At 72.3% G+C, this 56460-nt stretch carries 56 protein-coding genes (2 of these 56 cut by a window edge); 40 read left to right on the top strand and 16 right to left on the bottom strand.

The features are described 5' to 3' along the window. The 10 genes from murD to JNO44_RS13810 all read left to right on the top strand — a co-directional run. A protein-coding gene (murD, locus tag JNO44_RS13855) for a UDP-N-acetylmuramoyl-L-alanine--D-glutamate ligase (RefSeq protein WP_205364345.1) crosses the window boundary here: on the top strand, positions 1-1272 show its 3' portion. It extends 192 nt beyond the left edge of the window; 1272 of the gene's 1464 nt are visible here — the last part of the coding sequence; its start codon lies off the left edge, out of view; it ends in the stop codon at positions 1270-1272. Between the two features lie 58 nt (positions 1273-1330). Then, a complete protein-coding gene (ftsW, locus tag JNO44_RS13850) occupies positions 1331-2683 on the top strand; it encodes a putative lipid II flippase FtsW (protein WP_205364343.1) in 1353 nt (450 codons plus the stop codon). Between the two features lie 6 nt (positions 2684-2689). Further along, a complete protein-coding gene (gene murG / locus JNO44_RS13845; protein ID WP_205364342.1) occupies positions 2690-3781 on the top strand; it encodes an undecaprenyldiphospho-muramoylpentapeptide beta-N-acetylglucosaminyltransferase in 1092 nt (363 codons plus the stop codon). Between the two features lie 22 nt (positions 3782-3803). After that, a complete protein-coding gene (locus tag JNO44_RS13840) occupies positions 3804-4619 on the top strand; it encodes a cell division protein FtsQ/DivIB (RefSeq protein ID WP_205364340.1) in 816 nt (271 codons plus the stop codon). A gap of 281 nt (positions 4620-4900) precedes the next feature. Further along, a complete protein-coding gene (gene ftsZ, locus JNO44_RS13835; protein ID WP_205364338.1) occupies positions 4901-6142 on the top strand; it encodes a cell division protein FtsZ in 1242 nt (413 codons plus the stop codon). A 14-nt stretch (positions 6143-6156) separates the two neighbouring features. After that, complete coding sequence (pgeF, locus tag JNO44_RS13830) at positions 6157-6909, top strand: peptidoglycan editing factor PgeF (protein WP_205364336.1); 753 nt, start codon at positions 6157-6159, stop codon at positions 6907-6909. A 32-nt stretch (positions 6910-6941) separates the two neighbouring features. Further along, a complete protein-coding gene (locus JNO44_RS13825) occupies positions 6942-7640 on the top strand; it encodes a YggS family pyridoxal phosphate-dependent enzyme (protein WP_235095974.1) in 699 nt (232 codons plus the stop codon). A gap of 123 nt (positions 7641-7763) precedes the next feature. Then, a complete protein-coding gene (locus tag JNO44_RS13820; RefSeq protein ID WP_018536706.1) occupies positions 7764-8384 on the top strand; it encodes a cell division protein SepF in 621 nt (206 codons plus the stop codon). Positions 8385-8450: 66 nt separating this feature from the next. Beyond that, positions 8451-8744 (top strand): YggT family protein, encoded by a 294-nt coding sequence (locus JNO44_RS13815; RefSeq protein ID WP_039637383.1) that lies wholly within the window; start codon positions 8451-8453, stop codon positions 8742-8744. Positions 8745-8793: 49 nt separating this feature from the next. Then, complete coding sequence (locus tag JNO44_RS13810; protein WP_205364331.1) at positions 8794-9900, top strand: DivIVA domain-containing protein; 1107 nt, start codon at positions 8794-8796, stop codon at positions 9898-9900. A 236-nt stretch (positions 9901-10136) separates the two neighbouring features. Here JNO44_RS13810 and ileS read toward each other — a convergent pair whose 3' ends face one another. Continuing rightward, positions 10137-13280, bottom strand: coding sequence for an isoleucine--tRNA ligase (ileS, locus tag JNO44_RS13805; RefSeq protein WP_205364329.1), 3144 nt, complete (start codon positions 13278-13280; stop codon positions 10137-10139). A 609-nt stretch (positions 13281-13889) separates the two neighbouring features. On the opposite strand from ileS, the gene JNO44_RS13800 reads away from it, so the two are divergent. The 4 genes from JNO44_RS13800 to JNO44_RS13785 all read left to right on the top strand — a co-directional run bounded on the left by JNO44_RS13800 (position 13890) and on the right by JNO44_RS13785 (position 18199). Further along, positions 13890-14708, top strand: a complete 819-nt coding sequence (locus JNO44_RS13800; RefSeq protein WP_205364327.1) for a TraR/DksA family transcriptional regulator — start codon at positions 13890-13892, stop codon at positions 14706-14708. Between the two features lie 127 nt (positions 14709-14835). Beyond that, positions 14836-15438, top strand: coding sequence for a signal peptidase II (lspA, locus tag JNO44_RS13795; protein WP_205364325.1), 603 nt, complete (start codon positions 14836-14838; stop codon positions 15436-15438). Positions 15439-15537: 99 nt separating this feature from the next. Next, the gene (locus JNO44_RS13790; RefSeq protein WP_205364323.1) at positions 15538-16479 is read left to right on the top strand and encodes an RluA family pseudouridine synthase; all 942 of its coding nucleotides are present in this window, start codon (positions 15538-15540) and stop codon (positions 16477-16479) included. Positions 16480-16606: 127 nt separating this feature from the next. Continuing rightward, positions 16607-18199: a Na+/H+ antiporter gene (locus tag JNO44_RS13785; RefSeq protein ID WP_205364321.1), complete on the top strand. Its 1593-nt coding sequence runs from the start codon at positions 16607-16609 to the stop codon at positions 18197-18199. Between the two features lie 34 nt (positions 18200-18233). Here the strand turns inward: JNO44_RS13785 and JNO44_RS13780 are convergent, their stop codons facing one another. Next, entirely contained in the window at positions 18234-19337 is a 1104-nt protein-coding gene (locus JNO44_RS13780; protein WP_235095973.1) for a mechanosensitive ion channel family protein, read from the bottom strand. Positions 19338-19432: 95 nt separating this feature from the next. Between JNO44_RS13780 and JNO44_RS13775 the strand changes: the two genes are divergently transcribed. Then, entirely contained in the window at positions 19433-20056 is a 624-nt protein-coding gene (locus JNO44_RS13775) for a dienelactone hydrolase family protein (protein WP_189858221.1), read from the top strand. 103 nt (positions 20057-20159) lie between these two features. Here the strand turns inward: JNO44_RS13775 and JNO44_RS13770 are convergent, their stop codons facing one another. The 4 genes from JNO44_RS13770 to JNO44_RS13755 all read right to left on the bottom strand — a co-directional run bounded on the left by JNO44_RS13770 (position 20160) and on the right by JNO44_RS13755 (position 24417). Next, the gene (locus JNO44_RS13770) at positions 20160-21092 is read right to left on the bottom strand and encodes a thioredoxin domain-containing protein (protein ID WP_205364320.1); all 933 of its coding nucleotides are present in this window, start codon (positions 21090-21092) and stop codon (positions 20160-20162) included. 332 nt (positions 21093-21424) lie between these two features. Beyond that, positions 21425-22273 carry a thioredoxin domain-containing protein gene (locus JNO44_RS13765; protein WP_039637399.1) on the bottom strand — a complete coding sequence of 283 codons (849 nt, stop codon included), beginning with the start codon at positions 22271-22273 and terminating at the stop codon, positions 21425-21427. A gap of 108 nt (positions 22274-22381) precedes the next feature. Continuing rightward, on the bottom strand, positions 22382-23038 hold the full coding sequence (locus JNO44_RS13760; protein ID WP_205364318.1) for a hypothetical protein: 657 nt from the start codon (positions 23036-23038) through the stop codon (positions 22382-22384). 59 nt (positions 23039-23097) lie between these two features. After that, positions 23098-24417 (bottom strand): DUF2252 family protein, encoded by a 1320-nt coding sequence (locus JNO44_RS13755; RefSeq protein WP_205364316.1) that lies wholly within the window; start codon positions 24415-24417, stop codon positions 23098-23100. Positions 24418-24704: 287 nt separating this feature from the next. Here JNO44_RS13755 and dnaE point away from each other — a divergent pair, with 287 nt between their 5' ends. After that, on the top strand, positions 24705-28259 hold the full coding sequence (dnaE, locus tag JNO44_RS13750) for a DNA polymerase III subunit alpha (protein WP_205364314.1): 3555 nt from the start codon (positions 24705-24707) through the stop codon (positions 28257-28259). Between the two features lie 139 nt (positions 28260-28398). Here the strand turns inward: dnaE and JNO44_RS13745 are convergent, their stop codons facing one another. Next, positions 28399-28563, bottom strand: coding sequence for a hypothetical protein (locus JNO44_RS13745; RefSeq protein WP_205364312.1), 165 nt, complete (start codon positions 28561-28563; stop codon positions 28399-28401). A 269-nt stretch (positions 28564-28832) separates the two neighbouring features. On the opposite strand from JNO44_RS13745, the gene JNO44_RS13740 reads away from it, so the two are divergent. The 4 genes from JNO44_RS13740 to JNO44_RS13725 all read left to right on the top strand — a co-directional run bounded on the left by JNO44_RS13740 (position 28833) and on the right by JNO44_RS13725 (position 32907). Beyond that, entirely contained in the window at positions 28833-30113 is a 1281-nt protein-coding gene (locus tag JNO44_RS13740) for an NYN domain-containing protein (RefSeq protein WP_205364310.1), read from the top strand. Positions 30114-30228: 115 nt separating this feature from the next. After that, the gene (locus tag JNO44_RS13735) at positions 30229-31218 is read left to right on the top strand and encodes an ABC transporter ATP-binding protein (protein ID WP_205369779.1); all 990 of its coding nucleotides are present in this window, start codon (positions 30229-30231) and stop codon (positions 31216-31218) included. 112 nt (positions 31219-31330) lie between these two features. Next, a complete protein-coding gene (locus JNO44_RS13730) occupies positions 31331-32149 on the top strand; it encodes an ABC transporter permease (RefSeq protein ID WP_420882746.1) in 819 nt (272 codons plus the stop codon). A gap of 77 nt (positions 32150-32226) precedes the next feature. Continuing rightward, on the top strand, positions 32227-32907 hold the full coding sequence (locus tag JNO44_RS13725; protein WP_205364306.1) for an ABC transporter permease: 681 nt from the start codon (positions 32227-32229) through the stop codon (positions 32905-32907). Between the two features lie 19 nt (positions 32908-32926). Here the strand turns inward: JNO44_RS13725 and JNO44_RS45465 are convergent, their stop codons facing one another. The 4 genes from JNO44_RS45465 to JNO44_RS13710 form a co-directional block, all read right to left on the bottom strand. Continuing rightward, positions 32927-33001 carry a hypothetical protein gene (locus tag JNO44_RS45465; protein ID WP_466868946.1) on the bottom strand — a complete coding sequence of 25 codons (75 nt, stop codon included), beginning with the start codon at positions 32999-33001 and terminating at the stop codon, positions 32927-32929. Positions 33002-33106: 105 nt separating this feature from the next. Then, entirely contained in the window at positions 33107-33622 is a 516-nt protein-coding gene (gene ybaK / locus JNO44_RS13720) for a Cys-tRNA(Pro) deacylase (RefSeq protein WP_205364305.1), read from the bottom strand. 66 nt (positions 33623-33688) lie between these two features. Beyond that, positions 33689-34426, bottom strand: a complete 738-nt coding sequence (locus JNO44_RS13715; RefSeq protein WP_205364303.1) for an LON peptidase substrate-binding domain-containing protein — start codon at positions 34424-34426, stop codon at positions 33689-33691. A 104-nt stretch (positions 34427-34530) separates the two neighbouring features. Continuing rightward, positions 34531-36132, bottom strand: a complete 1602-nt coding sequence (locus JNO44_RS13710; RefSeq protein WP_205364301.1) for an oxidoreductase — start codon at positions 36130-36132, stop codon at positions 34531-34533. Between the two features lie 393 nt (positions 36133-36525). Here JNO44_RS13710 and hisD point away from each other — a divergent pair, with 393 nt between their 5' ends. Genes hisD through hisF form a run of 8 tightly spaced genes read left to right on the top strand, consistent with a single transcriptional unit; the run spans position 36526 to position 42408 of the window. Then, entirely contained in the window at positions 36526-37851 is a 1326-nt protein-coding gene (hisD, locus tag JNO44_RS13705; protein ID WP_073445098.1) for a histidinol dehydrogenase, read from the top strand. A 35-nt stretch (positions 37852-37886) separates the two neighbouring features. Then, a complete protein-coding gene (locus JNO44_RS13700) occupies positions 37887-39011 on the top strand; it encodes a histidinol-phosphate transaminase (RefSeq protein WP_205369777.1) in 1125 nt (374 codons plus the stop codon). Next, entirely contained in the window at positions 39008-39613 is a 606-nt protein-coding gene (gene hisB / locus JNO44_RS13695; protein ID WP_205364299.1) for an imidazoleglycerol-phosphate dehydratase HisB, read from the top strand. The genes JNO44_RS13700 and hisB overlap by 4 nt, the downstream gene beginning before the upstream one ends. Next, positions 39613-39777 carry a hypothetical protein gene (locus JNO44_RS13690; RefSeq protein ID WP_039637423.1) on the top strand — a complete coding sequence of 55 codons (165 nt, stop codon included), beginning with the start codon at positions 39613-39615 and terminating at the stop codon, positions 39775-39777. Before hisB ends, JNO44_RS13690 begins: the two co-directional genes overlap by 1 nt. After that, positions 39768-40469, top strand: a complete 702-nt coding sequence (gene hisH, locus JNO44_RS13685; protein WP_235093079.1) for an imidazole glycerol phosphate synthase subunit HisH — start codon at positions 39768-39770, stop codon at positions 40467-40469. The genes JNO44_RS13690 and hisH overlap by 10 nt, the downstream gene beginning before the upstream one ends. After that, entirely contained in the window at positions 40466-41197 is a 732-nt protein-coding gene (gene priA, locus JNO44_RS13680) for a bifunctional 1-(5-phosphoribosyl)-5-((5-phosphoribosylamino)methylideneamino)imidazole-4-carboxamide isomerase/phosphoribosylanthranilate isomerase PriA (RefSeq protein ID WP_039637427.1), read from the top strand. The genes hisH and priA overlap by 4 nt, the downstream gene beginning before the upstream one ends. Positions 41198-41236: 39 nt before the next feature. Further along, positions 41237-41647 (top strand): Rid family hydrolase, encoded by a 411-nt coding sequence (locus tag JNO44_RS13675; RefSeq protein WP_073445094.1) that lies wholly within the window; start codon positions 41237-41239, stop codon positions 41645-41647. A gap of 5 nt (positions 41648-41652) precedes the next feature. Beyond that, on the top strand, positions 41653-42408 hold the full coding sequence (hisF, locus tag JNO44_RS13670) for an imidazole glycerol phosphate synthase subunit HisF (RefSeq protein ID WP_039637431.1): 756 nt from the start codon (positions 41653-41655) through the stop codon (positions 42406-42408). A gap of 101 nt (positions 42409-42509) precedes the next feature. Here hisF and JNO44_RS13665 read toward each other — a convergent pair whose 3' ends face one another. The 3 genes from JNO44_RS13665 to JNO44_RS13655 are packed head-to-tail and all read right to left on the bottom strand — an operon-like array spanning position 42510 to position 45940. Then, on the bottom strand, positions 42510-43253 hold the full coding sequence (locus tag JNO44_RS13665) for a succinate dehydrogenase/fumarate reductase iron-sulfur subunit (protein ID WP_039637432.1): 744 nt from the start codon (positions 43251-43253) through the stop codon (positions 42510-42512). After that, entirely contained in the window at positions 43250-45196 is a 1947-nt protein-coding gene (locus tag JNO44_RS13660; RefSeq protein WP_205364296.1) for a fumarate reductase/succinate dehydrogenase flavoprotein subunit, read from the bottom strand. Before JNO44_RS13660 ends, JNO44_RS13665 begins: the two co-directional genes overlap by 4 nt. A gap of 3 nt (positions 45197-45199) precedes the next feature. After that, the gene (locus JNO44_RS13655; RefSeq protein ID WP_073445092.1) at positions 45200-45940 is read right to left on the bottom strand and encodes a succinate dehydrogenase; all 741 of its coding nucleotides are present in this window, start codon (positions 45938-45940) and stop codon (positions 45200-45202) included. A gap of 95 nt (positions 45941-46035) precedes the next feature. Between JNO44_RS13655 and JNO44_RS13650 the strand changes: the two genes are divergently transcribed. Continuing rightward, a complete protein-coding gene (locus JNO44_RS13650) occupies positions 46036-46935 on the top strand; it encodes a LysR family transcriptional regulator (RefSeq protein WP_073445091.1) in 900 nt (299 codons plus the stop codon). Between the two features lie 65 nt (positions 46936-47000). Here the strand turns inward: JNO44_RS13650 and JNO44_RS13645 are convergent, their stop codons facing one another. After that, positions 47001-47633, bottom strand: a complete 633-nt coding sequence (locus JNO44_RS13645) for a TIGR03085 family metal-binding protein (RefSeq protein WP_039637439.1) — start codon at positions 47631-47633, stop codon at positions 47001-47003. A 90-nt stretch (positions 47634-47723) separates the two neighbouring features. Beyond that, positions 47724-47942 (bottom strand): hypothetical protein, encoded by a 219-nt coding sequence (locus JNO44_RS13640; RefSeq protein ID WP_205364295.1) that lies wholly within the window; start codon positions 47940-47942, stop codon positions 47724-47726. A gap of 32 nt (positions 47943-47974) precedes the next feature. Here JNO44_RS13640 and hisI point away from each other — a divergent pair, with 32 nt between their 5' ends. The 11 genes from hisI to lgt all read left to right on the top strand — a co-directional run. Further along, positions 47975-48394, top strand: coding sequence for a phosphoribosyl-AMP cyclohydrolase (hisI, locus tag JNO44_RS13635; RefSeq protein WP_205364293.1), 420 nt, complete (start codon positions 47975-47977; stop codon positions 48392-48394). Between the two features lie 11 nt (positions 48395-48405). Next, entirely contained in the window at positions 48406-49941 is a 1536-nt protein-coding gene (locus JNO44_RS13630) for an anthranilate synthase component I (protein ID WP_205364291.1), read from the top strand. A 55-nt stretch (positions 49942-49996) separates the two neighbouring features. Next, the gene (locus JNO44_RS13625) at positions 49997-50650 is read left to right on the top strand and encodes a TIGR02234 family membrane protein (protein WP_205364289.1); all 654 of its coding nucleotides are present in this window, start codon (positions 49997-49999) and stop codon (positions 50648-50650) included. Between the two features lie 85 nt (positions 50651-50735). After that, entirely contained in the window at positions 50736-50978 is a 243-nt protein-coding gene (locus tag JNO44_RS13620; RefSeq protein WP_073445087.1) for an HGxxPAAW family protein, read from the top strand. Between the two features lie 127 nt (positions 50979-51105). Then, the gene (locus tag JNO44_RS13615; protein ID WP_205364287.1) at positions 51106-51546 is read left to right on the top strand and encodes a DUF2752 domain-containing protein; all 441 of its coding nucleotides are present in this window, start codon (positions 51106-51108) and stop codon (positions 51544-51546) included. A gap of 199 nt (positions 51547-51745) precedes the next feature. Then, positions 51746-52555: an indole-3-glycerol phosphate synthase TrpC gene (trpC, locus tag JNO44_RS13610; RefSeq protein WP_205364285.1), complete on the top strand. Its 810-nt coding sequence runs from the start codon at positions 51746-51748 to the stop codon at positions 52553-52555. Positions 52556-52586: 31 nt separating this feature from the next. Further along, positions 52587-52793 (top strand): tryptophan biosynthesis modulator TrpM, encoded by a 207-nt coding sequence (gene trpM / locus JNO44_RS45150; RefSeq protein ID WP_420882642.1) that lies wholly within the window; start codon positions 52587-52589, stop codon positions 52791-52793. Between the two features lie 105 nt (positions 52794-52898). After that, complete coding sequence (gene trpB / locus JNO44_RS13605) at positions 52899-54161, top strand: tryptophan synthase subunit beta (RefSeq protein ID WP_073445084.1); 1263 nt, start codon at positions 52899-52901, stop codon at positions 54159-54161. After that, a complete protein-coding gene (trpA, locus tag JNO44_RS13600) occupies positions 54161-54991 on the top strand; it encodes a tryptophan synthase subunit alpha (RefSeq protein WP_067352702.1) in 831 nt (276 codons plus the stop codon). Before trpB ends, trpA begins: the two co-directional genes overlap by 1 nt. A gap of 79 nt (positions 54992-55070) precedes the next feature. Then, on the top strand, positions 55071-55883 hold the full coding sequence (locus JNO44_RS13595; protein ID WP_205364283.1) for a DsbA family protein: 813 nt from the start codon (positions 55071-55073) through the stop codon (positions 55881-55883). Positions 55884-55990: 107 nt separating this feature from the next. After that, positions 55991-56460, top strand: the 5' portion of a protein-coding gene (lgt, locus tag JNO44_RS13590) for a prolipoprotein diacylglyceryl transferase (protein ID WP_205364281.1). Its footprint extends 646 nt past the window's final position; 470 of the gene's 1116 nt are visible here — the first part of the coding sequence; its start codon is at positions 55991-55993; the stop codon falls past the right edge of the window.

The raw sequence follows: 56460 nt of genomic DNA, 5'->3' as shown, positions 1-56460 counted from the left end.
GTCCGGCTCGGTGACGGGGAGACCCTCCCCGAGGGAACCGAGGTGGTCGTCACCTCCCCCGGGTGGAAGCCCTCCAGCCCGCTCTTCCTGGCCGCCGAGCGGGCCGGCGTCCCGGTCTGGGGCGACGTCGAGCTGGCCTGGCGGCTGCGTGGCCCGGACGCCGCGCCCTGGCTGGCGGTCACCGGCACCAACGGCAAGACCACCACCGTGCGGATGCTGGCCTCGATCCTGGGCGCGGCCGGTCTGCGCACCGCCGCGGTCGGCAACATCGGCGTCCCGCTGGTGGACGTCGTGCTGGGCGAGGGCCGGACGGAGGGCACGTCCTACGACGTCCTCGCCGTCGAGCTCTCCAGCTACCAGCTGCACTGGGCCCCGTCGGTGCGGGCGCACTCCGCGGCCGTCCTCAACCTCGCCCCGGACCACCTGGACTGGCACGGCTCCATGGCCGCGTACGCCGCCGACAAGGGCCGGATCTACGAGGGCAACACCGTCGCCTGCGTCTACAACGTCGCCGACCCCGCCACCGAGGACCTGGTCCGCGAGGCCGACGTGGAGGAGGGCTGCCGGGCCATCGGCTTCACCCTCGGCACCCCCGGCCCGTCCCAACTGGGCATCGTCGACGACATCCTCGTCGACCGCGCCTTCGTGGAGAACCGGCAGCGGCAGGCCCAGGAGCTCGCCGAGGTCGCGGACATCGCCCCCGCCTCCGGGAAGCCGGCCCCGCACAACATCGCCAACGCGCTGGCCGCCGCGGCGCTGGCCCGCGCCTTCGGCGTCCCGGCCGCCGCGGTGCGCGAGGGACTGCGGTCCTTCCACCCGGACGCGCACCGCATCCAGCACATCGCGGACGTCGCCGGGGTCTCCTACATCGACGACTCCAAGGCCACCAACACCCACGCCGCCGAGGCGTCGTTGGCGGCGTACGAGCACATCGTGTGGATCGCCGGCGGTCTGGCGAAGGGCGCCACCTTCGACGAGCTGGTGCGCACGGCCGCCGGGCGGCTGCGCGGGGTGGTCCTGATCGGCGCCGACCGGGCGCTGATCCGCGAAGCGCTGACGCGACACGCCCCCGATGTCCCGGTTGTCGACCTCGACCGGACCGACACTGGGGCGATGTCCGAGGCGGTCAGGGAGGCGGCCCGCCTGGCCGAGCCCGGCGACACCGTGCTGCTGGCCCCGGCCTGTGCCTCGATGGACATGTTCGTCAATTACAACAAGCGGGGCGAGGCGTTCGCCGACGCGGTGGGCGAACTGTCCGCCGCGGGTCACTAGCCCGGTTCTCCCCGCTGCCGTCGTCGCCGGCGGCGAGCGCACCTGTGGAGGGACGAGGATGACCGCCCGATCGGCGAAGCCGGCGCCACCGCGCCCGGCGCGCCGGACCCCCGCGAAGGTGCGCCCGCCGCGGACGGGCCGGCGTCCGGCCGGCCCGCAAGGGTTCCTCGCCCGGGCCAAGCGGGCCTGGGACCGCCCGTTGACGGCCTACTACCTCATCCTCGGCGCCCCGCTGCTGATCACCGTCCTCGGCCTGGTGATGGTCTACTCGGCCTCCCAGATCAAGGCCCTGCAGTCCGGCCTGGCGCCGTCGTACTTCTTCCGCAAACAACTGTTGGCGGCCGCCATCGGCGGCGGGCTGCTGCTGCTCGCGTCCCGCATGCCGGTGCGGCGGCACCGGGCGCTGGCCTACCCGCTGCTCGCCGGCTCGGTGTTCCTGCTCGGCCTGGTGCAGATCCCGGGCATCGGGGTCTCGGTCAACGGCAACCAGAACTGGATCAGCCTCGGCGGCCCTTTCCAGGTGCAACCGAGCGAGTTCGGCAAGCTCGCACTCGTCCTGTGGGCCGCCGACCTGCTCGCCCGCAAAGAGGACAAGAAGCTACTGACGCAGTGGAAGCATCTGCTGGTTCCGCTGACGCCGGTGACATTTCTCCTGCTCGGGCTGATCATGCTCGGCGGCGACATGGGCACCACGATCATCCTCACCGCGATCCTCTTCGGATTGCTGTGGCTGGCCGGCGCCCCGACCCGGCTGTTCGCCGGGGTACTGGGCGCCGCGACCGTGCTCAGCGCCCTGCTGATCAAGACCAGCGCCCACCGGATGTCCCGTCTCGCCTGCATCGGGGCGACCGATCCGGGCCCCGGCGACCAGTGCTGGCAGGCCGTGCACGGCATCTATGCGCTGGCCTCCGGCGGACTCTTCGGTTCCGGCCTCGGGGCGAGTATGGAAAAATGGGGAGAACTCCCCGAACCGCACACCGACTTCATCTTCGCCATCACCGGGGAGGAACTGGGACTGGCGGGGACGCTGTCGGTGCTCGCCCTCTTCGCGGCTCTAGGCTATGCGGGTATCCGCGTGGCCGGACGCACGGAGGACCCCTTCGTACGGTACGCAGCGGGCGGTGTGACCACCTGGATCATGGCCCAGGCCGTGATCAACATCGGTGCGGTGCTCGGACTCCTGCCGATCGCCGGTGTCCCGCTCCCGCTGTTCTCCTACGGGGGCTCCGCGCTGCTGCCGACGATGTTCGCCGTCGGGCTGCTGATCGCCTTCGCGCGTGACGAGCCCGCCGCACGGGCGGCGTTGACGGCTCGGTTGGCGCGGAAGCCGGCTTCCGGCAGGAAGCCGGCTGGGGTGAGATGGAAGACGATGAGACGGCGCGTTAAGAGGCGACCGTCCGGAGAGCGGTGAATTTCGGTGCATGTCGTACTCGCCGGTGGGGGGACCGCCGGCCACATCGAGCCCGCGCTCGCCCTCGCGGACGCCCTGCGGAGGCAGGACCCGACCGTGGGGATCACGGCACTCGGCACGGAGAAGGGCCTGGAGACCCGCCTGGTCCCCGAGCGCGGTTACGAGCTCGGCCTGATCCCGGCGGTACCGCTGCCCCGTAAGCCCACCCCCGAACTGATCACCGTCCCCGGGCGGCTGCGCGGCACGATCAAGGCCGCCGAGCAGATCCTGGAGCGCACCAAGGCGGACTGCGTCGTCGGCTTCGGTGGCTATGTGGCGCTGCCCGGCTACCTGGCCGCCAAGCGGCTCGGGGTGCCGATCGTCGTCCACGAGGCCAACGCCCGGCCCGGCCTGGCCAACAAGATCGGCTCGCGGTACGCCACGTACGTCGCCGTCAGCACCCCGGACAGCAAACTGCGCGGCGCCCGCTATGTCGGCATTCCGCTGCGCCGGTCCATCGCCACCCTGGACCGTGCCGCGGTCCGCCCCGAGGCGCGCGCCGCGTTCGGACTCGACCCCAACCTGCCGACCCTGCTGGTGTCCGGCGGCTCCCAGGGCGCCCGCCGGCTGAACGAGGTCGTCCAGGCCGCCGTGCCGGCGCTCCAGCGCTCCGGCATCCAGGTGCTGCACGCGGTCGGGCCGAAGAACGAACTGCCGCACGTCGACAACATGCCGGGAATGCCCCCCTACATCCCGGTACCGTACTTGGACCGGATGGATCTCGCGTACGCCGCGGCCGACATGATGCTCTGCCGCGCGGGCGCGATGACCGTCGCCGAGTTGTCCGCCGTCGGGCTCCCGGCCGCCTTCGTCCCGCTGCCCATCGGCAACGGCGAGCAGCGGCTCAACGCCCAGCCGTTGGTCAACGCCGGCGGCGGCCTGCTGGTCGACGACGCCCAGCTGACCCCGGACTGGGTGCAGAACAACGTGCTCCCGGTGCTGGGCGATCCGCACCGGTTGTACGAGATGTCCCGCTCGGCCTCCGAGTTCGGCCGCCGGGACGCCGACGAGTTGCTGGTCGGCATGGTCTACGAGGCGATCGAGCAGCACCGCAAGTAGCGGACGAGAGAAGGCGGAGAGCGTGGCCGGACCGACCACCGCCAGGCGCGGAGCGAAGAAGTCGCCGTCCGGCCCGTCCCCTTCGCCGCCGTCCGGCGGCCGGCGCTTGCGACTGCCGCGCCTGCGCCTGCGCCGTCCGCGCCGTCGCAGTGTGATCATCATCGCGGTTGTGGCGGTGCTGCTGGGCGGGTTCGGCGCGTGGGCGCTCTACGGCTCGGACTGGCTCCGGCTGGAGGAGGTTCACGCCACGGGCACCGAGGTGCTCACGCCGGAGGAGGTGGTCGCCGCCGCAGCCGCCCCCATGAACGCACCGCTCGCTTCCGTGGACGCCGAAGCGGTGCGGCGCCGGCTGCTCGCCCGGCTCCCGCGCCTCAAGAGCGTTGACGTCACCCGGTCCTGGCCGCACACCCTCGGTCTGGAAGTGACCGAAAGGGCGCCGGAACTGCTGCTGCAAACGAACGGAAAGTTTGTGGAAGTGGACGGCGAGGGCGTCCGATTCGCCACGGTGAGTCGCGCCCCCAAGGGCGTCCCGCTTCTGGAAATGACCGTTTCCGATTCCCCGAGCCTGCACCGCTTCGGAACCGGTCGTTTGCTGCGCGCCGCGGTCACCGTCGCCCGGGACCTCCCGTCCGCCGTTCGCAAGGACGTGCGCACCGTCCGGATGCGCTCCTACGACTCCATCACCCTCGAACTCGCAGGTGACCGCACGGTGATGTGGGGCAGCCGCGAGCAGGGCGCCGAAAAGGCGAAGGTGCTGGCCGGCCTGATGAAGGCCGCGCGTGACGCGCGCCACTTCGACATCTCGGTCCCCAGCGCCCCTGCGGTGTCCGGGAGTTGACGTACCGCGACGCAGGCCAGCACCCTGGATGGCTACGACTATGGGTGATCACATAGGGTGAAAAGAAAAACGGGAGGTTCGGCGTGTTCGTTGAACGCGCGCGCCTTGTCGACTTAGTGTCTCGTTCCAAAGGGACCGTGGAACCAGGAACACAGGCACAGTAACCCTAAACTTCAGGGTTAGGGTTCGGGTCGGCAGAGCGGACCATCCCTTCGGCATCAGTCGGCGTCCACACGCAATGTGCGGCGACGACACGTAAATCGAGGCGAGAGGCCTTCGACGTGGCAGCACCGCAGAACTACCTCGCAGTCATCAAGGTCGTCGGCATCGGCGGCGGTGGCGTGAACGCCATCAACCGGATGATCGAGGTCGGGCTCAAGGGCGTCGAGTTCATCGCGATCAACACCGATGCGCAGGCGTTGCTGATGAGCGACGCCGACGTCAAGCTCGACGTCGGCCGCGAGATGACGCGCGGACTCGGCGCCGGCGCCAACCCGGACGTGGGCCGCAAGGCGGCCGAGGACCACCGCGAGGAGATCGAGGAGGTCCTCAAGGGGGCCGACATGGTCTTCGTGACCGCGGGCGAGGGTGGCGGCACCGGCACCGGCGGTGCCCCGGTCGTCGCCAACATCGCCCGCTCGCTGGGCGCCCTGACGATCGGTGTGGTCACCCGGCCGTTCACCTTCGAGGGCCGCCGCCGCGCCAACCAGGCCGAGGACGGCATCGCGAGCCTTCGCGAAGAGGTCGACACCCTCATCGTGATCCCCAACGACCGTCTGCTGTCCATCTCGGACCGCCAGGTGAGCGTGCTCGACGCGTTCAAGTCCGCGGACCAGGTGCTGCTGTCGGGTGTCCAGGGCATCACCGATCTGATCACCACCCCGGGTCTGATCAACCTCGACTTCGCCGACGTCAAGTCCGTGATGTCGGAGGCCGGCTCGGCGCTGATGGGCATCGGCTCGGCGCGCGGCGACGACCGCGCGGTGGCAGCGGCCGAGATGGCGATCTCCTCGCCGCTGCTGGAGGCGTCGATCGACGGCGCCCGCGGTGTGCTGCTCTCCATCTCCGGTGGCTCCGACCTCGGTCTCTTCGAGATCAACGAGGCCGCGCAGCTGGTCAGCGAGGCCGCGCACCCCGAAGCCAACATCATCTTCGGTGCGGTCATCGACGACGCGCTGGGCGACGAGGTCCGGGTGACGGTCATCGCCGCGGGCTTCGACGGCGGTCAGCCGCCGGCCCGCCGCGACTCCCAGCAGGCCGGGATGCCGTCCCCGAAGCGCGAGGAGCCCGCCCCGGCGCCGGCCCGTCCGACCATGCCCCCGGTCGAGCCGCCGCGCACCGCACCGTCGTTCGGCGGTCTCGGTGCGGTCCCGCAGGTCCGGGACGAGGCCCCGGCGTCGTCCGACTCCCCGTCGCTGGGCGAGGTGTCCACCTCGCCGGCCGGCGGCCCCTCGGTTCCGCCGGCCCGTCCGTACTCGGACTCCGCGGCCGAGGAGCTGGACGTCCCCGACTTCCTGAAGTGACGTAAAGCACCGACGTGATAGGGCAACAGCACCACGTGAGCGGCGCGCACTTCGCCTTCACCGACAGGTGGGGCGGGGTGAGCGCCGCTCCGTATGAGCAGCTCAATCTGGGCGGCGCGGTGGGTGACGACCCCGCGGCCGTCCGTGCCAACCGCGACCTGGTGGCCCGGGAACTGGGCCTGGACCCGGCCGCGGTGGTCTGGATGAACCAGGTCCACGGCCGGGATGTCGCCGTGGTCGACGGACCCTGGGGGGAGGGCGCGCCCCCGTGCGTGGACGCGGTGGTGACGGCCCGCCGGGGTCTGGCGCTGGCCGTGCTGACCGCCGACTGCACCCCGGTCCTGCTCGCCGACCCGGCCGCCGGGATCGCGGGCGCCGCGCACGCCGGCCGGCCGGGCCTGGTCGCCGGGGTCGTGCCGGCGGTCGTCGCGGCCATGGTCGAGCGGGGCGCCGAGCCGTCCCGGATCGTCGCGTACACCGGGCCCGCGGTCTGCGGGCGCTGCTACGAGGTGCCCGAGGCGATGCGCGCCGAGGTGGCCGCGGCGGTGCCACAGGCGTGGGCGACCACCTCCTGGGGCACCCCGTCGGTGGACGTGGCCGCGGGGGTGCGAGCCCAACTCGCCGCGGCCGGCGTGCAGTTGCGTGGGGAATCCCACATCTGCACCCTCGAATCGGCGGACCACTACTCGTATCGACGCGATCGCACGACCGGGCGGCTCGCGAGCTACGTATGGCTCGGGGACGCCCCCGGAGAGGCTGCGCCGTGACCGAGGACCGCAGAACACAACTGGCCGACAACATGGCGCGGGTGGAGGATCGTATCTCCACCGCCTGTGCCAAGGCCGGCCGGTCACGCGACGAGGTCACGCTGATCGTCGTCACCAAGACCTACCCCGCGAGCGACGTCCGACTGCTCGCGGAGTTGGGGGTGCGCCAGGTCGCGGAGAACCGCGATCAGGAAGCGGCTCCCAAAGCGGCCGAATGTGCCGATTTGCCGCTGACTTGGCACTTCGTCGGTCAATTGCAGACCAACAAGGTGCGGTCGGTGGCCGGTTACGCCGGGGTCGTCCAGTCCGTCGACCGGCCCCGGCTCGCCACCGCGCTCTCCAAGGAGGCGGTCCGTGCCGGGCGGGAGCTGGGCTGCCTGATCCAGGTGGCATTTGACGCCGAGCCAGGGCAAAACGGTCGGATGACGGGGGATCGTGGCGGGGTGGCGCCGGAGGGCGTCGCGGAACTCGCCGAGGTGATCGCCGGTTCTCAAGGGCTGCGCCTGGACGGCGTGATGACGGTCGCGCCGCTGGCCGGGCCGTATGCGGGGCGTCAACGAGCCGCTTTCGAGCGGCTCGTGGAAATCTCATCCGACCTGCGCGCGACCCATCCTGCTGCCACCATGGTGTCGGCAGGTATGAGTGCGGACCTTGAGGACGCGGTGGCGGCCGGGGCGACACATGTGCGCATCGGCACCGCGGTACTCGGAGTCCGACCACGGCTCGGGTAACGTCGCCAAGCAAGTCGGACCACAGCACAAAATATGGTCATTCCCGCAGGAAGCGGGCAGGCCGAGTGGATCCAGGGCCCCCGGTGACGGAGCCGATCCACCACAGAGCGGAGGACGCAGAGAATGGCCGGCGCGATGCGCAAGATGGCGGTCTACCTCGGCCTCGTGGAGGACGATGGGTACGACGGCCGGGGGTTCGACCCCGACGACGAGTTCGAGCCCGAGCTTGACCCGGAGCCGGATCGGGGGCGGCGACAGCAGCACCAAGTGCCGGCCGAAACGCGCCCGGAACGGGAAGAACCGGTCCGAGCTGTGACACCTCCCGCGCCGCGTGAACCCGCCCCGCTCGCCGCGGAAAGCGGACGACCCGCGCGTATCGCCCCCGTGGCATCCATCACACCCGAACGTCCGAACCTGGAGAAGAACGCACCGGTGATCATGCCCAAAGTTGTGTCCGAGCGGGAGCCTTACCGCATCACCACACTGCACCCCCGGACCTACAACGAAGCCCGTACCATCGGGGAACACTTCCGTGAGGGCACTCCGGTGATCATGAATCTCACGGAGATGGACGACACGGACGCGAAGCGACTTGTCGACTTTGCGGCCGGTCTGGTCTTCGGACTGCACGGGAGCATTGAGCGGGTGACGCAGAAGGTGTTCCTGTTGTCGCCTGCTAACGTCGATGTCACGGCGGAGGACAAGGCCCGTATCGCAGAGGGCGGGTTCTTCAACCAGAGCTGAGACGCAACACCGGGCACACCAGGGCCGTAAGGTCTGCACAGGAACAAGGGGAGAGGGAAGCGCGAGATGAGTGTCGCTGGTCAAGTGATCTACATCGCGCTGTACTGCTTCCTCATCCTGCTGATCTTCCGCCTGGTGATGGACTATGTCTTCCAGTTCGCCCGCTCATGGCAACCCGGCAAGGCAATGGTGGTGATTCTTGAGGCCACCTACACTGTCACCGATCCGCCACTCAAGCTTCTGCGGCGGGTCATCCCGCCGCTGCGTCTCGGGGGCGTGGCGCTCGACCTGTCCTTCTTCGTATTGATGATCATCGTCTACATCCTGATCACCGTCGTGAGGTCGGTGTTGTTGGTGTGAACGATACGGTCTTGCCGATTGCCGACGACTACGTTGAGGTGAAGTAGAGATGCCGTTGACCCCCGAGGACGTGCGGAACAAGCAGTTCACGACCGTCCGCCTTCGAGAAGGCTATGACGAGGACGAGGTCGATGCCTTCCTCGACGAGGTCGAGGCCGAACTGACCCGCCTGCTGCGGGAGAACGAGGACCTGCGCGCCAAGCTGGCCGCCGCCACTCGGGCCGCCGCGCAGAACCAGCAGCAGGGGCTGCGCAAGGGTCCCGACCAGCAGCAGGACCAGCCGCAGCGGCCGGGGGCCCCGGTGCCCGCCGCCATATCCGGTCCGCAGCCGGTTCCGCCGCAGCAGCAGGGGATGGGTGGCCCGCCCCAACTGCCCGGTGGTGCACCGCAGCTGCCCCCCGGTCCCGGTGGCCACGGTCCCGGCCCGCAGGGCCCGCACGGCCCCGGCCCGATGGGCCAGGGCGGTCCGCTGGGCGGTCCGCTCGGCGGTCCCGGACAGCAGTTGCCGCAGCCGGCCCCGCAGCAGGGCGGCCCCGGCGGTGACAGCGCGGCGCGCGTGCTGTCGTTGGCACAGCAGACCGCCGACCAGGCGATCGCGGAGGCCCGTTCCGAGGCCAACAAGATCGTCGGCGAGGCGCGCAGCCGTGCCGAGGGCCTGGAGCGGGACGCCCGCGCCAAGGCCGACGCGCTGGAGCGGGACGCGCAGGAGAAGCACCGCGTGGCGATGGGCTCGCTGGAGTCGGCCCGCGCGACGCTGGAGCGCAAGGTCGAGGACCTGCGCGGCTTCGAGCGCGAGTACCGCACGCGTCTGAAGTCGTACCTGGAGAGCCAGCTGCGTCAGCTGGAGAACCAGTCCGACGAGTCGCTGGCCCCGCCGCGGACCCCGTCTGCCCCCTCGCTGCCGCCGTCGCCGTCGATGGCGTCGGCCGGTGCGGGCACCATGGGCGGCAACCACACCATGGGTGGCGGCCCGTCCATGGGCGGCAACCACTCCATGAGCAGCCCGTCCAGCGGTGGTCCGTCCTACGGCGGTCAGCAGCAGATGTCGCCGGCGATGACCCAGCCGATGGCACCGGTGCGGCCGCAGGGTCCGTCGCCGATGCAGCAGACGCCGTCGCCGATGCGCGGCTTCCTCATCGACGAGGACGACAACTGACGGACGGCTGACGCCGGTACGGCGCGCAGAGTCGGCAATCAGGGCCGGGCCCCGAGGGAACTCCCTCGGGGCCCGGCCCTGTTCGTACCGCTTTGGAGCCGTCTGTCGTCGCGTCTCCCGTCCCGTCGTTCCCTGTGAGGAGCGCGGTGGTGGTACGCGGGGGGCGGACAAGAGCGCAGGCCCCGGCGCGGAGTGCGCCGGGGCCTGGTCGTGCTCCGTCGTGCTTCCGTGCTCCGTTATGCCTTGCGGAGGTGGAAGGTCAGGGACAGTGCCTCGTCCGTGAAGGCCGGGCCGTAGGAACCGTCCGGCTCACCGGCGGCGAAGTCGGTGGCCAGCACCTCGTCGGCGATCAGCGCGGCGTGGTCGGTCAGCGCCGTCCGCAGCTCGTCGTCGGCGGCGGCCCAGCGCAGCGCGATCCGGTCGGCGACGTCCAGGCCGCTGTTCTTGCGGGCCTCCTGGATCAGCCGGATCGCGTCGCGGGCCAGGCCGGCGCGGCGCAGCTCCGGGGTGATCTCCAGGTCGAGGGCGACCGTCGCGCCCGCGTCCGAGGCCACCGACCAGCCCTCGCGCGGGGTTTCGGTGATGATGACCTCTTCGGGGCTCAGGCCGACGGTCTCGCCGTCCACCTCGACGCTCGCCGTGCCCTCGCGCAGCGCGAGCGAGAGGGCGGCGGCGTCCGCGGCGGCGACGGCCTTGGCCACCGCCTGGACACCCTTGCCGAACCGCTTGCCCAGGGCCCGGAAGTTGGCCTTGGCGGTGGTGTCGACCAGGGAGCCGCCCACCTCGGAGAGCGAGGCCAGCGAGCTGACGTTGAGCTCCTCGGCGATCTGGGCGCGCAGGTCTTCGGAGAGGTCCGCGAAGCCGTGCGCGCCGACCAGCGCGCGGGACAGCGGCTGGCGGGTCTTCACCCCGGACTCGGCGCGGGTGGCGCGACCCAGCTCGACCAGCCGGCGCACCAGCTGCATCTGCGCGGAGAGCGCCGGGTCGATCAGCGCGCGGTCGGCCACCGGCCAGGTGGCGAGGTGGACCGAATCCGGGGCGTCCGGGGTGACCGGGACGACCAGGTCCTGCCAGACCCGCTCGGTGATGAACGGGACGAGCGGGGCCATCAGCCGGGTGACCGTCTCGATGACGTCGTGGAGGGTGCGCAGCGCGGCGGCGTCGCCCTGCCAGAAGCGGCGGCGCGAGCGGCGGACGTACCAGTTGGAGAGGTCGTCGACGAACGCGGAGAGCAGCTTGCCGGCGCGCTGGGTGTCGTAGCTCTCCAGCGCACCGGTCACCTCGTCGACGAGGGTGTGCAGCTCGCCGAGCAGCCAGCGGTCCAGCAGCGGGCGGTCGGCCGGGGCCGGATCGGCCGCGGACGGCGCCCAGTTGGAGGTGCGGGCGTAGAGCGCCTGGAAGGCGACGGTGTTCCAGTACGTCAGCAGGGTCTTGCGGACGACTTCCTGGATGGTGTTGTGACCGACCCGGCGGGCCGACCACGGGGAGCCGCCGGCCGCCATGAACCAGCGGACCGCGTCGGCGCCGTGCTGGTCCATGAGCGGGATCGGCTGGAGGATGTTGCCCAGGTGCTTGGACATCTTCCGGCCGTCCTCGGCGAGGATGTGGCCCAGGCAGACCACGTTCTCGTAGGAGGACTTGTCGAAGACGAGCGTGCCGACGGCCATCAGCGTGTAGAACCAGCCACGGGTCTGGTCGATGGCCTCGGAGATGAACTGCGCCGGGTACCGCTTCTCGAAGAGCTCCTTGTTGCGGTACGGGTAGCCCCACTGCGCGAACGGCATCGAGCCGGAGTCGTACCAGGCGTCGATGACCTCCGGGACGCGGACCGCGGTCAGCGTGCAGCCCTCGTGGGTGCAGCCGAAGGTGATCGCGTCGATGAACGGGCGGTGCGGGTCCAGGCCGGACTGGTCGGTGCCGGTCAGCTCGGACAGCTCGGTGAGCGAGCCGACGCAGGTGAGGTGGCCCTCCTCGCAGCGCCAGATGGGCAGCGGGGTGCCCCAGTAGCGGTTGCGGGACAGCGCCCAGTCGATGTTGTTGTTCAGCCAGTCGCCGAACCGGCCGTGCTTGACCGAGTCCGGGAACCAGTTGGTGTTCTCGTTCTCCCGCAACAGGGCGTCCTTGACCGCGGTGGTGCGGATGTACCAGGACGGCTGGGCGTAGTAGAGCAGCGCGGTGTGGCAGCGCCAGCAGTGCGGGTAGCTGTGCTCGTACGCGACGTGGCGGAAGAGCAGGCCGCGCGCGTCCAGGTCGGCGACCAGCGCCTCGTCGGCCTTCTTGAAGAACTGGCCGCCGACGAGGGGGAGTTGCTCCTCGAAGGTGCCGTCCGGGCGGACCGGGTTGACCACCGGGAGGCCGTACGCGCGGCAGGTCCGCAGGTCGTCCTCGCCGAAGGCGGGGGCCTGGTGGACGAGGCCGGTGCCGTCGTCGGTGGTGACGTACTCGGCGTTGACGACGAAGTTGGCGCCGTCGAGGTCGAGCAGCCGGAAGGGGCGCTCGTAGGACCAGCGCTCCATCTCGCGGCCGGTGAAGGACTGGCCGGTGGCCGTCCAGCCCTCGCCCAGCGCCTTCTCCAGCAGCGGCTCGGCGACGACCAGCTGCTCGGTGCCGTCGGTGGCGACGACGTAGGTGACGTCGGGGTGGGCGGCGACCGCGGTGTTGGAGACCAGGGTCCAGGGGGTGGTCGTCCAGATCAGCAGGGCGGCCCGGCCGGCCAGCGGGCCGGAGGTCAGCGGGAGCCGGACGAAGACCGAGGGGTCGACGACCGTCTCGTAGCCCTGCGCCAGCTCGTGGTCCGACAGACCGGTGCCGCAGCGCGGGCACCAGGGGGCGACGCGGTGGTCCTGGACCAGCAGGCCCTTGGTGAAGATCTCCTTCAGCGACCACCACACCGACTCGATGTAGTCGGGGTCCATCGTGCGGTACGGGGCGTCCAGGTCGGTCCAGTAGCCCATGCGGGTCGTGAGCTCGGCGAAGGCGTCGGTGTGCCGGGTCACCGACTCGCGGCACTTGGCGTTGAACTCGGCGATGCCGTACGCCTCGATGTCCTTCTTGCCGTTGAAGCCCAGCTCCTTCTCCACGGCCAGCTCGACCGGGAGGCCGTGGCAGTCCCAGCCGGCCTTGCGGTCGACGTGGTAGCCCTGCATCGTGCGGAACCGGGGGAAGACGTCCTTGAAGACGCGGGCCTCGATGTGGTGGGCGCCGGGCATGCCGTTGGCCGTCGGGGGGCCCTCGTAGAAGACCCACTCGGGGCGGCCCTCGGACTGCTGCAGGGTGCGGGCGAAGACCTTCCGCTCCTGCCAGAAGTCGAGCACCGCGTGTTCCAGGGCGGGCAGGTCTACCTGGGCTGGTACCTGGCGGTACTGGGGTGTGGGACTCATCGGTTCCTCCGGCGGACACCTGGGTGCGTTCTCCGACCGGAGGGACGAGAGCACGTGCTCCCGCGGTACCACCCTCCTTGGCGGTGCGCGCCGCACCGCCCCCTCATTGGGGTCGCGCTGCCGGTTCTAGTCGCCCTGGCGGCCCGTGGGCCCCGCCCACTGTCCGAGATCGTGGGCCCCGCCCACTGTCCAGAGCTTTCTTCCGGCGGCTCCGGGCTGATCTTCACGTCATGCACGCCCCCGGGCTCGCACCGTCCCCGGGTCGCTGCAGGCTGCGTATGACGCTACTCGTCCCATCGACGCCTTTCGCTCCGCCCAGTGTACGGGGCCGCGCCGAGGGCGGCCGACCGGATTTCCCGGCCGCCGACCCCGGGGGGACCGGGCGGGCGCCGCCGCCCGGCGGGTGACCCGAATGGCGAGCACCTCCGGAGCGGGTCGTTCCGGGCGGATTACGGCGCGGGGAGCGGGGCACAACCGAGGCAGACCGGACGTGCGGCCCCGGCGGCGGGGGTGGCTGGGCGGTGCGTCTCGTTGCCGCGTGCCGTGAGGCGACTTATCGTTCCCGTCACGATTCGCGAACTAGATCACATATGTGAAGGGATCGCGGCCATGGTGGCGAAAAAGACCGCCGCGGAGAAGATCACGACGTCCGGCGGGCCTGCTGACGAGGACGTCGTGCGGCGGTCCGTCCGCCAGGAGGCGACCGGGCACCCGGCGGCGCCGGAGCAGCACGAGCAGGCCGCCCCGGAGAAGGCGGCCGTGAAGAAGGCACCGGCCAAGAAGGCGGCGCCCGCCAAGGCCGCCGCCAAGAAGACCGCGGCGAAGAAGACCGCGGCGAAGAAGGCGGCGGCCAAGAAGACGACGGCGAAGAAGGCGACCGCCAAGAAGGCGGCGGCCGCGAGGGCGACCGGGCAGGCGCCGGCGGCGGAGAAGACGGGAGCCAACACGGTGGTGGCGAAGAAGACGGCGGAGGACGCGTCGGTCGCGCACGGCGCGGACTCCGCGGTGCCCCCGGCCCGTGCGGCCGCGACACCCGGTGAACTCGCGGTGCGGCCCGGCGAGGATCCCTGGACGCCGGCGGAGGTGGCCGAGGCGCGGTCGGCCCTGATGGACGAGGTGGGCCGGCTGCGGGCCGAGATCGTCGCCGCGGAGGACGCGATCGCCGGGCTGATGCGGGACTCGGGGGACGGCGCGGGCGACGACGAGGCCGACACCGGCACCAAGAACATCACCCGCGAGCACGAGCTGGCGCTGGCCTCCAACGCCCGCGAGATGCTGCACCAGACCGAGCGGGCGCTCGGCCGGCTGGACGCCGGCACGTACGGCCTGTGCGAGAACTGCGGGCAGCCGATCGGCAAGGCGCGGATGCAGGCGTTCCCGCGCGCGACGCTCTGCGTGGAGTGCAAGCAGAAGCAGGAACGGCGCTGATCGGGGTGCGCCCGCGGCGCGTAGCGGGCCGGCACCTGACCGGCCCGCCGGCGCAGGCGTGTGCCGTACCCTCGTGGTCAGCCGGGCTGGGCCTGGTGAAGGACTCGACGGGCTGAGGGACGCACACGTGGCAGAGGCGGAACGCATCACCGGTACGCCGGAATCCGAGCCGGGTTCCGGGTCGGATCCCACGACGGGATCCGAAGGGGGACGGCCGGCGGAGGGCGAGCGGCCCACCGGGCGGGGCAAGCGGCGGATCGCCGCGCTGCTGCTGGTGGCCGCGATCGTCTACCTGCTCGATCTGGGCAGCAAGCTCGCGGTGGTCGCCAAGCTGGAGCACCACGCGCCGGTCGAGGTCATCGGGACGCTGCTGCAGTTCAGCGTGATCCGCAACCGCGGGGCGGCCTTCGGCTTCGGCGAGGCGCTGACGGTCCTGCTGACCGTGATCGCCGCGGTGGTGATCGTGGTGATCGCCCGGATCGCCCGCAAGCTCTACAGCCTGCCCTGGGCGATCGCGCTGGGGCTGCTGCTGGGCGGTGCGTTCGGCAACCTCACCGACCGGATCTTCCGTTCGCCAGGCGTCTTCCGGGGTGCGGTGGTGGACTTCATCGCCCCCGCGCACTTCGCGGTCTTCAACCTCGCCGACTCCGCGATCGTCTGCGGCGGCGTGCTGATCGTGCTGCTGTCCTTCCGGGGCCTGGACCCCGACGGGACGATCCACAAGGACTGACGGGCCGCGCCCCGTACCACATCCCGCTTCCGCGCCGGTGTCCCGGCCCCGGGGCCCTCGCCGGGCAGGGCAGTACCGCGGGACTGCCATACTCGTGGGGTGAGCAGCTTCCCCGAGATCCGCACCCTGCCCGTACCGGACGGCCTGGAGGGCGAGCGTGTGGACGCCGCGCTGGCCCGCATGTTCGGCTTCTCCCGGACGAAGGCGGCCGAGCTCGCGTCGGCCGGCAAGGTCCGGGTCGACGGCGCCGAGGTGATGAAGTCCGAGCGGGTGCGCGGGGGCGCCTGGCTTGAGGTCGAGATGCCGGCCGCCGCCGCGCCGGTCGAGATCGTCGCCGAGCCCGTCGAGGGCATGGAGATCGTGCACGACGACGACGACATCGTGGTGATCGCCAAGCCGGTGGGGGTCGCCGCGCACCCCAGCCCCGGCTGGAGCGGCACCACCGTCATCGGTGGTCTGGCCGCGGCCGGCTACCGGATCTCCACCTCGGGGGCGGCCGAGCGGCAGGGCATCGTGCACCGCCTCGACGTCGGGACCTCCGGGCTGATGGTGGTCGCCAAGTCGGAGCGCGCGTACACCTCGCTGAAGCGGCAGTTCAAGGAGCGGGTGCCGGACAAGCGCTACCACGCGCTGGTGCAGGGTCACCCGGACCCGATGAGCGGCACCATCGACGCCCCCATCGGGCGGCACCCCCACCACGACTACAAGTGGGCGGTCATCGCCGACGGCAAGCCGTCGGTCACCCACTACGACCTGATCGAGGCGTTCCGGGCGGCCAGCCTGCTGGACATCAAGCTGGAGACCGGCCGGACGCACCAGATCCGGGTGCACATGTCCGCGCACCGGCACCCCTGCGTCGGCGACATGACCTACGGCGCGGACCCCACCCTCGCCAAGCGGCTGGGCGTGGCCCGGCAGTGGCTGCACGCGGTGCGGCTGGGCTTCGAGCACCCCTCGGACGGGCGCTGGGTCGAGTTCGAGAGCGCGTACCCGGCGGACCTCCAGCATGCGCTGGACACCGTCCGGGAAGAGAGCCACTGACGTCGGTACCGCGCCCGAGTCGGGCCAACTCCGGACATCTAGGACGGCAAAAGCGGGCATCTGATCACTTCGTGGCAGGCTTGGGGCGGAATGTGATCGAAATCGACCGCCCCGGAGCGTAGCCACCGTGGATCAGTTGGCCCTGCTGTTCGTCCTGCTGTTCGGAGCGGTGGTGATGGTTCCGGTCGGCGACCGGCTGGGCCTGCCCTCGCCGGTGCTGATGACGCTCGCCGGCGCGGTGCTGGCGCTGCTGCCGTTCGTGCCCAACGTCGAGGTGCCGCCCGAGTACATCCTGCCGATCGTGCTGCCGCCGCTGCTCTACGCGGCCGTCCAGCGCACCTCCTGGCGGCAGTTCACCGCCAACCTGCGGCCGATCTTCCTGCTCGCCGTGCTGCTGGTGTTCGCCACCACGGCGGCGGTCGCGGCGGTCGCCCAGGCGGTGGTGCCGGGGATGCCGGTGGCCGCCGCGGTGGTGCTGGGCGCGCTGGTCGCCCCGCCCGACCCGGTCGCCGCCACCGCGGTGGCCGGCAAGCTCGGACTGCCCCGCCGCATGGTCTCCATCCTGGAGGGCGAGGGGCTGTTCAACGACGTCACCGCGATCGTGCTGTACCACGTCGCACTGGCCGCGGTGATCAGCGGGAGCTTCTCGGTGCCCGGCGCGGTGGGCTCGCTGGTGCTCTCCGCCGTCGTCGCCATAGCGGTCGGCCTGGTGCTCGGCTGGGTCACGAACCAGCTGATGGGGCGGCTCGGCGATCCGACGCTGCAGATCGGGCTGACCCTGCTGGTGCCGTTCGTGGCGTACGTCCTGGCCGAGGAGTTCAAGGGGTCGGGCGTGCTCGCGGTGCTGACCTGCGCGCTGTTCCTGGCCGAGTACGCGGTCGACGCGGACGACGTGATGGGCCGGCTGGCCGGCTACACCTTCTGGGAGGTGGTCGACACCCTCGTCACCGGCGTCGCGTTCGGGCTGATCGGCCTGGAGCTGCACAACATCCTCGGTGCCGCCGCCGGCCGTTGGGGCTCGCTGCTGGGCGCCGGCGCCGCGGTGGTCGGGGTGGTCGTCGCGGTGCGGCTGGTGTGGCTGCTGCCCGCCGCCTGGCTCGCCAAGCGGATGCACAAGCGCCGGGACTACGACGAGGACATCCCGATGAGCTGGCGCGAGACGGTCATCATGTGGTGGTCCGGGATGCGCGGGGTGGCTTCGGTGGCGCTGGCCCTGGCCATCCCCTACGGGATCGACGGCGGGCCCTTCCCGGCCCGTGACGAGATCCTGTTCATCGCCTTCGCGGTGGTCCTGTCCACGCTGATCATCCAGGGGCTGACGCTGCCCTGGCTGGTGCGCAAGCTGCGGGTGCGGGCCGACACCGACGCCGCGGACGAGCTGGAGCGGGAGCTGGCGCTGCGGGTCATCAAGGCGTCCAAGCGCCGGCTGAAGGAGATCCTGGAGGTCGAGGAGGTCTCCGACGAGGTCGCCGACCAACTGGCCCGCCGGGCCTACGACATCGGGGCCCGGATCGCGCCGGACATCGTCGACGAGGAGCGGCGGGAGCTGTTCGAGAAGCGCATCTCCCGGCTGAAGAAGGTCCAGCGGATCCAGAACGAGATGCTCTCGGCCGCCCGGCACGAGGTGCTGGCGGCCCGCAGCGAGCCGGGCACCGACCCGGAGATCGTCGACCGGGTGCTGCGCCACCTGGACGTGCGGAGCCTGCGGGCGACCCCGTAGGCGCGGCGGGGGGGTGCACCGGACGGGCGGCCGGTCAGTGGGCCCCGGCGCCGTCCGGGCCGGCCGCCGGACCGGGCGGCATCGCGCGCCGGGTCTCCTCGGCGGACGGCGCGGGCGCGGTGGCGATCCGCGGCAGCGCGTAGGCGTGCTCGGTCCGCAGCCACTCGATCATCCGCTCGCGGATCTGGCAGCGCACCGCCCACACGGCGTCCGCGTCCCGGGCGGTGACCAGGGCGCGCACCACGATGGTGGACGGGGTGGTGTCGGTGACCACCAGGCTCCAGGACCGGCCGTCCCACTCCGGGCACTCCTGGAGCAGCTCGTGCAGGCGCTGCCGCATCTTCTCCACCGGGGCGGAGTGGTCGAGGTGGTAGAAGACCGCGCCGGTCATCTGCGCGCCGCCGCGCGACCAGTTCTCGAACGGCTTGCTGGTGAAGTACGACACCGGCATGGTGATCCGCCGCTCGTCCCAGGTCCGCACGCTCAGGAACGTCAGGGTGATCTCCTCGACCGTGCCCCACTGGCCGTCCACGACCACGGTGTCCCCGATGCGCACCATGTCGCCGAACGCGATCTGCAGCCCGGCGAAGAGGTTGCCCAGGGTGGACTGGGCGGCGATACCGGCGACGATGCCCAGCAGGCCGGCCGAGGCCAGCATGGACGTGCCCACCGCCCGCATCTGCGGGAACGTCAGCAGCATGGAGGCTGCCGCGACGACGATCACCACCGCGGTGACCACCCGCTGGATCAGCGTCACCTGGGTCCGCACCCGCCGCACCCGTGCCGCGTCCCGGGCGCCCGCCGCGTAGCGGGCGTACGACGACTCCACGATCGCCGCCGCGGCCCGCACCAGCAGCCAGGCGGTGGCCGCTATCAGCACCAGCGTCAGGGCCTGGCCGATGCCCACCGCGTGGTGCACCACGACCGGGATCCCGGTCTGGCCGAAGGAGCCGAGCAACAGGGCGGCGGCGAGCATCAGTCGGAGCGGTATCCGGCAGCGGCGCAGCAGTCCCCACAGCGGGGTCTCCGGGTGCCGGGTGTCGATCCGCAGCAGGGTCCGGTCGATCAGCCGGACCACGACGAGTGCGACCACGAGCGAGCCGCCGACGACGGCGATCGGGCGCAGCACGGCCTCCAGGGACACGGTCTCCTCCTCGGTGCGGTGTGCTCCTGCCGGACCCGACGACGGTAGCTGGCACGATGGGGGGAGAGCGATCCAACCCCAGGGAAGTGATGTCTGTGCCCGCCTCCGTCGAGCCCGCGACCAGCGGTTCCTCCACCATCGTGCTGTTTCATTCGGTGTGCGGGCTGCGCCCCGCGGTGCACGCCGGCGCGGACCGGCTGCGGGCCGCGGGCCACGAGGTGATCGTCCCGGACCTGTTCGGCGGACGGACCGCCGACTCGGTCGCCGACGGCATCGTGATCAAGGACGAGTTCGGCAAGGAGGAGCTGCTCCGTCGCGCCGTCGCGGCCGTCGCCCCGTACTCCGACCGCGGGCTGGTCTACGCCGGGTTCTCCTTCGGCGGCGCGGTCGCGCAGAACCTCGCCCTCGGCGACGAGAAGGCCCGCGGGCTGCTCCTGCTGCACGGCACCTCCGACATCGCCGACGGTGCCGCCGCCGACGAGCTGCCGGTGCAGCTGCACGTCGCCGACCCCGACCCGTACGAGCCGCACGACTGGCTCAACGCCTGGTACCTGCGGATGCGCAGGGCCGGTGCCGACGTCGAGGTGTTCCGCTACGCCGGCGCCGGCCACCTCTTCACCGACCCCGAACTGCCGGACTACGACGCGGAGGCGGCGGAGAGCGCCTGGAAGGTCGCGCTGGGGTTCCTGGCCGACCTGCCCGAGCGGGGCTGAACGACGGCCGGGCCCCGGCGGCCGGCTTCCGGTATGCCCGGAACGCCGGCCCTGCCCCCAGGGCACCGGGGCGCGAGGGGCCCCGATCGGCCTGCCGCGGCGGTCAGTTGCCGCCGGTCGGGTCCTTCTCACCCTTGGCGATGCCCTGGCCGCCGCCGTCCTTGCCGGCGTCCTGACCCTTGCCCGCGTCGCCGCCCTTCGCCGGGCCGAACTCCGCGTCGATCATCTTGCGGAAGTTGGCCCGCGCGAGCTGGTTGTACTGCTCCTGCGTCATCTTCTGCTGCGGGATCTCCGCCATCGTCAGCTTCTTGTCGCCGTGCATGAAGGTGGGGGTGCCGCGCACGCCCTTACGCCCGAACAGCGCGGTCATCTCCATCGCCCAGCGGTCGTAGGTGCCGTCCTTGACCTGCTTCTCGAACGCCTTGTTGCCCTTCAACTCCGGTACGTCGCCGGCCACTTTGAGCAGCTCGGAGTCCTTGGCGTAGAGGTCCTCGCGCTCGTCGGGGTGGTACTTGGCGGAGTACAGCGCCGACTTGTACTTCAAGAACGCCTCCGGGCTGATGTTCAGCGCCGCGCCCAGCGCGCTCAGCGCGTTCTTGGAGCCCTCGCCGCCCTGCATGTCGTCGATGAACGAGTACATGGTGTAACGGACCTTGAAGCGGCCGTCGTGGAGGTCCTTGAGCAACTCCTCGCCGGTGCTCTGCTCGAAGGCCGCGCACGCCGGGCAGCGGACGTCCTCGAACACCTCCAGCGTCTGCTTGGCGTTCTTGTCGCCGATCAGGATCTCGGTGCCCTTGTCGCCCTGGGTGTGCGCCGGAGTCACCAACTTGGCCTCTTTGGCGGCCTCCCAGCCGGTCGGCTGGTTCGCCTTCATCACGGCGAAGCCGATGCCGCCGGCGATCGCCAGGACGCCCACGGCCGAGACCGCCACGATGAGTTGGCGGCGCAGCCGCTCCTTCTTCTTCTCCTTCTCGCGCTGGGCGCGGATCCGCTCGCGGGCGGCCTGCTTGTTCTCCTGGGTGTTGCGGTTGCTCATGGGGGGTGTCCGATCCTTCGGTGCGGCGCTGGCTGGGGCGATGCGGGTGTCAGACGGCGGCCGGGACGGCGGGCCGCGGCGGCGTACCCCGTGTACCCCGTGCGCGAGCAGCCCGCCGGCCAGGTGCCCGACGAGCGGAGGTACCCCCCTCACCCCCGGTCGGCCCCCCGGCCGGACCGCCGGGTGGACTCCCCTCCCCTGCATGGCCGGGAGTCTGCCATGAGCACGACGGGAAACCGGGTCAAGATTTGGCATCGGCCGGCGTGCGCGGTGCACGCCGGCCGATGCCGATGCCGGTGCCGGGGGTGTGCCCCGGCGTCAGGACCCGGGGGTCACTTCTTGAGGTTCTTCTCCACCTGCGCGTTGAAGTCCGCGACCGTGGACGGCGCGACCGGCCCCTGGGCGGACTGGGTGCCCAGGACCGTGCCGTTCATCCGCACCGTCGGGGTGCTGCGGACGTCCTTGTGCGAGTCGAACTCCTTGGACATCGCCATCGCCCAGGCGTCGTACGTGCCGCCCTTGACGGCCTTCTGGAAGGCGGCGTTGCCCTTCAGCGCGGGGACGGTGTCGGCCACCTTGATCAGGTAGCTGTCGTCGGCGAACTTGTCCGGGCCCATCTCCTCCGGGTGGAACTCCTTGGAGTACAGCGCGTACTTGTACTTCAGGAAGGCGTCCGGGGAGACGTTCAGCGCGGCGCCCAGCGCGCTCAGCGCGTTCTTGGAACCGGTGCCCTGGAGGTTGCCGTCCAGGAAGGTGCCCAGGTGGTACGTCGCCTTGTACTTGCCGTCGCTGACGTCCTTCTCGATCTGGGAGCCGACGGTCTCCTCGAAGGCGGCGCAGCCGGGGCAGCGCGGGTCCTCGAAGAGCTCCAGGCTGTTCTTGGCGTCGGACTTGCCGACGACCACGGTGGTGCCGTTGGGGCCGCTGGTGTTCGCCGGCGGGACCGGCTTGGCCTTGGCGGCCTTCGCCCAGACGTCGGCGCCCGAGCCGCCGCCGCTGTCACCGCCGCCGGAGTTGGCGACCGCCAGACCGATGCCGCCGGCCACCGCCAGCACCGCGACGACCGAGCCGCCGACGATCAGCTGCCGGCGGGTGCGCTCCTTCTTGGCCTGCCGCTCGCGCTCGGCGCGCAGCCGCTCACGGGCTGCCTGCTTGTTGGCCTGACTGTTGCGGTTGCTCATGACTGTTCTGCTCCGTGGGTTCCGTGGTCCGTGGGGACGGGGGTGCGTGCTACCGGGAGGCGTCTGCGCCCTGAGGGCGTGCGCCGGCCGCCGGGCCCGGGAGGGCCGTCAGGCGGCGAGCGCGCAGGGCGGCCCGCGGCGCACCACGGAGTGCACGAGCAGGGGAACGGACCGGGCGACCGGACCGCTCCGCACGGGGGCGGGCACCGGGCGACGCGGCGCCAGGACCCGGCCCAGGACCGCGGCCGCGATCAGCATCGGACGGAAGGCGAAGCCGGCCACCGCGCCCAGCAGCCGCACCAGCGCGGCCTCGCCGCGGCGCAGCCAGCCGGCCGCCAGCAGCCCGACGGCCAGGTGCGCGGCGAGCAGCAGCAGCCAGACCTGGGCCGGCGCGCCGCCCTCGCGGGAGAGCTGGGCCAGCGGGCCGCCGACCGGTCCGCCGCCGCAGAGCAGCATCGTGCTCAGCGAGTGGACCGGGGCGGCCTGGGTCCCGTCCGTGCCGTAGCAGGTGTCCTGGCCGAGGCTGAAGACCGCGTCGGCGGCGAGCTCCAGGGGGAGCAGCAGCCCGGCGATCCGCCAGTAGCCGCGCTCGCGGCCGGCCAGGGCGTAGGCGAGCGCGAACACCGCGACGCCGGTCACGGCGACGGTGACCGGCGGCAGCGGCATACGGGAGAGCAGCACATGGGATGCCGAGGACAGCGTCACGCACAGCGCCGTGAAGAGCGCCGCGCGCAGTGCCCGCAGGTGTGCCGCAGAGATGTCCATCGTCAGCGAGTGTGCCATGGGACGGGCTAAAGGGTTACTAAGGGGGCGGGCCGGATGGGCTACCGGACCGGGAATCGACCGTCCCGGAGCAACTCGACGAAGAGCGCGTGGTCGGCACGGGCGCGGGCCGCACCGGAGTGCGCGAAGTCCGCCAGCAGCGGGCCGAAGCCGTCCTCGTCGGCCGCCAGGGCCGCGTCGATGGCCCGCTCGGGCCGGAACGGCACCAGCGGATGCCGGGCCTTGCCGTCCCCCGCGGCGTGCGCCGCGGCGGTGACCCGGCCCAGCCCGACGACGGCCGCGGCGAACTCCTCGGGGTCGTCCAGGCCGGACCAGTCCAGCCCGGTGGTGTACGGCGAGACCTCGCCGACGACCAGGCCCGCGCCGTCCAGCGCGGTCCAGCCCAGCCAGGGATCGGCGTGCGTCTGGAGGGCGCACCGCGCCAGCACCGCCAGCTGTCCGTCGTGCCGGACGTGCTCGGCGACGTCGGGGAGGGGGCGGTACCGGGCGAGCGACGGGGTCCGCGCCCGCCGCATGGTGAGCACCACATCGCTCTCCAGGACGTCGCTGCCGCCCTCCAGCAGCAGGTCGTACGCCTCCGCGTCGGCCGTGCCGGTGCCGCGCCGGCCCACCACGTCCTTGATCCGGTACGCCTCCGGGCGGGCCAGGGAGCTCTCCGGCAGCGTCTCCAGATAGCCGTCGAACGCCGCCAGGATCGTGTAGCGGGCCGCCGCGTCCAGCTCGACGCCGTCGTGCCCGACCGCGAGGCGCCGCTCGCCGTCGCACCGCTCGGTCCGCGACGCCAGCAGCCCGGCCCGGGTCCGGCCGCGGGCCGCGCGCAGCACCGCGAGCAGCGGGCCGTCGGCGGTGTCCAGGGTGCACGGCGGCGCGGTGTCCGCGTCGGAGGCCAGCGCATGGATGTGCTCCCGATAGGCCGCGGCGAAGGCCCGCACCAGCTCGGTGATCCGGGCATCGCTCAGCCCCCGGGCGTGCCCGAGCAGCGCCACCGAGGCCGCGCACCGCTTCAGGTCCCAGGTGAACGGGCCGACGTAGGACTCACCCGATCCGGTGACGCCGAACACCAGACGGCCCGTGGCGTCCAGATACCCGCCGAAGCTCCCGGCGTGCAGATCGCCGTGGATCCACACCCGGGCGGTCCGCTCGTCCAGATACGGCGTGCCCTGCGCGCCCGCGCCGGACTCCGCCAGGTCGTGGTGGAACAGGGGCGCCGCGCCCCGGAAGAACGCGGCGGGGGAACCGGCCATCCGGCGCAGGGCGCCTTCGGGGGCGGTGTCGAGGGCGGCGAGGATCTCCCCGTCGCGCCGGGCGGTGTCCTGGCCGGGCCGCGCGGTGTCCCGCGTCGGGGCGTGTGGGATCGGCATCGCTGGCTGCCTCCTGCAGTGCCGGGAAAGCGAATCGGAGATCAGCGGGACAACGCACGGGGCGGCCCGTGAGTGCCCGGTCGTCGGTCGTCCCGCCGGGGGCGCCGTGCGCACCGCTGCGGGCCCCCGCTGTCAGTGCCGGGTCGTAGACTTCAACACCGTCCCACCCATCCCTCGCGACATCTTCCGTCCATCCCTGCGGACGGCTTCCGCCGCTCCCGGCGGACCTGCCCCGTCCATCCCGCCCGACCAGTCCCGACAACTGCCGTTCCCGGAGGTTCAGCGCCGTGGCCCCCTCGTCCAGGCCCCCCTTCACGCACCTGCACGTCCACACCCAGTACTCGCTGCTGGACGGTGCCGCGCGGCTCTCCGACATGTTCAAGGCGTGCAAGGACATGGGGATGACGCACATCGCCATGTCCGACCACGGCAACCTCCATGGCGCGTACGACTTCTTCCACTCCGCGCAGAAGGCCGGGGTCACCCCGATCATCGGCATCGAGGCGTACGTCGCGCCGGAGTCGCGGCGCAACAAGCGCAAGATCCAGTGGGGCCAGCCGCACCAGAAGCGCGACGACGTCTCCGGTTCCGGTGGTTACACCCACAAGACGATCTGGGCGGCGAACAGCACGGGGCTGCACAACCTCTTCAAGCTCTCCTCGGACGCGTACGCCGAGGGCTGGCTGCAGAAGTGGCCGCGCATGGACAAGGAGACGATCTCCCAGTGGAGCGAGGGCCTGATCGCCTCCACCGGGTGCCCCTCCGGCGAGCTGCAGACCCGGCTGCGCCTCGGCCAGTTCGACGAGGCCCTGAAGTCGGCCGCCGAATACCAGGACATCTTCGGCAAGGACCGGTACTTCCTGGAGCTGATGGACCACGGCATCGAGATCGAGCGCCGGGTCCGCGACGGCCTGCTGGAGATCGGCAAGAAGCTCGGCATCCCCCCGCTGGTCACCAACGACTCGCACTACACCTACGCGCACGAGGCGACCGCGCACGACGCGCTGCTGTGCATCCAGACCGGCAAGAACCTCTCCGACCCGGACCGCTTCAAGTTCGACGGCACCGGCTACTACCTCAAGTCCACCGACGAGATGTACGCCATCGACTCCTCGGACGCCTGGCAGGAGGGCTGCCGCAACACCCTCCTGGTCGCCGAGCAGGTCGACACCACCGGCATGTTCGAGAAGCGCGACCTCATGCCGAGGTTCGACATCCCGGAAGAGGGCTACACCAACACCACCTGGTTCAAGGAGGAAGTGCGCCGCGGCATGCTGCGCCGCTTCCCCGGAGGCGTCCCCGAGGACCGGCAGAAGCAGGCCGAGTACGAGATGGACGTCATCATCCAGATGGGGTTCCCGGGCTACTTCCTGGTGGTCGCCGACTTCATCATGTGGGCGAAGAACAACGGCATCGCGGTCGGCCCCGGCCGTGGCTCCGCGGCCGGTTCGATCGTCGCCTACGCCATGGGCATCACCGACCTCGACCCGATCGAGCACGGCCTGATCTTCGAGCGGTTCCTCAACCCCGAGCGCGTCTCCATGCCCGACGTCGACATCGACTTCGACGAGCGTAGGCGCGTCGAAGTCATCAGGTACGTCACCGAGAAGTACGGCGCCGACAAGGTCGCCATGATCGGCACCTACGGCAAGATCAAGGCCAAGAACGCCATCAAGGACTCCGCCCGCGTCCTCGGCTACCCGTACGCCATGGGCGACCGCCTCACCAAGGCGATGCCCGCCGACGTCCTCGGCAAGGGCATCGACCTCGACGGCATCACCAACCCCTCGCACCCGCGCTACAACGAAGCCGGCGAGATCCGGGGGATGTACGAGAACGAGCCGGACGTCAAGAAGGTCATCGACACCGCCAAGGGCGTCGAGGGCCTGGTCCGGCAGATGGGCGTGCACGCCGCCGGCGTCATCATGTCCAGCGAGCCGATCATCGATCACGCCCCGATCTGGGTGCGGCACACCGACGGCGTCACCATCACACAGTGGGACTACCCGCAGTGCGAGTCGCTCGGCCTGATCAAGATGGACTTCCTGGGCCTGCGGAACCTCACCATCATGGACGACGCCGTGAAGATGGTGGAGGCCAACAAGGGCATCAATCTGAAGCTCCTGGAGGTCCCGCTCGACGACCCGAAGACGTACGAACTGCTCTGCCGCGGTGACACGCTCGGCGTGTTCCAGTTCGACGGCGGCCCGATGCGCTCGCTGCTGCGCCAGATGCAGCCCGACAACTTCGAGGACATTTCCGCCGTCTCGGCCCTGTACCGGCCGGGCCCGATGGGCATGAACTCGCACATCAACTACGCCGAGCGCAAGAACGGCCGGCAGGAGATCACGCCGATCCACCCGGAGCTCGAAGAGCCTCTGAAGGAGACGCTGGGTCTGACCTACGGCCTCATCGTGTACCAGGAGCAGGTGCAGAAGGCCGCGCAGATCGTCGCCGGCTACTCCCTCGGCGAGGCCGACATCCTGCGCCGCGTGATGGGCAAGAAGAAGCCCGAGGAACTGGCGAAGAACTTCACCATCTTCCAGGCGGGCGCCCGCAAGAACGGCTACAGCGACGCCGCGATCCAGGCCCTGTGGGACGTCCTGGTCCCGTTCGCCGGCTACGCCTTCAACAAGGCGCACTCCTCCGCGTACGGCCTGGTCACCTACTGGACCGCCTACCTCAAGGCCAACTACCCGGCCGAGTACATGTCCGCGCTGCTGACCTCCGTGCGCGACGACAAGGACAAGTCCGCGGTCTATCTGAACGAGTGCCGCCGGATGGGCATCAAGGTGCTCCCGCCGAACGTCAACGAGTCCGAGGCCAACTTCGCCGCCCAGGGCGACGACGTCATCCTCTTCGGCCTCACTGCCGTCCGGAACGTCGGCCAGAACGTCGTCGAATCGATCATCCGCTGCCGCAAGGCCAAGGGGAAGTACTCCTCCTTCCCCGACTACCTCGACAAGGTCGACGCGGTGGTCTGCAACAAGCGCACCACCGAATCGCTGATCAAGGCCGGCGCCTTCGACGAGATGGGCCACACCCGCAAGGGCCTCACGGCGCACTACGAGCCGATGATCGACAACGTCGTCCAGGTCAAGCGCAAGGAGGCGGAGGGGCAGTTCGACCTCTTCGGCGGGATGGGCGACGACGCCACCGACGACGGGCCGGGCTTCGGGCTGGACGTGGAGTTCTCCGAGGAGGAGTGGGACAAGACCTATCTGCTCGCCCAGGAGCGCGAGATGCTCGGCCTCTACGTCTCCGACCACCCGCTCTTCGGGCTGGAGCACGTGCTGAGCGACAAGGCGGACGCCGCCATCGCCCAGCTGACCGGCGGCGACTACTCGGACGGCTCGATCGTCACCATCGGCGGCATCATCTCGGGCCTGCAGCGCAAGATGACCAAGCAGGGCAACGCCTGGGCCATCGCCACCGTCGAGGACCTCGCCGGCTCCATCGACTGCATGTTCTTCCCGGCGACCTACCAGCTGGTGTCCACCCAACTCGTCGAGGACACCGTGGTGTTCGTCAAGGGCCGGCTCGACAAGCGGGAGGACGTGCCGCGGCTGGTCGCCATGGAGATGATGGTCCCCGACCTCTCGGAGGCCGGCGCCGACGCCCCGGTGACGATCACCATCCCGGCGGTGAAGGTCACCCCGCCGATGGTCGAGAAGCTCGGTGAGGTGCTCAGCAGCCACCGCGGTTCGACCGAGGTCCGCATCCGACTCCAGGGCGTGCGGAAGACCACGGTGCTCCGCCTGGACCGCCACCGGGTCACCGCCGACCCGTCGTTGTTCGGCGACCTGAAGGTGCTGCTCGGCCCGTCCTGCCTGGCCGGCTGAGCATCCGGCCGGGGCGTCGCCGCCGCCCCGGCCCCCGGTACGACGAGGGGCGCGCCCGCACGGTTCGGGCGCGCCCCTCGGCAAGTCATCGGTGGTGCGGGGCAGTTGGGGTGCTGCCGGGTGGCTTCACCGGGATGTGTCAGTTGTGGCCGAAGCGGCGCTGGTGCTTGCGCGCGACGTCCGCCGGGCTGCCCTGGGCCTGCGAGTGCGAGATCGCGTCGAGCGTCGCCTTCTCGGACCGCTGCTGGCCGCGTTCGCTCTGACTCTCCTTGGGTTGCTTCCGTTCCTTCTTGTTCTTGGCCATGATCGTGCCTCCTGAGGGGGATCTTGGGATCGGCCGGAATCAGACTTACACGGCAGACAGATCACTGCATTTCGGGCAATTACCCTGAGTGATGGCGGCAGTTGCGCGACGTGCGACTGGCCGAACGTGAATCCGCCACGCCGAAGATCGAGTTCGTGCAGATAACCCCCGTTCGGTCGGGCAGACTCGAAGGAAGCCGAAGAGCACTCGTGCCACGGGCGGAGCCGGGGGGCGTCCGGACTTCAGCACCTCAGGGAAGAGGGTGGAACGTGGACCGCTGCGTCGTCCTGGTCGACGCCGGGTATCTGCTCGGTGCCGCCGCCAGCCTGCTCGCCGGAGAACCCGCCCGTTCCCGGATCACCGTCGACCACGCCGCCCTCATCCAGGGCCTGCGCCAGCGCGCCGAGGCCGACACCGAACGGCCACTGCTGCGGATCTACTGGTTCGACGGCGCCCCCGACCGCGTCCCGCAGCCCGAACACCGCCGACTGCGGGTGATGCCCCGGGTCACCGTCCGGCTGGGCGCCCTGACCCGCAGCGACGGACGCTGGGCGCAGAAGGGCGTGGACGCCGCCATGCACGCCGAGCTGACCGAACTCGCCCGCAACCGCGCCTGCTCCGACATCGTCCTGGTCACCGGCGACGGCGATCTGCTGCCCGGCCTGATGTCCGCCAAGGAGCACGGCGTCGCCGTCCACCTCTGGGCCGTCCAGGCCGCCGACGGCGACTACAACCAGTCCGAGGACCTGGTCGCCGAGGCCGACGAGCGGCGGGTGCTGGACCGCGCCTGGATCACCGGCGCGGTCCGCGCCAAGGAACTGGGCGGACCCTGCGCCCCGCCGCCCGCCCCGCGCCCCGAGATCGCCGCGATCCTCTCCGCCCCGCTCCCGGAGACCGCGGTCGCCGCGGCGGCGGCCGCCGCGTCCGGCTCCGGACCGGACCCCGCGGGCGGCGGCAACGGCGCCACCCGCCCGGTGCCCGACGGCGACCGCGAGGCGTCCTCCGGCGAGACCGGCTCCGGCGGCTCCCGCGGCGTCCCCACCCCCAAGGACCTCGCCGGCCTCGGCCGCCCCGGCCACGTCGTCCAGGGCTCCGCCCCGAACTCCGCCCCGAACGGCACCCAGCCCGCCGCCACCCTCCGCTGGTCCTCCGACAAGGGCTGGATCGAGCGCGGCGGCCCGCTCGGCGAACCGGCCGAGACCGCCTCGCTGCCCACCCTCGCCCAGCTCACCAGCGCCGAGCAGCGCTGGGCCGACCGCGAGGAGGACATCACCGCGGTCGGCGGCGACCCCTTCGAGGTCGGCCAGGTCTTCGCCCGCCGCTGGACCGAGCGGCTCTCCGACTCCGTCCACCTCCAGCAGCTCTCGACGGAGTACCCCCGCATCCCGCACCGCATCGACGGGGAACTGCTCCGCTACGCCGCCCGCTTCGGCCTGCTCGCCCACAAGGACGACCAGATCGACGAGCACGACCGCTACGCCATCCGGGCCGGCTTCTGGCGCGAGGTCGACCTGCGCACCGCCGCCGAACACACCCCGATCGGCGACTGACCGCCCGCCCGCACGCGGCGCGCCGGCCGTACGCGCCCGTCCCGTGGAGCCCCAGGGACCGGCGACCGCCCGGGGCCGCGTACTCTCGTCACTCGTGAAGACGGGCGCAAAACAGGTGGAGCGCGGCGCGCCGGTGTGCGTCGTGCGGGACCTGGTCAAGACCTATCCCGCGCTGCGCGGGCGGCGCGGGGCGGACCGGGCGCCCGCGGTGCGCGCCAGCGACGGCATCAGCCTGGACGTCCGGCGCGGCGAGATCTTCGGGCTGCTCGGCCCCAACGGCGCCGGCAAGTCCACCCTGGTCCGCCAGCTGACCGGACTGCTCAGGCCGGACTCCGGCAGCATCGTCGTCCTCGGCCACGACCTGGTGCGGCACCCGGAGCGGGCCGCCCGGCTGCTGGGCTACCTGGGCCAGGAGTCGACCGCGCTGGACGAGCTGACCGTCTCCCTCGCCGTGGAGACCACCGGCCGGCTGCGCGGCCTGGACGCCGGCGCCGCCCGCGCCGAACGCGACGCGGTCCTCGACGAGCTGGGCCTGGGCCCGATCGCCGGCCGGGCGCTGAAGAAGCTCTCCGGCGGCCAGCGGCGGCTGGCCTGCTTCGCCACCGTGCTGATCGGCGAGCGCCCGCTGCTGGTGCTCGACGAGCCGACCACCGGCATGGACCCGGTCGCCCGGCGCGCCGTGTGGGCCGCGGTGGACCGCCGCCGCGCCGAGCGGGGCTCAGCTGTCGTCCTGGTCACCCACAACGTCCTGGAGGCCGAGAGCGTGCTCGACCGGGTCGCGGTGATCGACCAGGGCCGGGTGATCGCCTGCGACACGCCGGGCCGGCTGAAGGAACTGGTGGGGGAGGAGGTCCGGCTGGAGCTGGTCTGGCGGGACCGGCCCCCGCTCGACGTCCCCGAGGTCGCCGCCCTCGCCGCCGAGGCCCGCACCGCCGGCCGCCGCTGGACCCTGCGGCTGCCCGCCGACCGGGCCCGCACCGCGGTCACCGCGGTCACCGCCGGGCCCGCCTTCGCGGCCCTGGACGACTTCACCCTGGCCACGCCGAGCCTGGAGGACGTCTACGTCTCCCTGGGCGGGCGCGCGGAGGGGCTGGTAAAAGCGTGAGCGCGGCGGTACCCCCGGCCGGAGGCCGGACGAGGACTGGCCACGGCGGGCGCCCGCTCGCCCGTACGACGGACCGACGGTGGGTCGGGGAAAGCTGGGTGACGGCGTGAGTGTGGTGTCCGCGCGGGCGGCGACCGGGACCGGAGCCGAACCGGACGGCGGCGGGGTCGGCGAGGTCGCCCCGCTCGCGCCCCGGGCCCGGCTGCTGCCTGCGCTGGGAGCCGTCTACCGCGCCCAGCTCTCCCGGGCCCGGGTCGCCCGGATACCGCTGCTGTTCGTGGCCACCTTCCAGTCCGTCGGGATCATGGTCCTGCTGCGCGGGGTGGTCAGCGGCGGCGACCCGGCCTGGTCGGTGGTCGCCGGCTCCGCGGTGCTGGTCGTCGCCTTCGTCGCGCTGAACCTGCTGGCCCAGTACTTCGGTCAGCTGCGGGCCGGCGGCGGCCTCGACCACTACGCGACGCTGCCGGTGCCGCCGGCCGCCGTGGTGCTCGGCGCGGCCGCCGCGTACGCGTCCTTCACGGTGCCGGGGACGGTGGTCACCGCGGTCGTCGGCTGCCTGCTCTTCCAGCTGCCGATGGCCCACCTGTGGGTGCTGGTCGCCGTGGTCCCGCTTGCCGGCGCGGCGCTGTCCGGGCTGGGCGCGGCCCTCGGGCTGCTCGCCCCGCGCCAGGAACTCGCCACCCTCGGCGGCCAGTTGGGCATGTCGGCGGCGCTGCTGCTGGGAGTGCTGCCGGCCGGGCGGATGCCCGAGCCGATCGGCTGGGCCCGCGATCTGCTGCCCTCCACCTACGGGGTGGAGGCGCTGGCACGGACCTTCGCCCCGCATCCCGACTGGTTGGCGGTCGCCGGCGACCTGGGCATCTGCGCGGCCGTCGGGGTGCTCTCGCTGGCCCTGGCGACGTGGGCGTACCGCCGGGCGGCGGTTCGGTGAGCGCGGCCGCCGACCCTCATAGGGGCCTTGGGTGTCCTGCTGCCGGAACCACGGCGTCGGCCTGGCACGATGACGGGGTGACCGCAGCGCAGACGCCCCACGAGAACCAGCCGCCCCACGAGAACCAACCGCCCGACGAGCCGCACCGGCAGCAGGACGCCCCCGCCCAGGAGCCCGCTGCCGCCGCCGACCCCGCAGCCGGCCCCGAACTCGCCCGCGAGCTGCGGGAGGGCGTGCTGATCGCGCTCGCGGTCGCGGTGAGCGGGGTGCTGCTGGGCGTGCTGTGGGCCTGGCTGGCGCCGCGCGTCCCGCTGATCGCGGACACCCGCAACGTCTACCTCAAGAACACCGAGGGCGAGGAGGCGATCGGCGCCGACGGCACCTTCGTCCTGCTCGCGTTCGGCTTCGGCGTGCTCAGCGCGGCCGTGGTCTTCCTCTTCCGGCGCCGCGGCGGCATTCCGCTGGTGGTGTCGCTGGCCGTGGGCGGGCTGCTGGCCGCCGTGCTGGGCTGGCTGACCGGCATGTGGCTGGGCCCCACCCCGGACGTGGTCGCGCACGCCAAGCAGGTCGGCGCCGGGGTCGTCTTCGACGGCCCGCTGCGGCTCCAGGCCAAGGGCGCCCTGCTGGCCTGGCCGATCGCGGGCATGCTCACCCAGATCGCGCTGAGCGGGCTGTTCGGGCCGCGCGACCCGGAACCGGACGGGCTGATGGTGCCGGACTGGTCCGGGCACCACCAGCAGCCGCCGACGGCCGACTGACCGCTCCGCCGGCCGCCCCTCAGGACGGCCGGCGACCGTGGTTGGCCCGCCCCTTCCGGACGCGCCACTTCCGCTTACGGGTCCTCTTCGACATGGCGTACCTCCTCCCCGGTAGTAGCCGAGGGCGGGGTGCGGCAGGAAGCCCCGGTGCGGCGCGGCCGGCGGCAACCGGGGGCGCGCGGCGGCGCCGGCGGGGCGCTCAGCCCCGCGCGATCGGTGCCAGTCGGGCGCCCGTCAGCGCGACCAGGTCGTCGGGGGCGAGCTCGACCTCCAGCCCGCGCCGGCCCGCCGAGACGCACACCGTCGGCCGGCCCTGCGCCGAGGCGTCCAGTACCGTCCGCAGCCGCTTGCGCTGCCCCAGCGGCGAGATCCCGCCCAGCACATAGCCGGTGCTGCGCTCGGCCGCCGCCGGATCGGCCATCGCGGCCCGCTTGCCGCCCACCGCGGCGGCCAGCGCCTTCAGGTCCAGCGAGCCGGAGACCGGCACCACGGCCACCGTGAGGGTGCCGTCGACGTCCGCCAGCAGCGTCTTGAACACCTGGTCGGGGGAGACCCCGAGCGCCTCCGCGGCCTCCTCGCCGTACGAGGCCGCCGCCGGGTCGTGCTCGTAGGCGTGCACCGTGAACGGGACGCCGGCCGCGGTCAGCGCCACCGTCGCCGGCGTGCCGCCGGTCTGCGGGCCGGCCTTCTTCCCCTGCTTCGCCTTCTTCGCCACGGTGCCCTCGCCTCGTTCGCCCGCGGAGCCGGCGGCCTCGGGACCGGAGACCCGCGAGCCGGTGTGTCAGTTGGGACTGGTCGGCTGCCGGGTCAGCTCCACGGCCGGCAGCGACGGGAGCTTACCGATCACCGCCGCCTCCTGGCGAAGCAGTTTCAGCTCCTGCCGCAGCCGGTCCGCGGTGTCCGGCGCCGCCAGCAGCTCCTGCTTGGCCGGCACACCCAGCACCGCCGCGGCGGCGACCAGGTACGACAGCACCGCCGGGTCGGCGGGCAGGTCCTGGCCGCTGGCGAGGGTCCGCTCGTTCGCCCAGGCCAGCCGCTTCTGATAGGTGCGGAAGGCACGCACCACGCCGGAGGCCAGCGCGCCCGCGCCCTCCCCGTGGTCCTCCTCCAGCGGCTCCAGCTCAGCGGTCAGATACGGCCCGGAGGCGTCCACCGACAGCAGCCGGAAGCGGGTGGTGCCGGTGGCCAGGACCTCGTAGCCGCCGCCCGACTTCTCCTGGATGGTGGCCGCGTCCGCGACGCAGCCGACGGCGTGGAAGGCCCGGACCGGATCGTCGCCGAAGCCCGCGGCCGGGCCGGTGGCGGTCGGCGCGGTGGCGTCCGGCAGCCCCGGCGCGGTGAACGCCACCTCGCGGCCGTCCCGGATGGCGACCACCGCGAACCGGCGGTCGTCCTCGGGCCGCTCCAGCAGATGGCGCATCATCGCCCGGTAGCGCGCCTCGAAGACGTTCAGCGGCAGCACCAGACCCGGGAACAGCACCGAGTTGAGCGGGAACAGCGGCAGACGCAGGGAGGACACAGCCCGTAAGCCTAGAGCCTGTGCCTGGGTGCGCCATCACCCGCACCCGGCTCGGGCCCGTCCACCGGGTCCCGCCGGGCGCTCCCGCCCCCGCGAAACCGGCCCTACTGCCGCCGCAGCAACCGGGACGCGCCGGTCGCGACCGTCGTCGCCAACACCCACCCGGCCATGATCATCACCGCCGCCACCCACTGGGCGGCGCCGCCCGGTTTCCACGCGCCGCCCTGATAGAGGTCGATCACCGGCAGCAGCAGGTCCAGGGAGTACAGGTAGGGGTTCCACGGCGGCGCCTCGTCGTGCTTGAGGGGCGGCGGCGGGTTCGAGGCGAAGTACGCGGTGCCGATCGCCCACAGGATCGCCATCCACACCGTGGCCCGCCCCGGGCGGTAGCCGTAGGCCACCGTCCAGTCCTGGAGGAAGCCCCACGCCTTCGCCGCCAGCGGCAGCGTCTCGCGCCGTCGCCGCTGCTTGGCCAGCAGCACCTCCCGGGCGTCCGCGTCCTCGCCCATCGCGCGCAGCGAGGCGGCCAGCATCTCGTACGGTTCGGGTGCGTACTCCGGCGTCGCCGCGGCCACCCACTGGAGCCGCAGCGCCAGCGGGAAGTGGCCGCGCGGGATCAGCGTCTCGTAGGAGAAGCCGGCCATCATCAGCCCGCCCAGCCCGGGCCAGCTCGCCGATTTGTCGACGAGGTTGACGACCCGGGCGCCGGAGAGGATCACCCGGCCGCGCTGCGGGCGCTCGCCGAGGAACCGCAGCTCCGGCGTCTGGATGCGGCGCAGCGACAGCTCCTGGTCGGACTCCATGATGAACCGGGCGTGCTCCAGGTCCACCGCGTCCCCGAACCGTCCGTCGTCCAGCCGCACCCCGCCCTCGCACTCGAAGCGCTGCATCCGGGTGCCGCGGGCGGGGGTGTGGGTGATCCCGTACGGGGGTGTGGCACCGCTGGAGAACGGGGAGTTGGCCAGGCCCGCGGCGGTGAGGTAGAGGGTCCGCTCGACGGTCAGCTGGGGGGCGTTCAGCGCCCGGCGGCCGAACGGATTGCTCAGATGGCTGCCGCGCAGGCTCAGCGACACCCCGACGGTGGCGCCGCGCAGCGACAGCTCGCCGTAGGACTCCAGCATCTCCGCCTGGAGGTCCTGGGCGACGGTCATCCCGTCCGCCATGATCGAGCGGCCCTGCCGGTCCTTGTGGACCACCACCTGATTGAGCATCAGATCGGTGCCGATGTGCGCGTCGGTCAGCCGGATCCCGGAGTGCACCACACAGCGCGGCAGGTGCAGATCGCCCTCGGTGTGCAGCCGGGCCGCCTCCAGCCGGGGTATCGCGCAGTTCACCATCCGCAGGGTGGTGAAGCGGCTCTCCGGCAGCAGCACCTCGGCCTCGAAACGGCAGTCCCGCAGCTCCACGAATGGCTTGATCGTGCCGCCCGCAAGGTCGAGAGTGTCCGTGATGTACGCACCGGTGAGCTTCAGCCCGGGCACCCGGCCCGGTTGCGCCGGTGGCCCGTCGAGCAGCAGCAGCGCCACCACCCGGGCCCGGACCCGGCGCTCCGGGCCCCACAGGTGCTGCCCGTGCGGGTCGTCCCGGGACGGCTCGCCGCTGCTGAGGTTGCAGGTGCTGCCGTTGCGGAACGCCTGCCACATGCTCCACTCCGCGGACGTCAGTCGCAGGTCGGCGGGCGCGTCGCCGTCCCTGGCTCCGGTCACTGTGGCTCCCCCTCGCTCTCGCGGTGCCTGCCGGCAGGCCGCCTGTGGTGGTCGATCGCTGGTCGTCCGGTGGTCGCCGTGCGGTGCTGCGGTGCGGCGGTCGCCCACTCCGGGGCGTCCGGCGGCCGGGGCCCGCGCCCCGGACGGTCGGCATCCGGTCGCGATACCTGTTCGGGCGTGTCCCGGCGGGCGCTCCGGTGCCCGCCCCGGGAGCCTCCCGGTACGCCCGCACCGACCCCTTGCCCGCCCGGTGACCGGTTGAACACGCGTGGTCAGGGCCAACTCCGGTCAACTTCTCGGACCGGTCCGTAGGCGGTCCGGCCCGCGTGTCACTGCGTATCACTGAGTGATACGGCCGCTCGGGGGCATCGGCGGGTCTGAGACACTGGGGGAGTGATCTCCCGAATCGATCTGCGTGGCGCCGCCCTCCCCGAGGGTGCCGCCCTGCGCGACCTGCTGCCCCGTGCCGAGTTCGACGTGGAAGCCGCCCTGGAGCAGGTGCGGCCGATCTGCGAGGACGTACGCCATCGCGGCACCGCGGCGCTGATCGACTACGCGCGGCGGTTCGACGGTGTCGAGATCGAGCGGGTCCGGGTCCCGGTCGAGGCCCTCACCGAGGCCCTCGACGCGCTGGACCCGAAGGTCCGTGCCGCCCTGGAGGAGTCCATCCGGCGCGCCCGGATCGTCCACCGCGAGCAGCGGCGCACCGACGTCACCACCAAGGTGGTGCCCGGCGGCACGGTCACCGAGCGCTGGGTCCCGGTCGAGCGGGTCGGCCTCTACGTCCCCGGCGGCCGGTCGGTCTACCCCTCCTCCGTCGTCATGAACGTCGTCCCCGCCCAGGAGGCCGGCGTCGGTTCGCTGGCCGTCGCCTCCCCGCCGCAGGCCGACTTCGCAGGGCTGCCGCACCCCACGATCCTGGCTGCCTGCGCCCTGCTCGGCGTCGACGAGGTCTACGCCGCGGGCGGCGCCCAGGCCGTCGCGATGTTCGCGTACGGCACCGACGAGTGCGCCCCGGTCGCCCTCGTCACCGGCCCCGGCAACATCTACGTCGCCGCCGCCAAGCGCCTCCTCAAGGGCCGGATCGGCATCGACTCCGAGGCCGGGCCCACCGAGATCGCGGTCCTCGCCGACCGCACCGCCGACCCGGTCCACGTCGCCGCCGACCTGATCAGCCAGGCCGAGCACGACCCGATGGCCGCCGCGGTCCTGGTCACCGACTCCGAGGAGCTGGCCGACCGCACCGAGAAGGAGCTGGCCCCGCAGATCGAGGCCACCAAGCACGTCGAGGACCGCATCGTGCCGGCGCTGTCCGGCCGGCAGTCCGCGATCGTCCTGGTGGACGGCCTCGACGAGGGCCTGAAGGTGGTGGACGCCTACGGCGCCGAGCACCTGGAGATCCAGACCGCCGACGCCGCCGCGGTCGCCGCCCGGGTCCGCAACGCCGGCGCGATCTTCGTCGGCCCGCACGCCCCGGTCTCCCTCGGCGACTACTGCGCCGGCTCCAACCACGTCCTGCCCACCGGCGGTTGCGCCTGCCACTCCTCGGGCCTGTCCGTCCAGTCGTTCCTGCGCGGCATCCACGTCGTGGACTACTCGCGGGAGGCGCTGGCCGAGGTCGCCCACCATGTGGTGACCCTCGCCGAGGCCGAGGACCTCCCGGCCCACGGCGCGGCGATCAAGGCGAGGTTCGACTGGACGGTCCCCCAGAGCAAGTGAGCAGGCACGTGACCAAGAACTCCCCGGTGTCCCGTATGGACGAGCTCCCCGTCCGGGACGAGCTGCGCGGCAAGTCCCCCTACGGCGCGCCGCAGCTGGACGTCCCGGTGCGCCTCAACACCAACGAGAACCCCTACCCGCTCCCCGAGCCGCTGGTGCGGCGGATCGCCGAGCGGGTGACCGAGGCCGCCCGCCACCTCAACCGCTACCCCGACCGGGACGCGATCGAGCTGCGCACCGCGCTGGCCGCCTACCTCACCCGCACCGCCGGCCACGCGGTCACCACCGAGCAGGTGTGGGCCGCCAACGGCTCCAACGAGGTCATCCAGCAGCTGCTGCAGACCTTCGGCGGCCCCGGCCGCACCGCGCTCGGCTTCGAGCCGTCGTACTCCATGCACGCGCTGATCTCGCGCGGCACCGGCACCGGCTGGATCTCCGGCCCGCGCAACGACGACTTCACCATCGACGTGGAGGCGGCCCGGGCGGCCATCGCCGAGCACCGCCCCGACGTGGTCTTCGTCTGCTCGCCGAACAACCCCACCGGCACCGCCGTCGAGGCCGACACCGTCCTCGCGCTGTACGAGGCGGCGCAGGCCGCCCGGGCGGACACCGCGGGGGCGCTGGTGGTGGTCGACGAGGCGTACGTCGAGTTCAGCCACCACCCGTCGCTGCTGCGGCTGATCGAGGGCCGGCCGAACCTGGTGCTCTCCCGGACGATGTCCAAGGCGTTCGGCGCCGCCGGGCTCCGGCTGGGCTACCTCGCCGCCGACCCGGCCGTGGTCGACGCCGTCCAGCTGGTCCGGCTGCCGTACCACCTCTCGTCCGTCACCCAGGCCACCGCGCTCGCCGCCCTGGAGCACACCGATACGCTCCTGGGGTACGTCGCGCAGCTCAAGGGCGAGCGGGACCGCCTGGTCGCCGAACTGCGCGCGCTCGACTGCCAGGTCGTCGCGTCGGACGCCAACTTCGTCCAGTTCGGCCTCTTCGACGACGCGCACGCCGTCTGGCAGGCCATCCTCGACCACGGCGTGCTGGTCCGCGACAACGGCGTACCGGGCTGGCTGCGGGTCACCGCCGGCACCCCGGCCGAGAACGACGCGTTCCTGGAAGCGGTGCGCGCGGTGCTCAAAGAACGCAGCCTGAAGGAGAACAAGCGATGAGCGGGGATACCGCCCGCGTGGGGCGCGTGGAGCGCACCACCAAGGAGACGACGGTGCTGGTCGAGATCGACCTCGACGGCACCGGCCAGGTCGATGTCTCGACCGGCGTCGGCTTCTACGACCACATGCTCGACCAGCTCGGCCGGCACGGCCTCTTCGACCTCAAGGTCAAGACCGACGGCGATCTGCACATCGACACCCACCACACCATCGAGGACACCGCCCTCGCGCTGGGCGCCGCCTTCAAGCAGGCGCTCGGCGACAAGGTCGGCATCTACCGCTTCGGCAACTGCACCGTCCCGCTGGACGAGTCGCTGGCCCAGGTCACCGTCGACCTCTCCGGTCGCCCCTACCTGGTGCACACCGAGCCGGAGAACATGGCGCCGATGATCGGCACCTACGACACCACGATGACCCGGCACATACTCGAGTCGTTCGTCGCCCAGGCCCAGATCGCGCTGCACGTCCACGTCCCGTACGGCCGCAACGCCCACCACATCGTGGAGTGCCAGTTCAAGGCGCTGGCCCGGGCCCTGCGCTACGCCAGCGAACGCGACCCGCGCGCGGCCGGCATTCTGCCCTCCACGAAGGGCGCCCTCTGATGAACGGCCTGTCCACCGTCTTCATCCTGGTGGGTCTCTTCCTCCTCGGTGGGGTCTACTCGTTCTGGAAGCAGAAGATCCCCAGGAGCGTGATCATCCTGATGGCCATCGCCTCGGCGATGTGCCTGGCGGCCGGTGTGCTGCGACTGGAGGTATGGAATTGAGCGCCGCGCAGCAGTCCCCCGGGCGGCAGTCCGCGGGGCAGCAGTCCTCGGGTAGGGCCGCCAAGAAGGTCGTCGTCTTCGACTACGGCTTCGGCAACGTCCGGTCCGCCGAGCGCGCCCTGGCACACGTCGGCGCGGACGTGGAGATCACCCGCGACTACGACACCGCGATGAACGCCGACGGGCTGCTGGTGCCCGGCGTCGGCGCGTTCGCCGCGTGCATGCGCGGGCTGAAGGAGGCCCGCGGCGACTGGGTCGTCGGCCGCCGGCTGTCCGGTGGCCGTCCGGTGATGGGCATCTGCGTCGGCATGCAGATCCTCTTCGGGCGCGGCATCGAGCACGGCGTGGAGACCGACGGCCTCGACGAGTGGCCCGGCACGGTCGGCCCGCTCAAGGCCGAGGTCGTCCCGCACATGGGCTGGAACACCGTCCGCCCCGCCGAGGGCTCGCGGCTGTTCGCGGGGATGCCCGCCGACGCCCGCTACTACTTCGTGCACTCCTACGCGGTCCACGACTGGGAGCTGGAGATCGGCAACGCCGCCCTCGCCGCCCCCAAGGTCACCTGGTCCACGCACGGCGAGCCGTTCGTGGCCGCGGTCGAGAACGGCCCGCTGTGGGCCACCCAGTTCCACCCCGAGAAGTCCGGCGACGCCGGTGCCCAGCTCCTCACCAACTGGATCGAAACGCTGTGAACGCTGCGAACAAGCTTGAACTGCTGCCCGCCGTCGACGTCCGCGACGGCCAGGCCGTCCGCCTGGTGCACGGCGAGTCCGGCTCGGAGACCTCCTACGGCGACCCGCTGCAGGCCGCGCTGGCCTGGCAGGCGGCCGGCGCCGAGTGGCTGCACCTGGTCGACCTGGACGCCGCCTTCGGCACCGGCGACAACCGCGCGCAGATCGCCCAGGTAGCCCGCTCCATGGACATCAAGGTCGAGCTGTCCGGCGGGATCCGCGACGACGACTCGCTGGCCGCCGCGCTGGCCACGGGCTGCACCCGGGTCAACATCGGCACCGCGGCGCTGGAGGACCCGGAGTGGGTCGCCAAGATCATCGCCGAGCACGGCGACAAGATCGCGGTGGGCCTGGACGTCCGCGGCACGACCCTGCGCGGCCGCGGCTGGACCCGCGACGGCGGCGACCTCTACGAGACGCTGGCCCGCCTGGACTCCGAGGGCTGCGCCCGCTACGTCGTCACCGACATCAACAAGGACGGCACGCTCCAGGGCCCCAACCTGGAGCTGCTGAAGAACGTCTGCGCGGCCACCGACCGCCCGGTCGTCGCCTCCGGCGGCGTCTCCTCCCTCGACGACCTGCGGGCGATCGCCGCGCTGGTGCCGGAGGGTGTCGAGGGCTCCATCGTCGGCAAGGCGCTCTACGCGAAGGCGTTCACCCTCGAAGAGGCACTGGCGGCCGTGTCGTAGACCGCGGGTGCCGCAACCGGCCACATGGGAGGCGGCGTGATGAGCATCGAGCGCGTACGGACCGACAGTCCCTGGGAAGAGACCATTGGCTTCGCGCGTGCGGTGGCGGCCGGCGACCGGGTCCTGGTCTCCGGCACCATGCCGCTGGTCGGCGGCGTCCTCCAGGGCGAGGGCGACCCCTACGTCCAGACCAAGGTCGCCTTCGGGAACGCGTTGGCGGCGCTCAAACCCTTCGGGGTGGGCGTCGCCGAGGTGCTGCGCACCCGGATGTACCTGACCCACCTGCGCGACGCGGACGCCGCCGCCCGCGCCCACCGCGAGCTGTTCGAAGCCGCGCCGCCCGCCACGACCGTGGTCGTGGTCTCCGGCTTCGTCGACTCCCGCGTCCTGGTGGAAGTAGAACTAGAAGCGTTCCGGGACCTGTCCCCGGAAACCGAGCGAGAGGGCTGAACGACATGACCCTGGCGGTCCGCGTCATTCCCTGCCTGGACGTCGACAACGGCCGCGTCGTCAAGGGCGTCAACTTCCAGAACCTGCGCGATGCCGGGGACCCGGTCGAGATGGCGAAGGTCTACGGCGAGGAGGGTGCCGACGAGCTGACCTTCCTCGACATCACCGCCTCCTCCGGCAACCGCGAGACGACCTACGACGTGGTCCGCCGCACCGCCGAGCAGGTCTTCATCCCGCTGACCGTCGGCGGTGGGGTGCGCACCGCGGAGGACGTCGACAAGCTGCTGCGGGCCGGCGCCGACAAGGTCGGGGTCAACACCGCGGCGATCGCCCGCCCGGAGCTGATCAAGGAGATCGCCGAGCGCTTCGGCAGCCAGGTGCTGGTGCTGTCCGTGGACGCCCGCCGTACCGCCGCCGGGACGTTCGAGGTCACCACGCACGGCGGCCGCCGCTCGGCCGGGATCGACGCCGTCGAGTGGGCGCACCGCGCCGCGGAGCTGGGCGCCGGGGAGATCCTGCTGAACTCCATGGACGCCGACGGCACCAAGGACGGCTACGACGTGGAGATGATCGAGGCGGTCCGCAGGCACGTGAGCGTCCCGGTGATCGCCTCCGGCGGCGCCGGCAAGCTCGCCGACTTCGCGCCCGCCGTGGCGGCCGGCGCCGACGCCGTGCTGGCCGCCTCCGTCTTCCACTTCGGCGACCTGCGCATCGGCCAGGTCAAGGACGCGCTGCGGGAGGCCGGCCACCCGGTGCGGTGACCGGCGCGCCCGGCGCCCGCCCACGGCACGCGACGGGCCCCCGCCGCGTCCTGCGGAGGGGGCCCGTCGCGTGCTCGGCGGTCGGTGGGCCGGCGGTGCGCTCAGCGGCCCTTGCGCGCCGCCCGGAGGAACTCCCGGTTCATCTTCGTGATGCTGAACAGCGGGATGCCCTTGGGGCAGGCGGTGGCGCACTCGCCGGCCAGGGTGCAGCCGCCGAAGCCCTCCTCGTCCATCTGGGCCACCATGTCCAGCACCCGGGACGCGCGCTCCGGCGCGCCCTGCGGCAGCACGTTGAGGTGGTTGACCTTCGCGGACGTGAAGAGCATCGCCGCGCCGTTGGGGCAGGCCGCGACGCAGGCGCCGCAGCCGATGCACTCGGCGTGCTCGAAGGCGAAGTCGGCGTCCGGCTTGGGCACCGGCGTGGCGTGCGCCTCGGGGGCGGCCCCGGTCGGCGCGGTGACGTAGCCGCCGGCCTGGATGATCCGGTCGAACGCCGAGCGGTCGACGACCAGGTCCTTCACGACCGGGAAGGCCGCGGCCCGCCACGGCTCGACGTCGATGGTGTCGCCGTCCTCGAAGGACCGCATGTGGAGCTGGCAGGTGGTGGTCCGCTCCGGGCCGTGCGCGTCGCCGTTGATGACGAGCGAGCAGGCCCCGCAGATGCCCTCCCGGCAGTCGTGGTCGAAGGCGACCGGGTCCTCACCGGTGAGGATGAGCTCCTCGTTGAGGGTGTCGAGCATCTCCAGGAAGGACATGTCGGGGGAGACGCCGTCCACCTCGTACGTGGACATGGCGCCGTCGGCGTCGGCGTTCTGCTGCCGCCAGACGCGCAGGGTGAGCTTCATGCGTAGCTCCGCTGGGTGGGGTGGACGTACTCGAAGACCAGGTCTTCCTTGTGCAGGGTGGGGGCCGCGCCGGTGCCGGTGAACTCCCAGGCGGCGGCGTAGGAGAACTCCTCGTCCCGGCGGGCGGCCTCGCCGTCGGGGGTCTGCGACTCCTCCCGGAAGTGGCCGCCGCAGGACTCGCGGCGGTGCAGTGCGTCGAGGCACATCAGCTCGGCGAGCTCCAGGTAGTCGACGATGCGGTTGGCCTTCTCCAGCGACTGGTTGAACTGCTCACCGGTGCCGGGCACCTTGATGCGCTGCCAGAACTCCTCGCGGATCTGCGGGATCCGGTCCAGCGCCTTGCGCAGGCCCTCGTCGGTGCGGGCCATCCCGCAGTACTCCCACATGAGTTCGCCGATCTCGCGGTGGAAGGAGTCCGGGGTGCGGTCGCCGTCGACGGCGAGCAGCAGGTTCAGCCGGTCCTCGGTCTCGGCCAGCACCTCCGTCACCACCGGGTGGTCGGCGGTGACGGTCTTCTGGTGCGGGTTGCGCGCCAGGTAGTCGTTGATGGTGGACGGCAGGACGAAGTAGCCGTCGGCCAGGCCCTGCATCAGGGCGCTGGCGCCCAGCCGGTTGGCGCCGTGGTCGGAGAAGTTGGCCTCGCCGATCGCGAACAGGCCCGGGACGGTGGTCTGGAGGTCGTAGTCGACCCACAGCCCGCCCATCGTGTAGTGCACGGCCGGGTAGATGCGCATCGGCACCCGGTACGGATCCTCGTCGGTGATCCGCTGGTACATCTCGAAGAGGTTGCCGTACTTGGCCTCGACGGCCTTGCGGCCCATGCGCGCGATCGCGTCGGCGAAGTCGAGGTAGACGCCCTGTCCGCCGGGGCCGACGCCGCGGCCCTCGTCGCAGACGTTCTTCGCGGCGCGGGAGGCGATGTCGCGGGGCACGAGGTTGCCGAAGGACGGGTAGATCCGCTCAAGGTAGTAGTCGCGCTCGTCCTCGGGGATCTCGTTCGCCGGGCGGGTGTCGCCCTTCGCCTTCGGGACCCAGATCCGGCCGTCGTTGCGCAGCGACTCGCTCATCAGCGTCAGCTTGGACTGGTGGTCACCGGTGCGCGGGATGCAGGTCGGGTGGATCTGCGTGAAGCAGGGGTTGGCGAAGTACGCGCCGCGCCGGTGCGCCCGCCAGACCGCCGTGGCGTTGGAGTTCATGGCGTTCGTCGACAGGTAGAAGACGTTGCCGTAGCCGCCGGAGGCCAGCACCACCGCGTCGGCGAAGTAGCTGGAGATCTTCCCGGTGATCAGGTCCCGCGCCACGATGCCGCGCGCCCGTCCGTCGACGACGATCAGGTCGAGCATCTCGGTGCGCGGGTGCATCTCGACGTTGCCCGCCGCGATCTGCCTGCTGAGTGCCTGGTAGGCGCCGAGCAGCAGCTGCTGTCCCGTCTGGCCGCGGGCGTAGAAGGTGCGGGAGACCTGGACGCCGCCGAAGGAGCGGGTGTCGAGGAGGCCGCCGTACTCGCGGGCGAAGGGGACGCCCTGGGCGACGCACTGGTCGATGATCTCGACGGAGACCTGGGCGAGCCGGTGCACGTTGGACTCGCGGGCGCGGAAGTCGCCGCCCTTGACGGTGTCGTAGAAGAGACGGTGGACGGAGTCGCCGTCGTTGCGGTAGTTCTTCGCCGCGTTGATGCCGCCCTGCGCGGCGATGGAGTGGGCCCGGCGCGGCGAGTCCTGGTAGCAGAACTGGACGACGTGGTAGCCCTGTTCGGCCAGGGTGGCGCCGGCCGAGCCGCCGGCCAGTCCGGTCCCGACGACGATGACGGTGTGCTTGCGGCGGTTGGCCGGGTTGACCAGCTTGGCCTCGAAGCGCCGGGTGTCCCAGCGCTCGGCTATCGGGCCGGCCGGGGCCGTGGTGTCGGCGACCGGCTCCCCGGTCGCGAAGTCGGAGTAGGTCATGGGTCAGCTCACCAATCCGGTCATGACGCCGACGGGGACGGCGATGAAGCCCGCGGTCAGCACCAGCGCGAGCAGGTTCGCCACGGTCTTCAGGAGGCGGTCGCGGCTCCGGCTGCCGGCGCCGAGGGTCTGCGCGGCGCTCCAGAAGCCGTGCCGGACGTGCAGGCCGAGAGCGAGCATCGCGACGAGGTAGATGACGTTGCCGTACCAGGTGGAGAAGGTGTCCACGACGTTCTGGTACGGGTGGCCCGGCTGGAAGCCGCCCGGGTGCACGGTGCCGGTGGTCAGGTCGAGGATGTGCCAGACGATGAACAGGCCGAGGATGATCCCGCCCCAGCGCATGGTGCGGGTGGCGTAGCTCGCCCGGGGCTTCTTGTGGACGTACCCGGTGGGGCGCGCCCTGATGTCGCGGCGGCTGAGCTGGTACGCGGAGACGGCGTGCGCGACCACGGCGACGACCAGCACGACGCGGACCAGCCACAGCGTCCACTCGTAGTGCATGAAGGGTTCGCCGACGGTGCGCAGCCAGTGCGCGTAGTGGTTGAACTCCCCGGGACCGAAGAAGATCTTGAGGTTGCCGATCACATGGGCGACCAGGTACAGCAGCATGATCACGCCGCTGACGGCCATGACCGTCTTCTTGCCGACGGAGCTGTCCCACAGGGTGCGCCCGCCCGGAGGCCGACCACCGCCCCTGCGCTGATGCGACGACGGCCGTCGGTCCGTCCGCGTTGCCAGTGCCATGACTCCGGACGCTAGGGCCGAACGACCCGATCGGTCCAAGACATGGTCCAGCTGATCTCCATAGGCTGTCCCTATCGCTGCTTTATATTCCTCTTATGCAGTTGCAGCAGCTCCGCTACTTCACGGCCGTGGCCGACACCCGCCACTTCACCCGCGCCGCCGAACGCGAACACGTCGCCCAGCCCTCGCTCTCCCAGCAGATCCGCGCCCTGGAACGGGAGTTGGGCGCCGAGCTGTTCCACCGCGCCCGCGGCCACATCACCCTCACCGACGCCGGCGAGACCCTGCTGCCGCTGGCCCGCCGGATCCTCGCCGACACCGAGACCGCCCGCCGCGAGGTCCAGGAGGTCGCCCAGCTGCGCCGCGGCCGGCTCCGCCTCGGCGCCCCGCCCAGCCTCTGCGCCAGCCTCGTCCCGGACGTGCTGAGCGCCTTCCACGCCACCTACCCGGGCGTCGACCTGATCGTCAGCGAGGACGGCTCCCAGGACCTCGTCCGGGCCCTGGCCGACGGCGAGCTGGACCTGGCGCTGATCATCACCCCGCTGCCCGGCCAGGCGCCGGCGCTGGCCACCGCGGAGCTGCTGCGCGAGGAACTGGTGGTGGTCTCCGCCCCGGGCCGCCCGGCACCGGTGGCCGGCCGGCGCACCCGGATCCGCGTCGAGGACCTCCGCGGCCGTCCGCTGGCGATGTTCCGCCGCGGCTACGACCTGCGGGAATTCACCACCGCCGCGTGCCGCGCGGCCGGCTTCGAACCGACCTTCACCGTCGAGGGCGGCGAGATGGACGCCGTCCTCGGCTTCGTCCGGGCCGGGCTCGGCATCGCCGTCGTGCCCAGCATGGTCGCCGAGCGCTCCGGGCTGCGCGTCACCCCGTTCGCCACCCCCGGCATGCACCGGGTGGTCTCGGTCGCGCACCGCGGCGACGTCTCACCGCCGCGCGCCGCCCGCGAACTGGACCGCATCCTGCGCGCACACCTGGCGGACGGCACGCCCTGAGGGGCGCGCTCGCGCAGCCGGCGCCTCAGGGCACACCCCAGGTCAGGGGCCGGCGCACCCCGAGATCAGACCCCCAGCTGCGCCGCCCGCAGCTTCGCCACCGCGTCCTCGTCCCCGTCCAGCTCCACCTTCGCCGCGTCCAGCCGGCCGAAGGCGAACAGCGTCAGCTCGCCCGGCTCACCGGTGACCGTCACCACCGGGGTGCCCCGGTGCGCCACCGCGGTCTGCCCGTCCGGCCGCCGCAGCACCACCCCCACCGGCGCCTTCCGGCCCAGAACCCGGGCCGCCCGCTCCAGCCGCACCCACAGCGCGTCCGCGAAGACCGGGTCCAGCTCGCGCGGCGACCAGTCCGGCTGGGCCCGCCGCACGTCCTCGGCGTGGACGTAGAACTCCACGGTGTTGGACGCCTCGTCGACCTGCTTGAGTGCGAACGGGGACATCTTCGGCGGACCGGTCCTGATGAGCTGGAGCAGCTCCTCGTACGGCTTCGCCGCGAACTCGGCCTGCACCCGCGCGAGCCGCGCCGCCAGCGGCTTGACCACGATCCCCGCGGACGCGTCGGCGCGCCGCTCGCGCACCACCACGTGCGCGGCCAGATCCCGCGTCGTCCAGCCCTCGCACAGCGTCGGCGCCTCGGGGCCCGCGCTCTCCAACAAGTCGGCCAGAAGGAGCCGTTCACGCTTCGCATGGGTCGACATACGGCCAGCCTACGACTGCCCCGCCCGGCCTGCCACGGCGCACACCCCCCTCACCACCGGGCGGGGCCCCACCGCGCCGTGCGGCCACCGTCACCCCCGCAGCACCAGCACCCCCACCACCACCGCGGCCACCAGCGCCGCCGCGAACACCGCCACCATCACCCGCAGCGCCACCTTCGCCACCCGGTCCGGGTCCGGCGGCCGTGGCGCGGCGGGGCGCGCGGCACCGCCCGGCCCGGCGCCGGAGGTCTCCCCGGAGCCGGGAGCGCGCGGAGCCGTGCCTGCGTCCGGGGGCGGCTGCTGTTCCATTCCAGCAGGATGCCGCACGGCACAATGGACCCATGACCAGCAGCCGCGCCACCACCCCCGATCCCACCACCCCCGGTCTGGACCCCGCCGTCGCCGCCCGCCTCAAGCGCGGCGCCGACGGCCTGTTCCCGGCCATCGCCCAGCAGTACGACACCGGCGAGGTGCTGATGCTCGGCTGGATGGACGACGAGGCGCTGCACCGCACCCTCACCACCGGCCGCTGCACCTACTGGTCCCGCAGCCGCCAGGAGTACTGGGTCAAGGGCGACACCTCCGGGCACGCCCAGTACGTCAAGTCCGTCGCCCTGGACTGCGACGCCGACACCGTCCTGGTCAAGGTCGACCAGGTCGGCGCCGCCTGCCACACCGGCGCCCGCACCTGCTTCGACGAGGACGTGCTGGCCGCCGCGACCCCCGCCGGCGCCTCCTCTCCCACCCACCCTTCCCAGTAAGCTCCGCTGCCATGACCACGGGAACCACCGGCACCGCCGCGCCGGACCTCGACACCTTCCGCACGCTCGCCAAGGACCGACGGGTCATCCCCGTCACCCGGCGCCTCCTGGCGGACGGCGACACCCCGGTCGGCCTCTACCGCAAGCTCACCGCCGAGCGCCCCGGCACCTTCCTGCTCGAATCCGCCGAGAACGGCCGTACGTGGTCGCGATACTCGTTCATCGGCGTGCGCAGTGCCGCGACGCTCACCGCCCGCGACGGGCAGGCCCACTGGCTCGGCACCCCGCCGGTCGGCGTCCCCACCGACGGCGACCCGCTCGCCGCGCTGCGCGCCACCGTCGAGACCCTGCACACCCCTCGCGACCTCATCGAGGGCGAGGGGCTGCCCCCGTTCACCGGCGGCATGGTCGGCTACCTCGGCTACGACGTCGTGCGCCGCCTGGAGAAGGTCGGCGAGCACACCACCGACGACCTCGGCCTGCCCGAGCTCACCATGCTGCTCACCTCCGACCTCGCCGTGCTGGACCACTGGAGCGGCACGGTCCTGCTGATCGCCAACGCGATCAACCACAACGACCTGGCGACCGGCGTCGACGAGGCGTACGCGGACGCGGTGGCCCGGCTGGACGCGATGGCCGACGACCTCGCCCGCCCCGCGCCCGCCAGCGCCGCAGCCCTCCCGCCGTCCGCCGTGCCCCCGTACACCGGCAAGTGGGGCGCCGACTCCTTCATGGCCGCCGTCGAGGACGTCAAGGAGCGCATCCGGGCCGGCGAGGCGTTCCAGGTGGTGCCCTCCCAGCGGTTCGAAACGCCCTGCACGGCAAGCGCGTTGGACGTCTACCGCGCGCTGCGGGCCACCAACCCCAGCCCCTACATGTACCTCTTCCGCTTCGAGGGCGCGGACGGCCGCCCCTTCGACGTGGTCGGCTCCAGCCCCGAGGCGCTGGTCAAGGTCGAGAACGGCCGGGCGATGGTGCACCCGATCGCCGGCACCCGCCCGCGCGGCGCATCCGTCCAGGAGGACCAGGCGCTCGCCGACGAGCTGATGGCCGACCCCAAGGAGCGCGCCGAGCACCTGATGCTGGTGGACCTGGGCCGCAACGACCTGGGCCGGGTCTGCGAACCGGGCAGCGTCGAGGTCGTCGACTTCATGTCCGTCGAGCGCTACAGCCACGTCATGCACATCGTCTCGACGGTCACCGGCACGGTCGCCGCCGACCGCACCGCCTTCGACGTGCTCACCGCCTGCTTCCCCGCCGGCACCCTCTCCGGCGCCCCCAAGCCGCGCGCCCTGCAGATCATCGAGGAGCTGGAGCCGACCCGGCGCGGCCTGTACGGCGGCTGCGTGGGCTATCTGGACTTCGCCGGCGACTCCGACACCGCCATCGCCATCCGCACCGCCCTGCTGCGCGACGGCACCGCCTACGTCCAGGCCGGCGCCGGCATCGTCGCCGACTCCGACCCGGTCGCCGAGGACACCGAGTGCCGCAACAAGGCCGCGGCCGTCCTCCGCGCCGTCCACACCGCCAACCACCTGGGGAAATGATCCCGCGCACCCCCGCGCGCCGGCCCGCCCCGGCCGGTAGGCGATAGTGGTACGCGTGAGTGCCGCACCCCAGCCCCGTACCGACACCGAGCCGGCCCCGACCCCGGCCCGGCCCGCGCGCAGCGCCAAGCGCTCCCTCGCCCTGGCGCTGCTGCTCGGCGCCGCCGGCGCCGGCCTGGCGCTGCTGGCCTCCGGCCGCATCTGGGCCCGGGGCACCGCGGTGCTGGCCCAGGGCGAACTGCCGCGCACCGTGACCGGCGCCGACGTGACCGGGGTGCCCGGCGCGCTGGCGGTGGTCGGCCTGGCCGCCCTGGTCGCGGTCTTCGCGGTCCGCCGGGTCGGCCGGATCGTGGTCGCCGCGCTGCTGGCCCTCAGCGGCCTGGGCGTCATCGTCGCCGCCGCGCTCGGCAACGCCGACACCTCGGCGCTGCGCGAGAAGGCCGCCGACGCGGTCGGCCTGGCCGGCGCCGATGTGCATCACGTCACCCACACCGTCTGGCCCTGGGTGGCTGCCGCCGGCGGCCTGCTGCTGCTCCTGGCCGGGGTGCTGGCCCTGGTCTTCGGCCGCTCCTGGCCCGCGATGTCGGGCCGGTACGAGCGCACCCCCGGCGGCGCCCGCGGCCCGCGGCGCGCCCCGGCGGCGCCGGACCTGGAGCGCCCCGAGGAGATCTGGAAGTCCCTGGACCGCGGCGAGGACCCCACCCGGTAAGAGGGTCCCGTCCGGCATCGGTGACAATGGACGACGACATTCGCGCGCCCGGACCCCGGCGCGACAGAGCAACGAGGAGCACTCCATGTCGAGCAGTGGCCACGGACACACCCCCGCCGCCTGGACCGGCGTCATCATCGCGTTCATCGGCTTCTGTGTGGCCGGTGCCTTCATCGTGATGGCCAACGTGGCCGGCTTCTGGGCGGGCATGGTGCTGATCGCCGCCGGTGCCGTCGTGGGTGGCCTGATGCGCGCCGCCGGTATGGGCCAGGAGCCCAAGCGCTCCGCCAAGGTCGCCCCGGCCAAGGCCCAGCCCCAGGAGGGCTGAGCCCCGCTCGTCGGGAACCCGAAGGCGCTGCTTCCCGCCGCGTACGGCCCGTGCCCCCGCACGACCCGTGCCCCGTACGGCGGCCGAGAAGCTGCGCCTTCTCGCGTCCGGTAGCACCATCGGCACCGTGAGCGATCCCGTGGTCCCGCTGCGACCGGACGTCTCCCGCGGCCCGGTGCGCCGGCTCGCGGCACCGGTCGGCGCCCTGGCGGCGGTGGCCGCCGCCTTCACCTGGGTCGGCGTGATCGACCCCAACGAACCCGGCCACTACCCGGTCTGCCCGCTGCGGCACCTCACCGGCCTGCTCTGTCCGGCCTGCGGCGGGCTGCGCAGCGCGCACGCCATCGCGCACGGCGACCTGCTCGCGGCGCTCGCCGCCAACGCCCCCGCGGTGGCCGGGTACGTCGCGTTCGCGCTCTTCTGGCTGGTCTGGCTGGCCCGCGCGGCGCGCGGGCGGCCCACCGCGGGTCCGCGGCCCCGACCGGCCCACTGGTGGGCGCTGGGCGCCCTGCTGCTGGCCTTCACGGTCGTCCGCAACCTCCCCTTCGGCGCCGGGCTGCGCCCGTGAGGCGCGGCGCGCGGTGCGGCCCGGCTCGCCCCCGGGGCGAACCACCGGGAATCCCGGAGATGTCCAGGTTCTGGGATCACGGTCAACCGGATGCGGGACCTGACCCCGGCGGCGGATACCATCGGAGAACCGGCCGGGGCAGTGGTTGAGTCCCACAGGTCGCTGTCCACCTCCACCGTGCAGATAGGAGGCCGCTCGCGTGAGCGTGCTCGATGAGATCATCGACGGAGTCCGCGCCGACCTCGCAGAGCGGCAGGCGCGCGTCGGCCTCGACGAGCTCAAGGAACGGGCCCGCAAGGCGCGACCGGCCAAGGACGGCGTCGCCGCGCTGAAGGGCGAGGGCGTCCGGGTGATCTGCGAGGTCAAGCGCTCCAGCCCGTCCAAGGGCGCGCTGGCCGCGATCGCCGACCCCGCGGGCCTGGCCGCCGACTACGAGGCGGGCGGCGCCGCGGTGATCTCCGTCCTCACCGAGCAGCGCCGGTTCGGCGGCTCGCTGGCCGACCTGGAAGCCGTCCGCGCCAAGGTGGACATCCCGGTCCTGCGCAAGGACTTCATCGTCACCGCCTACCAGCTCTGGGAGGCCCGGGCCTACGGCGCCGACCTCGTGCTGCTGATCGTCGCGGCGCTGGAGCAGGAGGCGCTGGTCTCGCTGATCGAGCGGGCCGAGTCGATCGGGCTGACGCCGCTGGTCGAGGTGCACGACGAGGACGAGGTGCAGCGCGCGGTGGACGCCGGCGCCCGGATCATCGGGGTCAACGCCCGCAACCTCAAGACCCTGGAGGTCGACCGGGGCACCTTCGCTCGGGTCGCCCCCGAGATCCCCGACCACATCGTCAAGGTCGCCGAGTCCGGCGTGCGCGGCCCGCACGACCTGATCGCCTACGCCAACGAGGGCGCCGACGCCGTCCTGGTGGGCGAGTCGCTGGTCACCGGCAAGGACCCCAGGACCGCGGTCGCCGACCTGGTCGCGGCCGGCTCCCACCCGGCGATCCGGCACGGCCGGGACTGACCCCGGCCACCCGAGGACAGGGCAGACCGAGATGACCGCCGCCCCCCGCCGCCCCGTGGCCAAGCTCGTCCGCTCGCGACGTCGTTCGAGCGGGGGGTCGCCGAACGCGCTGCCCTCGTGGCACCGTGGCTGCCGGGCACCCGGCCGGCGGATCCGGGGACGCCGGGTCCGGTACCACATCGGCTCCGAACCGGGCCAGATCAACGGGATGCGATGGCGTCCGGGGACCGTGCGCTGAGGCGCCGTCCCCGTAGCGGCGGCGCGTCACTGCGCACAGCAGTCGTCACCTCATCCCGATAAACCGGACCTCCGGGGCGGTACGCCCTGGTTGAGGAGTGCCCAGATGTCCTCCGAAAGTTCCCGTTTCTTCCTTCCCGATCCGGAAGGCCAAGTGCCCAGCGCCGAGGGCTACTTCGGCGCCTTCGGCGGCAAGTTCATCCCCGAGGCGCTGGTCGCCGCGGTGGACGAGGTCGCCGCCGAGTACGAGAAGGCCAAGGCGGACCCCGCGTTCGCCGCCGAGCTCGACGACCTGATGGTCAACTACACCGGCCGGCCCAGCGCGCTCACCGAGGTGCCGCGGTTCGCCGAACACGCCGGCGGGGCCCGGGTGTTCCTCAAGCGCGAGGACCTCAACCACACCGGCTCGCACAAGATCAACAACGTGCTGGGCCAGGCGCTGCTCACCAAGCGGATGGGCAAGACCCGGGTCATCGCCGAGACCGGCGCCGGCCAGCACGGCGTCGCCACCGCCACCGCCTGCGCCCTCTTCGGCCTCGAATGCACCATCTACATGGGCGAGGTCGACACCCAGCGGCAGGCCCTGAACGTCGCCCGGATGCGGATGCTCGGCGCCGAGGTCATCGCCGTGAAGTCCGGCAGCCGCACCCTCAAGGACGCCATCAACGAGGCGTTCCGCGACTGGGTCGCCAACGTCGACCGCACCCACTACCTCTTCGGCACGGTCGCCGGCCCGCACCCCTTCCCGGCCCTGGTCCGCGACTTCCACCGGGTCATCGGCGTCGAGGCCCGCCGTCAGATCCTGGAGCGCACCGGCCGGCTGCCGGACGCCGCCCTGGCCTGCGTCGGCGGCGGCTCCAACGCCATCGGCCTGTTCCACGCCTTCCTGCCCGACACCGGCGTCCGCCTGATCGGCTGCGAGCCCGGCGGTCACGGCATCGAGACCGGTGAGCACGCCGCCACCCTCACCGAGGGCACCCCCGGCATCCTGCACGGCTCCCGCTCCTACGTCCTCCAGGACGAGGACGGCCAGATCACCGAGCCGTACTCGATCTCGGCCGGCCTGGACTACCCCGGCATCGGCCCCGAGCACGCCTACCTCAAGGACGTCGGCCGCGCCGAGTACCGCGCGGTGACCGACGACGCGGCGATGCAGGCCCTGCGGCTGCTGTCCCGCACCGAGGGCATCATCCCGGCCATCGAGAGCGCCCACGCGCTGGCCGGCGCCCTGGAGGTCGGCCGGGAGCTGGGCCCCGACGGCCTGCTGCTGGTCAACCTCTCCGGGCGCGGCGACAAGGACATGGACACCGCCGCCCGCTACTTCGGGCTCTACGGCAACGACGACCAGACCGGCGAGGGGGACAAGTGATGGCGGGCAACATCGAACTCCTGACGTCCGTCCTGGCGCAGGCCCGCGCCGAGGACCGGGCCGCGCTGGTCGGCTACCTCCCGGCCGGCTTCCCCACCATCGACGGCGGCATCCGGGCCATGACCGAGATGCTGGACGGCGGCTGCGACATCGTCGAGGTCGGGCTGCCGCACAGCGACCCGGTCCTGGACGGCCCGGTGATCCAGACCGCCGACGACATCGCGCTGCGCGCCGGCATCCGGATCACCGACGTGCTCCGCACGGTCCGCGAGGTGCACGCCGCCACCGGGGCGCCGGTGCTCTGCATGACGTACTGGAACCCCGTCGACCGCTACGGCGTCGAGCGGTTCGCCGCCGACCTCGCCGAAGCGGGCGGCGCCGGCTGCATCCTGCCGGACCTCCCGGTCGAGGAGTCCGAGGTCTGGCGGAAGGCCGCCGAGCAGCACGGCCTGGCCACCGTCTTCGTGGTGGCGCCGAGCAGCCGGGACGAGCGGCTGGCCAAGATCACCGCGGCCGGCAGCGGCTTCGTCTACGCCGCCTCCCTGATGGGCGTCACCGGCACCCGCGCCTCCGTCGGCCGCGAGGCGGAGGACCTGGTGGCCCGCACCCGTGCCACCACCGACCTGCCGGTCTGCGTCGGGCTCGGCGTCTCCAACGCCGAGCAGGCCCGTGAGGTGGCCGCCTTCGCCGACGGTGTGATCGTCGGCTCGGCGTTCGTCAAGTGCCTGCTGGCGGCCGACGGCGACATTGACGCCGGACTCGCCGCGGTGCGGACCCTCGCCGGCCAACTCGGCGACGGCGTGCGCCGGCGCGGCGCGACCCGGGACTGACCCCGGCGGGATCGTCCGATCGAGCGAACCTCGGAGCGGAGGGGTGCGACTGCGCCCCTCCGCTTCGTTGTCCACGGGCGTGAACCAGAAGAACCAAGACGGCCAGAACCGTGACGGAACGAGCAGCGCCCGCGAGCGGCTGCAGGCCCAGCGCATCAAGGAGAAGTCGCGCGCCCGGCGGGTCCGCCAGGCCGTCGTAGGCGGCGCGGTGGTGGCGGCGCTCGCGGTGGCCGGCGGGGTCGCCGTGTGGGTGTCCTCCGGCGGCGGGTCCGGCAGCACCGCCGAGACCGCGTTCGCCCTCCCCAAGAAGGCCAGCGACGGCAACAAGCCCGCCGTCCCGGTGGGCGCGCCCGGCGCGCACTCCACCCTCGTGGTCTGGGAGGACTTCCGCTGCCCGGCCTGCCAGCAGTTCGAGACCGGCTTCCGCCCGGTGATCCACCAGCTCCAGGACTCCGGCCAGCTCAAGGTGGAGTACCACCTCGCCACCCTCATCGACGGCAACGCCGGCGGCTCCGGCTCGCTGAACGCCGGCAACGCCGCCCTGTGCGCCCAGGACGCCGGGAAGTTCCGCGACTACCACGACGTCCTCTACTCCCACCAGCCGCCCGAGCAGCAGGACCGCTTCAGCGACAAGAAGTACCTGATCCAGCTGGCCGGGAAGGTCGGCGGCCTGGCGTCGCCCGCCTTCACCAAGTGCGTCAACGACGGCCGGTACGACGCCTTCGTCCGCAAGTCCAACGAGGCGTTCACCAGCGCCGGGTTCCGCGGCACCCCGACCGTCCTGCTCAACGGCAAGGACCTCGCCCAGGTCCAGGGCGGCCGGGTCACCCCGGCCGAGCTCAAGAAGATGGTCCTGGAGGCCAACAAGGGCAAGCAGCCCGGCAAGGGCTGACCCGCCGGGCGGCCGGTACGGGCCGCCGTCCGGACGGGGTCGTTACGCAGCCGTTGCCGGGCCGGGTTGTCGTCAACCCGGCCCGGCGCGGTAGCGTCGGTCCTGCCATGGACCTCGCATTCATTCCCAGCCCGTCGGTCGGTGTCGTCCACCTCGGCCCGATCCCGCTGCGCGGCTACGCGTTCTGCATCATCATCGGCGTGTTCGTCGGCGTCTGGCTCGGCAATCGGCGCTGGGTGCAGCGCGGTGGCCGCACCGGCACCGTCGCCGACATCGCCGTCTGGGCGGTGCCCTTCGGCCTGGTCGGCGGGCGCCTCTACCACGTCATCACGACGTACGAGCCGTACTTCGGCAAGAACGGCCATCCGCTCGACGCCTTCAAGGTGTGGCAGGGCGGCCTCGGCATCTGGGGCGCGGTCGCGCTGGGCGCGCTCGGTGCCTGGATCGGCTGCCGCCGCCGGGGCATCCCGATGCCGGCCTACGCCGACGCGCTGGCGCCGGGCCTGGCCATCGGGCAGGCGATCGGCCGCTGGGGCAACTGGTTCAACCAGGAGCTGTACGGCAAGCCCACCGACCT

Origin of the sequence: Streptomyces noursei (genome assembly GCF_016917755.1) — a bacterium.
Classification (GTDB): Bacteria; Actinomycetota; Actinomycetes; order Streptomycetales; family Streptomycetaceae; genus Streptomyces; species Streptomyces yunnanensis.
The sequence above is the reverse complement of the archived record's forward strand: the minus strand, read 5'-3'. Positions and strand labels throughout refer to the sequence as shown.

What these genes read in the sequence shown, in the direction of transcription:
- ftsW (WP_205364343.1), top strand. Translation starts at nt 1,331, where the DNA reads ATGACCGCCCGATCGGCGAAGCCGGCGCCACCGCGCCCGGCGCGCCGG.
- JNO44_RS13825 (WP_235095974.1), top strand. Translation starts at nt 6,942, where the DNA reads ATGGCGCGGGTGGAGGATCGTATCTCCACCGCCTGTGCCAAGGCCGGC.
- JNO44_RS13820 (WP_018536706.1), top strand. Translation starts at nt 7,764, where the DNA reads ATGGCCGGCGCGATGCGCAAGATGGCGGTCTACCTCGGCCTCGTGGAG.
- JNO44_RS13815 (WP_039637383.1), top strand. Translation starts at nt 8,451, where the DNA reads ATGAGTGTCGCTGGTCAAGTGATCTACATCGCGCTGTACTGCTTCCTC.
- JNO44_RS13810 (WP_205364331.1), top strand. Translation starts at nt 8,794, where the DNA reads ATGCCGTTGACCCCCGAGGACGTGCGGAACAAGCAGTTCACGACCGTC.
- ileS (WP_205364329.1), bottom strand. Translation starts at nt 13,280, where the DNA reads ATGAGTCCCACACCCCAGTACCGCCAGGTACCAGCCCAGGTAGACCTG.
- JNO44_RS13800 (WP_205364327.1), top strand. Translation starts at nt 13,890, where the DNA reads ATGGTGGCGAAAAAGACCGCCGCGGAGAAGATCACGACGTCCGGCGGG.
- JNO44_RS13775 (WP_189858221.1), top strand. Translation starts at nt 19,433, where the DNA reads ATGTCTGTGCCCGCCTCCGTCGAGCCCGCGACCAGCGGTTCCTCCACC.
- JNO44_RS13770 (WP_205364320.1), bottom strand. Translation starts at nt 21,092, where the DNA reads ATGAGCAACCGCAACACCCAGGAGAACAAGCAGGCCGCCCGCGAGCGG.
- JNO44_RS13765 (WP_039637399.1), bottom strand. Translation starts at nt 22,273, where the DNA reads ATGAGCAACCGCAACAGTCAGGCCAACAAGCAGGCAGCCCGTGAGCGG.
- JNO44_RS13760 (WP_205364318.1), bottom strand. Translation starts at nt 23,038, where the DNA reads ATGGACATCTCTGCGGCACACCTGCGGGCACTGCGCGCGGCGCTCTTC.
- JNO44_RS13755 (WP_205364316.1), bottom strand. Translation starts at nt 24,417, where the DNA reads ATGCCGATCCCACACGCCCCGACGCGGGACACCGCGCGGCCCGGCCAG.
- JNO44_RS13745 (WP_205364312.1), bottom strand. Translation starts at nt 28,563, where the DNA reads ATGGCCAAGAACAAGAAGGAACGGAAGCAACCCAAGGAGAGTCAGAGC.
- JNO44_RS13700 (WP_205369777.1), top strand. Translation starts at nt 37,887, where the DNA reads ATGGACGAGCTCCCCGTCCGGGACGAGCTGCGCGGCAAGTCCCCCTAC.
- hisB (WP_205364299.1), top strand. Translation starts at nt 39,008, where the DNA reads ATGAGCGGGGATACCGCCCGCGTGGGGCGCGTGGAGCGCACCACCAAG.
- JNO44_RS13690 (WP_039637423.1), top strand. Translation starts at nt 39,613, where the DNA reads ATGAACGGCCTGTCCACCGTCTTCATCCTGGTGGGTCTCTTCCTCCTC.
- hisH (WP_235093079.1), top strand. Translation starts at nt 39,768, where the DNA reads ATGGAATTGAGCGCCGCGCAGCAGTCCCCCGGGCGGCAGTCCGCGGGG.
- JNO44_RS13675 (WP_073445094.1), top strand. Translation starts at nt 41,237, where the DNA reads ATGAGCATCGAGCGCGTACGGACCGACAGTCCCTGGGAAGAGACCATT.
- hisF (WP_039637431.1), top strand. Translation starts at nt 41,653, where the DNA reads ATGACCCTGGCGGTCCGCGTCATTCCCTGCCTGGACGTCGACAACGGC.
- JNO44_RS13665 (WP_039637432.1), bottom strand. Translation starts at nt 43,253, where the DNA reads ATGAAGCTCACCCTGCGCGTCTGGCGGCAGCAGAACGCCGACGCCGAC.
- JNO44_RS13660 (WP_205364296.1), bottom strand. Translation starts at nt 45,196, where the DNA reads ATGACCTACTCCGACTTCGCGACCGGGGAGCCGGTCGCCGACACCACG.
- JNO44_RS13655 (WP_073445092.1), bottom strand. Translation starts at nt 45,940, where the DNA reads ATGGCACTGGCAACGCGGACGGACCGACGGCCGTCGTCGCATCAGCGC.
- JNO44_RS13650 (WP_073445091.1), top strand. Translation starts at nt 46,036, where the DNA reads ATGCAGTTGCAGCAGCTCCGCTACTTCACGGCCGTGGCCGACACCCGC.
- JNO44_RS13645 (WP_039637439.1), bottom strand. Translation starts at nt 47,633, where the DNA reads ATGTCGACCCATGCGAAGCGTGAACGGCTCCTTCTGGCCGACTTGTTG.
- JNO44_RS13640 (WP_205364295.1), bottom strand. Translation starts at nt 47,942, where the DNA reads ATGGAACAGCAGCCGCCCCCGGACGCAGGCACGGCTCCGCGCGCTCCC.
- hisI (WP_205364293.1), top strand. Translation starts at nt 47,975, where the DNA reads ATGACCAGCAGCCGCGCCACCACCCCCGATCCCACCACCCCCGGTCTG.
- JNO44_RS13630 (WP_205364291.1), top strand. Translation starts at nt 48,406, where the DNA reads ATGACCACGGGAACCACCGGCACCGCCGCGCCGGACCTCGACACCTTC.
- JNO44_RS13620 (WP_073445087.1), top strand. Translation starts at nt 50,736, where the DNA reads ATGTCGAGCAGTGGCCACGGACACACCCCCGCCGCCTGGACCGGCGTC.
- trpM (WP_420882642.1), top strand. Translation starts at nt 52,587, where the DNA reads ATGACCGCCGCCCCCCGCCGCCCCGTGGCCAAGCTCGTCCGCTCGCGA.
- trpB (WP_073445084.1), top strand. Translation starts at nt 52,899, where the DNA reads ATGTCCTCCGAAAGTTCCCGTTTCTTCCTTCCCGATCCGGAAGGCCAA.
- trpA (WP_067352702.1), top strand. Translation starts at nt 54,161, where the DNA reads ATGGCGGGCAACATCGAACTCCTGACGTCCGTCCTGGCGCAGGCCCGC.